General features: G+C 51.5%; 54 protein-coding genes and 1 riboswitch (1 of these 55 running past the window's edge). Of the genes, 33 read left to right on the top strand and 21 right to left on the bottom strand.

The features are described 5' to 3' along the window. The 6 genes from ACO0LI_RS12790 to coaD form a co-directional block, all read left to right on the top strand. Positions 1–56, top strand: partial view of a DUF305 domain-containing protein gene (locus ACO0LI_RS12790; RefSeq protein WP_423032864.1) — the 3' portion only. It extends 415 nt beyond the left edge of the window; only the last 56 of its 471 coding nucleotides appear in the window; its start codon lies off the left edge, out of view; the stop codon is at positions 54–56. Between the two features lie 89 nt (positions 57–145). After that, positions 146–1,543, top strand: coding sequence for a YncE family protein (locus ACO0LI_RS12785; RefSeq protein ID WP_423032863.1), 1,398 nt, complete (start codon positions 146–148; stop codon positions 1,541–1,543). A 334-nt stretch (positions 1,544–1,877) separates the two neighbouring features. Beyond that, positions 1,878–2,549, top strand: coding sequence for a heavy metal response regulator transcription factor (locus ACO0LI_RS12780; protein WP_423032862.1), 672 nt, complete (start codon positions 1,878–1,880; stop codon positions 2,547–2,549). Further along, entirely contained in the window at positions 2,546–3,964 is a 1,419-nt protein-coding gene (locus tag ACO0LI_RS12775; RefSeq protein ID WP_423032861.1) for a heavy metal sensor histidine kinase, read from the top strand. The genes ACO0LI_RS12780 and ACO0LI_RS12775 overlap by 4 nt, the downstream gene beginning before the upstream one ends. A 135-nt stretch (positions 3,965–4,099) precedes the next feature. After that, positions 4,100–4,741 carry a dephospho-CoA kinase gene (gene coaE / locus ACO0LI_RS12770; protein WP_423032860.1) on the top strand — a complete coding sequence of 214 codons (642 nt, stop codon included), beginning with the start codon at positions 4,100–4,102 and terminating at the stop codon, positions 4,739–4,741. Further along, complete coding sequence (coaD, locus tag ACO0LI_RS12765) at positions 4,738–5,877, top strand: pantetheine-phosphate adenylyltransferase (RefSeq protein WP_423032859.1); 1,140 nt, start codon at positions 4,738–4,740, stop codon at positions 5,875–5,877. The genes coaE and coaD overlap by 4 nt, the downstream gene beginning before the upstream one ends. 68 nt (positions 5,878–5,945) lie before the next feature. Here coaD and argP read toward each other — a convergent pair whose 3' ends face one another. Next, complete coding sequence (gene argP, locus ACO0LI_RS12760) at positions 5,946–6,851, bottom strand: HTH-type transcriptional regulator ArgP (protein ID WP_423032858.1); 906 nt, start codon at positions 6,849–6,851, stop codon at positions 5,946–5,948. 173 nt (positions 6,852–7,024) lie between these two features. Between argP and ACO0LI_RS12755 the strand changes: the two genes are divergently transcribed. From ACO0LI_RS12755 to ACO0LI_RS12740, 4 genes are all read left to right on the top strand, one after another. Beyond that, positions 7,025–7,630 carry a LysE/ArgO family amino acid transporter gene (locus ACO0LI_RS12755; protein ID WP_423032857.1) on the top strand — a complete coding sequence of 202 codons (606 nt, stop codon included), beginning with the start codon at positions 7,025–7,027 and terminating at the stop codon, positions 7,628–7,630. A gap of 55 nt (positions 7,631–7,685) precedes the next feature. Further along, complete coding sequence (locus tag ACO0LI_RS12750; RefSeq protein WP_423032856.1) at positions 7,686–8,060, top strand: hypothetical protein; 375 nt, start codon at positions 7,686–7,688, stop codon at positions 8,058–8,060. 201 nt (positions 8,061–8,261) lie between these two features. Next, the gene (locus tag ACO0LI_RS12745; protein ID WP_423032855.1) at positions 8,262–9,671 is read left to right on the top strand and encodes a TolC family protein; all 1,410 of its coding nucleotides are present in this window, start codon (positions 8,262–8,264) and stop codon (positions 9,669–9,671) included. Positions 9,672–9,696: 25 nt separating this feature from the next. Next, positions 9,697–11,109 (top strand): multicopper oxidase family protein, encoded by a 1,413-nt coding sequence (locus ACO0LI_RS12740; RefSeq protein WP_423032854.1) that lies wholly within the window; start codon positions 9,697–9,699, stop codon positions 11,107–11,109. Between the two features lie 58 nt (positions 11,110–11,167). On the opposite strand, the gene ACO0LI_RS12735 is transcribed toward ACO0LI_RS12740, so the two are convergent. Then, positions 11,168–13,798 (bottom strand): putative Ig domain-containing protein, encoded by a 2,631-nt coding sequence (locus tag ACO0LI_RS12735; RefSeq protein WP_423032853.1) that lies wholly within the window; start codon positions 13,796–13,798, stop codon positions 11,168–11,170. Between the two features lie 76 nt (positions 13,799–13,874). Next, a riboswitch (cyclic di-GMP riboswitch) is annotated at positions 13,875–13,961 on the bottom strand. A gap of 321 nt (positions 13,962–14,282) precedes the next feature. On the opposite strand from ACO0LI_RS12735, the gene ACO0LI_RS12730 reads away from it, so the two are divergent. Together ACO0LI_RS12730 and ACO0LI_RS12725 are read left to right on the top strand one after the other, a co-directional pair. Further along, the gene (locus ACO0LI_RS12730; protein ID WP_423032852.1) at positions 14,283–14,951 is read left to right on the top strand and encodes a hypothetical protein; all 669 of its coding nucleotides are present in this window, start codon (positions 14,283–14,285) and stop codon (positions 14,949–14,951) included. 188 nt (positions 14,952–15,139) lie between these two features. Continuing rightward, positions 15,140–15,649, top strand: coding sequence for a hypothetical protein (locus tag ACO0LI_RS12725; protein ID WP_423032851.1), 510 nt, complete (start codon positions 15,140–15,142; stop codon positions 15,647–15,649). Between the two features lie 85 nt (positions 15,650–15,734). On the opposite strand, the gene gluQRS is transcribed toward ACO0LI_RS12725, so the two are convergent. Both gluQRS and ACO0LI_RS12715 read right to left on the bottom strand, forming a co-directional pair. Beyond that, entirely contained in the window at positions 15,735–16,637 is a 903-nt protein-coding gene (gene gluQRS / locus ACO0LI_RS12720) for a tRNA glutamyl-Q(34) synthetase GluQRS (RefSeq protein ID WP_423032850.1), read from the bottom strand. Between the two features lie 9 nt (positions 16,638–16,646). Next, positions 16,647–17,564 carry a LysR family transcriptional regulator gene (locus ACO0LI_RS12715; RefSeq protein ID WP_422953049.1) on the bottom strand — a complete coding sequence of 306 codons (918 nt, stop codon included), beginning with the start codon at positions 17,562–17,564 and terminating at the stop codon, positions 16,647–16,649. Positions 17,565–17,683: 119 nt separating this feature from the next. Here ACO0LI_RS12715 and ACO0LI_RS12710 point away from each other — a divergent pair, with 119 nt between their 5' ends. Together ACO0LI_RS12710 and ACO0LI_RS12705 are read left to right on the top strand one after the other, a co-directional pair. Next, positions 17,684–18,385 (top strand): pirin family protein, encoded by a 702-nt coding sequence (locus ACO0LI_RS12710; protein ID WP_422953048.1) that lies wholly within the window; start codon positions 17,684–17,686, stop codon positions 18,383–18,385. Between the two features lie 89 nt (positions 18,386–18,474). Continuing rightward, entirely contained in the window at positions 18,475–19,044 is a 570-nt protein-coding gene (locus ACO0LI_RS12705) for an NAD(P)H-dependent oxidoreductase (RefSeq protein ID WP_423032849.1), read from the top strand. Here ACO0LI_RS12705 and ACO0LI_RS12700 read toward each other — a convergent pair. The 8 genes from ACO0LI_RS12700 to ACO0LI_RS12665 all read right to left on the bottom strand — a co-directional run bounded on the left by ACO0LI_RS12700 (position 19,037) and on the right by ACO0LI_RS12665 (position 25,035). After that, the gene (locus ACO0LI_RS12700; RefSeq protein WP_423032848.1) at positions 19,037–19,369 is read right to left on the bottom strand and encodes a hypothetical protein; all 333 of its coding nucleotides are present in this window, start codon (positions 19,367–19,369) and stop codon (positions 19,037–19,039) included. The genes ACO0LI_RS12705 and ACO0LI_RS12700 overlap by 8 nt on opposite strands. 288 nt (positions 19,370–19,657) lie before the next feature. Further along, on the bottom strand, positions 19,658–20,602 hold the full coding sequence (locus tag ACO0LI_RS12695) for an alpha/beta hydrolase fold domain-containing protein (RefSeq protein WP_423032847.1): 945 nt from the start codon (positions 20,600–20,602) through the stop codon (positions 19,658–19,660). Between the two features lie 187 nt (positions 20,603–20,789). Then, positions 20,790–21,194, bottom strand: a complete 405-nt coding sequence (locus ACO0LI_RS12690) for a VOC family protein (RefSeq protein ID WP_423032846.1) — start codon at positions 21,192–21,194, stop codon at positions 20,790–20,792. A 57-nt stretch (positions 21,195–21,251) separates the two neighbouring features. Continuing rightward, on the bottom strand, positions 21,252–21,656 hold the full coding sequence (locus tag ACO0LI_RS12685) for a VOC family protein (RefSeq protein WP_423032845.1): 405 nt from the start codon (positions 21,654–21,656) through the stop codon (positions 21,252–21,254). Positions 21,657–21,675: 19 nt separating this feature from the next. Continuing rightward, positions 21,676–22,026: a YciI family protein gene (locus tag ACO0LI_RS12680; protein WP_423032844.1), complete on the bottom strand. Its 351-nt coding sequence runs from the start codon at positions 22,024–22,026 to the stop codon at positions 21,676–21,678. 36 nt (positions 22,027–22,062) lie between these two features. Beyond that, positions 22,063–22,485 carry a VOC family protein gene (locus ACO0LI_RS12675; protein ID WP_423032843.1) on the bottom strand — a complete coding sequence of 141 codons (423 nt, stop codon included), beginning with the start codon at positions 22,483–22,485 and terminating at the stop codon, positions 22,063–22,065. Positions 22,486–22,634: 149 nt separating this feature from the next. Next, a complete protein-coding gene (locus ACO0LI_RS12670; protein WP_423032842.1) occupies positions 22,635–23,699 on the bottom strand; it encodes an alpha/beta fold hydrolase in 1,065 nt (354 codons plus the stop codon). 67 nt (positions 23,700–23,766) lie between these two features. Beyond that, positions 23,767–25,035 (bottom strand): RNA polymerase sigma factor, encoded by a 1,269-nt coding sequence (locus ACO0LI_RS12665; protein ID WP_423032841.1) that lies wholly within the window; start codon positions 25,033–25,035, stop codon positions 23,767–23,769. Between the two features lie 522 nt (positions 25,036–25,557). On the opposite strand from ACO0LI_RS12665, the gene ACO0LI_RS12660 reads away from it, so the two are divergent. The 5 genes from ACO0LI_RS12660 (at position 25,558) to ACO0LI_RS12640 (ending at position 31,102) form a co-directional block, all read left to right on the top strand. After that, a complete protein-coding gene (locus tag ACO0LI_RS12660) occupies positions 25,558–26,463 on the top strand; it encodes a diiron oxygenase (protein WP_422953039.1) in 906 nt (301 codons plus the stop codon). Further along, positions 26,441–26,686, top strand: a complete 246-nt coding sequence (locus tag ACO0LI_RS12655; protein WP_162059657.1) for an acyl carrier protein — start codon at positions 26,441–26,443, stop codon at positions 26,684–26,686. The genes ACO0LI_RS12660 and ACO0LI_RS12655 overlap by 23 nt, the downstream gene beginning before the upstream one ends. A 60-nt stretch (positions 26,687–26,746) precedes the next feature. Beyond that, positions 26,747–28,807: an alpha/beta fold hydrolase gene (locus ACO0LI_RS12650; RefSeq protein ID WP_423032840.1), complete on the top strand. Its 2,061-nt coding sequence runs from the start codon at positions 26,747–26,749 to the stop codon at positions 28,805–28,807. A 115-nt stretch (positions 28,808–28,922) separates the two neighbouring features. After that, a complete protein-coding gene (locus tag ACO0LI_RS12645) occupies positions 28,923–30,560 on the top strand; it encodes an amino acid adenylation domain-containing protein (protein ID WP_423032839.1) in 1,638 nt (545 codons plus the stop codon). 86 nt (positions 30,561–30,646) lie between these two features. Next, positions 30,647–31,102 (top strand): HIT family protein, encoded by a 456-nt coding sequence (locus ACO0LI_RS12640; RefSeq protein WP_423032838.1) that lies wholly within the window; start codon positions 30,647–30,649, stop codon positions 31,100–31,102. A gap of 284 nt (positions 31,103–31,386) precedes the next feature. On the opposite strand, the gene ACO0LI_RS12635 is transcribed toward ACO0LI_RS12640, so the two are convergent. The 9 genes from ACO0LI_RS12635 to ACO0LI_RS12595 all read right to left on the bottom strand — a co-directional run bounded on the left by ACO0LI_RS12635 (position 31,387) and on the right by ACO0LI_RS12595 (position 41,874). Then, the gene (locus tag ACO0LI_RS12635; RefSeq protein ID WP_423032837.1) at positions 31,387–33,105 is read right to left on the bottom strand and encodes a long-chain-fatty-acid--CoA ligase; all 1,719 of its coding nucleotides are present in this window, start codon (positions 33,103–33,105) and stop codon (positions 31,387–31,389) included. A gap of 255 nt (positions 33,106–33,360) precedes the next feature. Further along, positions 33,361–34,179, bottom strand: coding sequence for a DUF2145 domain-containing protein (locus ACO0LI_RS12630; RefSeq protein WP_423032836.1), 819 nt, complete (start codon positions 34,177–34,179; stop codon positions 33,361–33,363). Positions 34,180–34,190: 11 nt separating this feature from the next. Further along, a complete protein-coding gene (locus ACO0LI_RS12625; protein ID WP_422953033.1) occupies positions 34,191–34,622 on the bottom strand; it encodes a hypothetical protein in 432 nt (143 codons plus the stop codon). A gap of 204 nt (positions 34,623–34,826) precedes the next feature. Further along, the gene (locus ACO0LI_RS12620; protein ID WP_423032835.1) at positions 34,827–36,887 is read right to left on the bottom strand and encodes a M13 family metallopeptidase; all 2,061 of its coding nucleotides are present in this window, start codon (positions 36,885–36,887) and stop codon (positions 34,827–34,829) included. A gap of 192 nt (positions 36,888–37,079) precedes the next feature. Then, positions 37,080–37,982, bottom strand: coding sequence for a sulfurtransferase (locus ACO0LI_RS12615; protein ID WP_422953031.1), 903 nt, complete (start codon positions 37,980–37,982; stop codon positions 37,080–37,082). Between the two features lie 48 nt (positions 37,983–38,030). Next, positions 38,031–38,510, bottom strand: a complete 480-nt coding sequence (locus ACO0LI_RS12610) for a GNAT family N-acetyltransferase (RefSeq protein WP_423032834.1) — start codon at positions 38,508–38,510, stop codon at positions 38,031–38,033. A 36-nt stretch (positions 38,511–38,546) separates the two neighbouring features. Beyond that, positions 38,547–39,356, bottom strand: a complete 810-nt coding sequence (locus ACO0LI_RS12605; RefSeq protein ID WP_423032833.1) for a LytR/AlgR family response regulator transcription factor — start codon at positions 39,354–39,356, stop codon at positions 38,547–38,549. 2 nt (positions 39,357–39,358) lie between these two features. After that, positions 39,359–40,498 carry a sensor histidine kinase gene (locus ACO0LI_RS12600; protein ID WP_423032832.1) on the bottom strand — a complete coding sequence of 380 codons (1,140 nt, stop codon included), beginning with the start codon at positions 40,496–40,498 and terminating at the stop codon, positions 39,359–39,361. A 134-nt stretch (positions 40,499–40,632) separates the two neighbouring features. After that, on the bottom strand, positions 40,633–41,874 hold the full coding sequence (locus tag ACO0LI_RS12595) for a CaiB/BaiF CoA transferase family protein (protein ID WP_423032831.1): 1,242 nt from the start codon (positions 41,872–41,874) through the stop codon (positions 40,633–40,635). 48 nt (positions 41,875–41,922) lie between these two features. Here ACO0LI_RS12595 and ugpQ point away from each other — a divergent pair, with 48 nt between their 5' ends. The 14 genes from ugpQ (at position 41,923) to ACO0LI_RS12525 (ending at position 57,517) form a co-directional block, all read left to right on the top strand. After that, complete coding sequence (gene ugpQ, locus ACO0LI_RS12590) at positions 41,923–42,669, top strand: glycerophosphodiester phosphodiesterase (protein WP_423032830.1); 747 nt, start codon at positions 41,923–41,925, stop codon at positions 42,667–42,669. Positions 42,670–42,775: 106 nt separating this feature from the next. Beyond that, positions 42,776–43,837, top strand: a complete 1,062-nt coding sequence (locus ACO0LI_RS12585) for a MerR family transcriptional regulator (protein ID WP_423032829.1) — start codon at positions 42,776–42,778, stop codon at positions 43,835–43,837. Positions 43,838–43,885: 48 nt separating this feature from the next. After that, a complete protein-coding gene (locus ACO0LI_RS12580) occupies positions 43,886–44,605 on the top strand; it encodes an ABC transporter ATP-binding protein (RefSeq protein WP_423032828.1) in 720 nt (239 codons plus the stop codon). Beyond that, entirely contained in the window at positions 44,602–45,996 is a 1,395-nt protein-coding gene (locus ACO0LI_RS12575; protein WP_422953023.1) for an ABC transporter permease, read from the top strand. Before ACO0LI_RS12580 ends, ACO0LI_RS12575 begins: the two co-directional genes overlap by 4 nt. Positions 45,997–46,008: 12 nt before the next feature. After that, positions 46,009–46,800: an outer membrane lipoprotein-sorting protein gene (locus tag ACO0LI_RS12570; protein WP_422953081.1), complete on the top strand. Its 792-nt coding sequence runs from the start codon at positions 46,009–46,011 to the stop codon at positions 46,798–46,800. Between the two features lie 2 nt (positions 46,801–46,802). Further along, a complete protein-coding gene (locus ACO0LI_RS12565; protein ID WP_422953022.1) occupies positions 46,803–48,095 on the top strand; it encodes a hypothetical protein in 1,293 nt (430 codons plus the stop codon). Between the two features lie 168 nt (positions 48,096–48,263). Beyond that, on the top strand, positions 48,264–48,608 hold the full coding sequence (locus ACO0LI_RS12560) for a hypothetical protein (protein WP_422953021.1): 345 nt from the start codon (positions 48,264–48,266) through the stop codon (positions 48,606–48,608). Between the two features lie 349 nt (positions 48,609–48,957). Further along, positions 48,958–51,570: an alanine--tRNA ligase gene (gene alaS, locus ACO0LI_RS12555; protein WP_423032827.1), complete on the top strand. Its 2,613-nt coding sequence runs from the start codon at positions 48,958–48,960 to the stop codon at positions 51,568–51,570. Continuing rightward, a complete protein-coding gene (locus ACO0LI_RS12550; RefSeq protein WP_423032826.1) occupies positions 51,549–52,085 on the top strand; it encodes a GNAT family N-acetyltransferase in 537 nt (178 codons plus the stop codon). Before alaS ends, ACO0LI_RS12550 begins: the two co-directional genes overlap by 22 nt. Before the next feature lie 7 nt (positions 52,086–52,092). After that, entirely contained in the window at positions 52,093–52,611 is a 519-nt protein-coding gene (locus ACO0LI_RS12545) for an NUDIX domain-containing protein (protein WP_423032825.1), read from the top strand. Positions 52,612–52,947: 336 nt separating this feature from the next. Then, positions 52,948–53,175 (top strand): sulfurtransferase TusA family protein, encoded by a 228-nt coding sequence (locus tag ACO0LI_RS12540; RefSeq protein WP_162042138.1) that lies wholly within the window; start codon positions 52,948–52,950, stop codon positions 53,173–53,175. A gap of 528 nt (positions 53,176–53,703) precedes the next feature. After that, a complete protein-coding gene (locus ACO0LI_RS12535) occupies positions 53,704–54,456 on the top strand; it encodes an electron transfer flavoprotein subunit beta/FixA family protein (protein WP_423003499.1) in 753 nt (250 codons plus the stop codon). Between the two features lie 88 nt (positions 54,457–54,544). Continuing rightward, positions 54,545–55,474: an electron transfer flavoprotein subunit alpha/FixB family protein gene (locus ACO0LI_RS12530; protein WP_423032824.1), complete on the top strand. Its 930-nt coding sequence runs from the start codon at positions 54,545–54,547 to the stop codon at positions 55,472–55,474. A gap of 252 nt (positions 55,475–55,726) precedes the next feature. After that, complete coding sequence (locus tag ACO0LI_RS12525; protein WP_423032823.1) at positions 55,727–57,517, top strand: acyl-CoA dehydrogenase; 1,791 nt, start codon at positions 55,727–55,729, stop codon at positions 57,515–57,517. The last annotated feature ends 154 nt before the right edge of the window (positions 57,518–57,671 follow it).

Here is a 57,671-nt window from a genome sequence, read left to right as displayed (position 1 = left end):
AAATCAAACTCATGCAACTCTGGTTACAGCAGCATCCTCAGGCTGCCGGCAAATAGTGTCACTCAGTTCTTATTCAGTTGTGACTCAGTCGTCACCCCGCCAGAGTTTAAAACCTGGGTTATTCCTCTCATTTAAAAAAATCATCATGAAAAACAAATCAGCGTTCGCATTGATTGCGGCAAGCACTCTTATCGCACACACAGCCTGGGCCCTGCCTTCAGCGCGTGACAGGGTTTACACTGCAGACCAGAACAGCAATACCATCTCGGTATTCAACCCCGCCAGCAATACCCTGGTCGGGCAGATCAGGCTCGGTAATCCGCGTCCTGATGTTCTGTCGCCCTTGTACAAGGGGCAGATCAATGTGCATGGCATGGGGTTTTCGCCAGACCATAAAACCTTGCTGGCGATATCCAATGGTTCCAACTCAGTAGCATTTATTGATACGGCCACCAACAAGGTCAAGGGTACGACTTATGTAGGCCGTTCGCCGCATGAAGGTTTTTTTACGGCGGATGGCAAAGAAGTCTGGGTGGTTGTGCGTGGTGAAGACTATATCTCGGTCATAGACCCAGTCACTTTCAAGGAGACGCGGCGCATACAGACTGACCTGGGGCCGGGCATGGTGCAATTCCATCCTGCTGGCAAGCTGGCGTTTGTGGTATCGAGCTTCACGCCCATGGTCGATGTGATTGATGTGGCTACGCATGAAGTCATCAAGCGTATTAAGGTGGTCAGCCCGTTCTCACCATTTTTGCAATTTACGCCAGACTTTAGTGAAGTGTGGATGACACACAAAGACGTCGGCAAAGTCACCCGGATCGACACAAAAACGCTGGAAGTGAACGGCGTGTTTGACACTGGCTTTATTTCCAATCACCTGGCTTTTGCCAACATAGATGGCAAGACCCTGGCTTATGTAACCATAGGCGGTGAGAATGTCGTCAAGGTATTCACGACAGACAAAGAGCCCAGATTGCTGGTCAGTATTGCAACCGGAGCCTTGCCACATGGCATATGGGCCTCGGACGATCACAGCCGCATGTATGTCGGGCTGGAGAATGGTGATGGCGTTGAGGTCATCGATACTGCCAGCAATAAAGTCATTGCCCACATGGCTGGTGGGCAGGCCCCGCAGGCGCTGGTGTATGTGTCTAACGTGGTAGAGAGTGCCGATGGTACCAATGGTGCCATGAATCTGGTCCCGCGCAGCAATAATGAACCGGTGAACATAGGTTTGAAACCCGTGATTGGTGAGGGCAGGGGCTTTGTCGTGTTGCGTAATCTGGGTATAGTCGATGCGCTGGAAGTGGCCTTGTTCAAGCTCAAGCCAGAAACAGTGTATACGGTTTATCTGGAAGGGCAGGGTACAGTGCTCGGGCGCTTGAAAACCGATGTCAAAGGGGCGACCAATTCGACCATGATAGGCCCAGTCAGGGAGGCGGTGAAGACTGATGCAGGTATTCCGGCGCAGCGACTGATTATCATGGAGGGCAATGGGGCTGTGAATGCTGGGCAGGCGGCATTGGTGAGTGTGCCTTGATCCTGTTCAGGGTTCGGTATTTTCGTCTTTGTCGTGAGACCGTGAAAATCTCGTGATGTCTTGAAGCTCCTTCCCCTTCAAGGGGAAGGTTGGGATGGGGATGGATTTCTGACGTAAATTCATTTGCCGTTGATCGGCAAAAACCCATCCCCACCCTAACCCTCCCCTTGAAAGGGAGGGGATCTGTTCGTCATTTTTTGACAACACATTATTCTGGGCGGCAGTGCGCGCAGGCGGGTATCCATGTCTGATAAGCCGCGAACCCTCATCAACGTGGCATGTGCCGGGCAGATGCTAAAATCGCTAAACCAGGTCAAATCAATATGGAACACGAATGACCATACTAGTCATAGAAGATGATCAGAAAACCGGCGACTACCTTAAGAAGGGTTTGCGCGAATCCGGTTATGCCGTTTATCTCGCCAGGAATGGCATTGATGGCCTGCATCTGGCCATGGAGCAAAGCTATGAACTGATCATTCTCGATGTGATGATGCCCGGCCTGGATGGCTGGACAGTGATGCAATCGCTGCGTAGCAAGCAGGATATGCCTGTCATCTTCCTGACTGCGCGCGACCATGTCGATGACCGGATACGCGGCCTGCAACTGGGCGCAGATGATTACCTGGTCAAACCTTTTTCATTTACTGAGCTGGTGCTGCGCATCCGTACCCTGTTGCGCCGTGGCGTCAGGCGTGATGCGGATATCTACCAGGTCGCCGACCTGCAGCTTGATACCGTGCGTCATAAAGTTACCCGTCAAAATTTACCCATAGCCTTGACCAGTAAAGAGTTTATGTTGCTGCATCTGCTGATCAAGCACCAGGGTGAGGCGCTGTCGCGCACTATCATCGCATCCCAGGTGTGGGACATGAATTTTGACAGTGATACCAATGTCGTTGATGTTGCCGTCAAACGCCTGCGCGCCAAGCTGGATGCGCCGTTTGAGAAAAAACTCATCCACACCGTGCGTGGTGTGGGTTATATGTTTGCGGAAAATCCATGAACTTCTGGCATGCATGGAGCCTGACCCGGCGCGCGACCATACTGTTTTCTGTGCTGGTTTTTGTCATCATGAGCAGTCTGGGCATGTATTTATATACCTCGGCCAGACAGGCTCTGGAGCAACGTGCTGACTATACCCTGATAGGCAGGGTAGAGCACTTCCGCACCCTGTTCCGTGATCTCTACAATATCCAGCAGATGGAGGCACACCCCACTTTGTTTGAAAGCATGCTCGGCAATGAACAGGATGTGCGTATTTTTCGCAGGCTTGGTGATGCGCCTTTCATCAACGTCAATCCCGGGGCTATGTCACCGCCAGCGATGAAGCCGGTCGATCTCGGCGTGCCATTAACGCTGGGGGCCTTGCAAGACGGTAAGCGCGATGATGGTGTACGGGTACGCTGGGTCGCAGCCCTCGCAGAAGTTGGCAATCATAAAGACAAGGTAGAAATCATCGCCGCCTATGTGATGACGCAAGAATCTGCTGTGCTATCAACTTACCTCCTGCGTGTGATTGCCGCAGTTGCATTGACGGTGTTACTGACCAGCGTGTTGAGTTACCTGATCTTACGACGCGGCCTCTTGCCTGTCGCGACCATGAGCCGTCAGGCCGCGCAGATCAGTCCTAAAAACCTGTCCTTACGCCTGTCAGCAACAGACATGCCGCCAGACTTGCGCAAGCTGGCCCTCGCCTGCAATAACATGCTGGACAGGCTGGAAGCAGGCTTCCGGCAACTTTCACAATTCTCATCAGACCTGGCGCATGAATTGCGCACACCCGTCAATATTCTGATGGGACAGACCCAGGTGGCACTCGCGCAGGCCAGGGAGCTGGAGGAGTATGAAAGCCTGCTTGAATCCAATCTCGAAGAATATGCCCGGCTGGCGCGCATCATCGAAAACATCCTGTTTCTCGCTCATATCGATCATGCAGGTTTTGTGCTCGAAAAAGAGCCGCTATCAATGGCAGCAGAGATGGGTAAGCTGATTGATTATTTCGACATCCTGGCACAAGAGCGCGGCATGCATTTTGCTGTTGATGTTGGTGGCATTGATGGTATTGATGGCATGGTCCATGCCAATCCTTTGATGCTGCAGAGGGCACTCAGTAATCTGTTCATTAACGCCATACGCCATGGGCAAGCCGGGACGGTGATACAGGTGAAAGCCATCGCCAGCAGCGAAGGGGCAAGGATCAGCATCGTCAATCAATGTGCTGCCATTGCGCAGCCGCAACTGGACAAAATGTTTGACCGCTTCTACCGCGGCGACAGCGCCCGCAACAGCCATACGGAATCAAATGGCCTGGGCTTGTCCATCGTCAAGGCTATCGTCGATTTGCATGGCGGACATGTCATTGTCAGTTATAACAAGAATGAACAGGCTATTGCTTTGGATTTGTTTTTCCCGGGATAAAACAGGCGGTTCATCCAGCATTGAATTTTTTTAATATTTAATTTTGGTCGAACAACCAAAATTTCTTGTATTTTGGGCTTTGCTGGATTAAGCTTCAAATATTGGTTGATTAACCAAATATTGAAAGCAACTCACATGCAAGCTCCGACTGACATTTCTGCCAAACATTTACCCGTTCGCATGGTCTTGCTGACCGGGCCCATGGGCAGCGGCAAGTCATGTGCAGCCCGGAGTTTCCAGCAACTGGGCGTGCCTGTTATTGATACTGATCTGCTTGCCAGAGCAATACATCAAGACCCGCAACATCCTGTAATGAAGCAAATTGCACAGGAGTTGCCGCAACTGTTGACAGAAGATGGCTGTTTGCGGCGTGGCAGCTTGCGCACGATGCTGACGCATGATGCACATGCCAACCGTCGCTTGCTGTGTCTGCTGAAACCGCATGTGCTGGCAGCAATGCGGCAATGGACGGTGCAGCAAACTGCGCCGTATGTGATCTGGGAAACCGCGCTCTTGCCTGATGAACCTGGCGGCTTCATGTACGATAGCGCTTTGCTGGTGCATGCTGATGCCCAAATTCGTTTGCGACGCGTGCGTCAGCGTAACTCTGATTGGACTGAGACTGACATCACGCAGGTTTTCAATATGCAGGCCACATTGGATCAGTACCGGGAATACGCCGATGCCGAGATCATCAATCAGGGCAGCATCATGGAGCTGGAACAGGCAGTCTTGCAGCAACACCTTACTTTTATGTCGCACTGGAGCACACAATGAAAAAAATCGCATTCTCTGGCACTCTGGACCCGATCACCAATGGTCATTTATGGGTGATACAAGAGGCCCGCGCTTTGGCAGATGAAGTCGTGGTTTTTATTTCTGAAAACCCGGTCAAGAAACCACAGTTTGATGCGATCGAACGCAAGGACATTATTGAGCGCAGCGTGGCTGAATGCGGCTGGCACAATGTCAGTGTGGTTATCGTCAAGGGTGATTACACGGCCCGCGCCGCCAAGCGCCACGGTATCGAATATCTGGTGCGCGGCATACGCAATACTTCAGACTTTGATTATGAAAACCTGATACAGCAAACCAATGTCGATGTGCTTGATGGTGCCAAGACTATTTTTGTCATGCCACCGCGTGATCTTGGCTCAGTCAGTTCCAGTTTCGTGCGGGCCTTGCAGGGGCCAGTGGGCTGGCACTGGACGGTAAAAAAATTCATGCCCATGCCCGCTTATATCGCCTGGATCAAAAGCTGGCTGCGTACTGACTGGCAAAAACTCTGGGAGGGTGCTGGTGTTGAGGCCAGCAAACTCGACCACTGGTTTGATTATCTGACCGGTGATGATGCCTATGGCGCAGCACGCCGGACTTATCATAATCTGGATCACCTGGTGCATGGCCTGAGTGAAATCTCTGCCTGGGCGAGCAATACCGGTGCCAGCAAGGCCGACGTAGCAATATTGAAAAAAGCCTTCTGGTTCCATGATGCTGTCTATGGCGACAAACATACTGATCTGTCGAATGAGGAGCAAAGTGCCAGGTTGTGGCTGGATGCGGGTCTGCATACAAAAAATGCACAAGATGCGCAGGAGGTGGCTGACCTGATACGGGTGACAGATCACTTCCAGAGTGCCAACGTCAATCATCCTTTGAAAGACGCCATGCTGGGTGTCGACCTGGCGATACTGGGCCAGGCAGCAGATACCTATGATGTTTATGCCGCGGCCGTGCGGCTGGAATACAGTGAAGTTGATGATGCGACTTACCAGGCTGGCAGGGGGCGTGTATTGAGCCATTTTGAAGTACAGGCAGCGGCAGGTAAATTATTTGCCGATGCCTGGTTTGCCGAGTTGTATACCAGTCAGGCCTTGCTTAATCTGCAGCGGGAAAAAACGCAATTGCAGTAGTTGAAATGAGCAGCAGTAAAGCTGACAAGTCAGGCATGTGGTCAGAAATATAAGGCAGGCTTCCTCCACTAAGTCTTACTCAATTGAGTGAGGCTTGCCCTGGCTTGTTTCACCAGCGTATTGGTCAGGCGCGCCAGTCGCGGCGTCTGCACTTTCCAGTGGTGCCAGTACAGGGCCACATCAACAGGATTAGCTGGCATCAACCTGACCAGCTTGTCCTGATCCAGATTTTCCAGCATGACATCAGGGATCACGCCCCAGCCCAGTCCTAGTAAAATCGACTGGTTATACGGTGTCGTTGCTGGTACATAGTGGGTAGGGTAGGCATGTTCCTGTAGTCCAAAATGTTCGAGCAAAATCTGAGCTTGCAATTTGTCTTTGCGGTTGAAGGTCAGCACCGGTGCCAGCCTTGCAGCTTCGCGTGTCATGCCTTGCGGGAACCAGCGCTGGCAATATTCTTTGCTCGCAACCGGATGGTAACGCATGAAGCCCAGCGGCACCGCCTGGCAACCCCGCATGGCATTTTGTTCAGCAGAGAGGCAGCCGAGAACCATGCCGCTTTCCAGTAAATCATGGGTGTGATCCTGGTCATCGATCAACACTTCAAGCAAGATATTTTCAGCGATCAAAAATTCTGCCAGGGCAGGCAGTAACCAGCTATCGAGACTATCGGCATTGACGCCCAGCGCAATGCTGATGGCGGCACTTTGCTGGCCAGAAAACTCACTTTGCAAATCCTGTTCAAGTTCTGCCACCCGGCGCAAGTGCTGTACCAGCTTTTGTCCGGCTGTGGTGGCGCGGCAGGGGCGGCTGCGTACCAGCAGGGTATTGCCCAGTTCCATCTCCAATGCCTTGATGCGCTGGGAAATGGCCGAGCTGGTCAGGCTAAGGGCCTGCGCGGCCTGTTCCAGACTGCCATGGTCAATGACACTGAGGAAGGCTTCGCATTGGCGGCTGTCTAGTCTTGTTTGCATGTTTCTTTAGATAGATTCATAAGTCTGGGGAGAACCACCAAATACAGAGACATAAAGCCACATAGAATTAATTAAATTAAGAAAATTTAATGAAATAGGAAATATTTTAAATTTACTTCATATTAAACCCTTTTTTGCCCAAACTCCCTGTATCGACAAACGGGAGACAGATGATGTTGGCTTTTATACTCAAGGGCATGGGCATGAGTGCAGGTTTGATCATGGCTATCGGTTCGCAGAATGCCCATGTCTTGCGCATGGGTTTGCGCAAACAACATGTGGCTTTGACGGTGATGATCTGCATCGCGTGTGAAATGCTGCTGATACTGGCCGGAGTGGCGGGCATAGGTGGCATGATCAATAGCCAGCCAGTTTTGCTGACGATAGCCCGTTGGGGCGGGGCGGCGTTTTTGATCTGGTATGGCGTGCGCTCTCTGCGGGCGGCAGCTAGCCAACAAAGCCTGGTCGCTGAAGCCGGGGAGCTGAGCCTGACGGCTGGCAAGGCCGCACTGGCAGTGCTGGGTGCGACCTTGCTCAATCCCCACACCTATCTCGATACGGTGGTGTTGCTGGGTGCCATAGGTGGCCAGCAGCCAGGCAATGGCAAGTACTGGTTTGCCGTGGGTGCCGTCTTGAATGCGACGATCTGGTTTGCGGCTTTGGGCTTTGGTGCGCGCCTGCTCGCTCCCTGGTTTGCCAAACCCGTGGCATGGCGGGTGCTGGATAGCCTGGTCGGCATCGTGATGCTGATGCTGGCGATTAATTTAATGCTGGGTTGATCTGGCTTTGAGCTGGCCATTTGTTGAAAAGCCCGAATTGTGATAACTTCTGCGCATGAAAAAATCCTGGCGTTTATTGATTGCTTGCCTGTTACTGGTACTGCTGCCCCTGCAGGGCTTTGCTGTCGCCAGTAAGTTGGGTTGCGCCATGGATATGCCTGTCCAGGCTAATGTTTCTGTTGCCAGTAGCAATGAACACTGCCAGCCAGTCGCTGAGGCTAGCGATCATGGTTCAGATTCTGTGAAAGCCAAAGTGGCTGATCACTGCAAGTCTTCTTCCCCTTGTTGCATGGGTATTGCGCTCATGCCTGCTCCTTCCATTTCTGCATTTGTACCTGCGCATGATGATGCCCAGGTACAGCCTGTCCTGTTACCTGCATCCGTGCCTGCGCGCATGCTGGAGCGTCCTCCTAAGGCTGTTCTCGCCTGAATAATTAGTTTGTTCGTAGGTTGGGCTGCGCCTTATCAGCCCAACACTGGGCGTTTGAATAAGGTTAACGTTTGTTGAGGCCGAGTGTTGGGCTGGTAAACCGTAGCCCAATCTACAAGCTCAGCCCAACATGCGTGGGTAGCCCAAGTTACGAATACTTCCCCCATTTGACGGAAACACATTTTTTACCGCGAGGACTTCATGTCGCACATACATTACCGATATCTGTTACCGGCATTGCTGGTGATGACTGGCTGCGCCAGTTTTGATATCGATCAGAGCACGCAAAAACTTAATCAGCAATATCCGGCTTACACCCAGGGCAAACTGGCGCTGGCGAGCAAGCCTGAGCAACAAAAAAACATGCAGGAGCAGGCAGCAAGCTTGTTGGCACAACCTTTGTCGCAAGACGCTGCTGTACAACTGGCCTTGCTCAATAGTCCAGCCTTGCAAGCCATGCTGGCGCAGCATCAGGCTGCAGGCGCAAGCGCAGCGCAAAGCGCCCGCATCACCAATCCGCTTTTTACGTTTGAACGCAACCGCCAGTCAGGTGAATTGGAACTGGGCCGTCTGCTGAGTTTTGGCCTGCTGGACTTGCTGAGCCTGCCGCAAAGGCAGACCATGGCACAGCATAGCCTGGCACAGGTACAGACGCAGTTGAGCGTGGATGTCATCGACAGCGTCAGCCAGGTGCGTGTTGCCTGGGTCAAGGCAGTCGCTGCACAACAGAGCCTGGAATATGCCAGACAAGTCGGTGACGCGGCCGATGCCAGTGCCATACTGGCAGAGCGCATGTACAAGGCGGGCAATTTCAATAGCTTGCAGGCAGCGCGCCAACTGGCTTTCAAGGCTGACGCGGTGGCACAGCTCAGTTTTGCCCGGCATGCCAGTCTGGCCACCCGTGAAGAGCTGGTGCGCTTACTGGGTCTGAATGATGAACAGGAAAAAACACTGAAGTTACCTGAGCGTCTGCCGGATTTGCCAGCAGCGCCGTTGGCCGCAGAAAGCCTCGGTTCCCAAGCGACAAAAAACCGTCTCGACATACAACTGGCAAAACAGGAACTCGATGCCGCCGCAGCACGCCAGGGTTCGAGCCTGGTCAGCAGCTTCACCGATATGGAACTGGGTATCAGGCGCGACACCAATTTTGATGCAGCGGGACATGGTGAGATCAAACGTGGTGTTGAGGTCAGCCTGAGCTTGCCCCTATTTGACTGGGGTGATGCGCAGAGAACGGCCATGAATGCGAATACCCTGGCCGCCAGTTATCGCCTGCAGGCGACGGTGAACAATGCTGGTTCACACCTGCGCAGCAGCTATTCCGCCTATCGCAACATGTACGATATCGCCCGTCAATACCGCGACGAGATACTGCCTTTGCGCAAACGCATCTCGGCAGAAAACCAGTTGCGCTACAACGGCATGTTCATCAGCGTATTTGAATTGCTGGCCGACAGTCGCGAACAAATGAACAGCGTGCTGGCTGCCATCAATGCAGAGCAACAATTCTGGCTGGCAGATGCGGCCTTGCAGGCTGAGTTGCTGGGGCGCCCGTCAGCAAGTAATCTGAATTCCGTTAAATCGACTGCCACGGCAGAAGCAGCGCATTGATCTCAGGATCTGCGAAGGAAATAACATGAGTACAAGAAGAGATTTTTTTAAATTGGCGAGCATTGCTGGTGGTGCACTCGCAGCAAGCACCGTCAGCAAGGTGGTATTGGCAGCCTTGCCAGAGGCAGTCACACAAATTAGCCCGGATACCATGCCACCATTGCAGCCCAAGAACGGCCGCCCATACAATCCGGTAGTGACCCTGAATGGCTGGACGTTACCATGGCGCATGAATAATGGTGTCAAGGAATTCCATCTCGTGGCAGAGCCAGTCGTGCGCGAAATGGCACCCGGCATGAAAGCGCATCTATGGGGTTATAACGGCCAAAGTCCGGGGCCGACGATAGAGGTAGTGGAGGGCGATAAAATACGCATCTTTGTCACCAATCGTTTGCCCGAACATACGAGCATACACTGGCACGGCCAGCGCCTGCCAAATGGCATGGATGGTGTATCCGGACTGACCCAGCCGTCGATACAGCCAGGCAAGACCTTTGTCTATGAATTTGTCGCACGTCGCCCGGGTACCTTCATGTACCACCCGCATGCCGATGAAATGACGCAGATGGCGATGGGCATGATGGGTTCATGGATTACCCATCCCAAAAACAAGCATCCACAGATTGATGAAGTCGATAGGGATTTTATTTTCCTGCTCAGTGCTTATGACATAGAGCCAGGTGCATTCAAACCTAATATCATGACCATGACAGATTTTAATTTGTGGACATGGAATAGTCGCGTCTTCCCCGGCATTGATACCCTGAATGTGCGCAAGAATGACAGGGTCAGGATACGCGTAGGCAATCTGACGATGACCAACCACCCCATTCATATTCATGGTCATGAATTCACCGTGACAGGCACAGACGGCGGCCCGGTACCAAGAACTGCACGCTGGCCCGAGGTAACGACGGATATTGCCGTTGGTCAGATGCGCCAGGTGGAGTTTGTCGCCGACGAAGAGGGTGACTGGTCCTTCCACTGCCACAAGAGCCATCACACCATGAATGCCATGGGCCATAATGTACCGTCGATGATAGGTGTTGATCACAAGGACGTGGCAGACAAAATCAACAAGCTCATTCCCGCCTACATGACCATGGGGGACAAGGGCATGGCCGACATGGGCAATATGGAAATGCCCTTGCCTGACAATACTCTGCCCATGATGACGGGCGAGGGGCCGTTTGGTGGACTGGAAATGGGCGGCATGTTCAGCGTAGTCAAAGTGCGCAAAGACCAGAAGCCGGGGGATTATAAAGACCCTGGCTGGTTCAGGCACCCCAAGGGGACGGTAGCCTATGAATATGGCGGCCCCGTGGCAGAAGCGCCGCGCCAGCCTGCGGATGCGGCGATCGGGCATTCAGGACATGGCAGCGCGACACCTGAGTTGGAACTCAAGGTAAGGAAGCCGCAGGGCCATGGTGGGCATTAACGCTGGTCAGTAGTAAAAAACGGAGCAAATTGCTCCGTTTTTTATATAGGCATTAATTTCAGTTGATCGTGATAGGGACGTTGGCAGTTGCTTTTCTGCCCAGGCTGTCTGTCACGGTCACTACCATGGTATAGCTGCCCTTGACGGGGCTGGTCCAGTTCAGCGCAATATTCAATCCGCTCATCGCAAATCCCAGGCCCAGAGGTGCACCGGTGATGGAGATGGACAGAGATGTCGCACCCGGTGCGCTGATGCTGATGTTGCCCGTCAAGGCTTTGCCTGCGCTTCCTGTTATCGCAGGGGCCGTGATGCTCAAACCCGATGCCGCTACGCTGATTGTGATGACAGCTTGGCCACTCAGGCCTGTCTTGCTGTCCTTGGCGACCACGGTGACCGCATAATTACCTGCAACAGGGCTGACCCAGGTGATGACACCTGTGCTGCTGATAGCCATCCCTGCAGGTGCACCAGTCAGCGTATAGCTCAGGGCATTGCTGGCCTTGACCGCTACCGTGTAAGTCAGCGCAGTGCCTACAGTGCCACTGACACTTGCTGCTGTGACTACCGGTGCAGCCTGCTGCGCAATGACTACGGTATATACCGCTTTGCCTGTCAATCCGTTCTTGCTGTCGGTGGCGCTGACGGTGACAGAATACGTGCCTGTGACTGGCGCTGCCCAGCTTACGGTTCCAGTAGCGCTGATGCTCATGCCAGCAGGTGCGCCGCTGAGGCCGTAGGTCATCGCATTTGCCGATGTGGCTGTGACGTTAAAACTCAAGGCAGTTGCTGCGGTACCGTTGATCGTCGCGGCGGTCACAACTGGCGATGTGGGTGCTGTGATCACAACGGTGTAAGTGCCTTTGCCACTCAAGCCTGTTTTGCTATCGGTGGCAGTAGCGGTGACGGTATAGGTGCCTGCGACCGGTGCAGCCCAGGTCACTGCACCGGCGCTGCTGACACTCATGCCTGCAGGGTTGCCACTCAGGGTATAAGCAAGGGCGTTATCGCCTATTGCTGACACCGTAAAGCTCAGTGCCGTACCAACCTGACCATTGATGCTTGCTGAGGTGACTGCCGGTGGGTTTGCAATGACCGTGCCACTGAGCGCGCTCAACAGGCCGTTGACATTCGGGCTGCCCAGACCAGTCAGTTGATCGTAACCGGTTTTTGCCGTGCAGACTGTGCAACTGCCATTGCTGCCCTTGGCAACGTCAGCAAATACACTGGCATAACTGCCTGGTACGCTGGAGATTTTGTTATACAACACTGCGTGGGGTGCGCCTAATACTGTTTTGCCAGCTTGTACCAGAGTCGCATTGGCGACCGCGATGATGCCTGCCCACTGCGGTGTCGCCAGGCTGGTGCCGCCAGCGCTGACCCAGTTGACTGTGCTGCTACCTGGCGTCATGACTGCAACATACTGGCCAGTGTTTGGATCAGAATTCATGGATACATCAGCCACTGTCCTGCGGGCAGGTGCACCCATGCCTGGTACGGTCGTATTTTGATAGGCAGGTGTGGCCGTATAAGCACTGACACCACCACCGGTATTTGCCCAGGCCACTTCTGTCCTGCTACTACCGGAATATGTCAGGCTGGTGCCGCCAACCGCTACCACATTCGGTGACACTGCTGGCCATTCAACAGCGGGACCATTGTCGCCGGATGCGGCAAGATAAGTCATTTTTGCTGTAGTGAATGTGCTTTCTACACCTGCAGTCCAGCTGCCTTCGGATGAGCCAAAACTCATGGACACCACGCCCGGCCCCATGGCATTGGCCAGCCGGATACCACCGACCATATTACTCATCGAAGAATCAGTTGCTTCAATGAGGATGATGCGTGCCAGCGGTGCGGTCGCATGTGCCCATTGCACATCAAGTGCGATCTCGGTTGCCCAGCCAGAATCATAAGCTGGTGTGCTGCTGCTCATACTACCTGCACTGGTGCTGAACACGACAGAGAATTCACATCCTGCCGCGCTTGATGCAGCAGCTAAAGGCAAAGTCGCGTTGGCAGCTATACTTTTTACGGTACATGCAGGCAGCCCAAATTTCTGATTGAAGGCATTCAGCTCCGCCACGATATTGGGATCATGTTTGGCGTTGACGATATAGATAGTCTGGCCTGCACCGAGTTGTGCAGCTTGTGCTGTAGTCAAACTGCTCAGGCTGGCTGGCAGTGTTGGCATGCCATAGGCGGTGCGTATTTGTGCTGGTGTAAAAGTAGATACCACACCAGTGCCAGCAGACGGCAGCACATCCCCCTGGCCCGCCGCGATAGGAGCCGGTGTGAATTGTGGACGGGGCAGAGAGCGTATCGCCGACACCGTCAGACCACGGCCACGCACACCTTGCCATTCGCGTGGTATGGCTTGCATGGCTGCAGGCATGCGGGCTGATCTGCTACCATCAATCGCATCAGTATCGGCAGGTGCATCCAGCAATACCGGGGCCAGATGAAATGTTGGTTGAGTATTTAGCGCCGCCACATCTGGCGGCAGAACTGGTACTGACATTTCCAGTGTAGTCGTGCCTGTAGCAACTTCTGCGGGTGGCAACGCAATGACAGCATTGCTGACCTGGGGGCTGTCACCACCGCAAGCTGTAAGTATGCTTGCGCTTATTAAAATACTCAGGTAGCTGAGTGAGCTAAATGAGTTGGAAACTGTTCTTTTTGAATTAATCACGTGTGCACTCCGATATCAGCAGAGGGCGGTGATTCGGTAGTCATGCGCGGCAGTTAACAACTGCAACGACAACATCACCGGTAACCCCGCTGCCATGGCGCATATGCGCTGTAGGCCGGTGGCTTTGCGTCCCCATCTTTCAACGGGTTTGCCCTCAAGTTTTTTGGAAACTAATTTAAGACATCTATTTGAAACATCTATTTGTAACGTTTATATGAAACGTCTAAATGACGAATTCAGGATATGAATATTTGCGCCCAAATGAAAGCGAAAAAATGTCAAGGATTGTTGAAATCATGCAGCTAAAACAAACTTCGATTTCGCTTTGATAATGGAAACTGCAAATAGTTGTTTGGCTGGCTTTTGAATAAAACAAAAGTGTTAATTTGTAAAATCATTTCCACTATTAAATCCGTCATGGCAGCATCGCGGGTCAGGATTCGTATCCAGTTTTTTTATTTGAATTGAACACAACAAATTACACATGAAACATTCTTCAACAATTTCCCGCACTATTTTTTTGCTCGGTCTGGCACTCACTTGCGCAAGCTCGCAGGCTGCAAAAATCAGTCTGGACGATTGCGACTTGATTACCGCAAAACCTTTGCGTGCAGATTTCAAGGACTGGTTGGCAAAGAACCGCAAACTCGCTGCTGAGGGCAATGTAGAGGCGCAAACCTATGTTGCGGCTGAGGCAAATAATCGTCTGGCCTGTCTGGAAGAAAAAATTACTGAAAAGTCGGGTTGGTCAATGACCATGAGCAGTGCAGATGGCACTAGTGAAACAACATTCAATCCGGGGATACCGAACATCAAGAAAAATGCAGATGCCTATGCCGCATTGAAAGATGCTGTCAAATACACCCATCAGGCCGGAGCGAATGATCCTGCTTATCGCAGTATGTCGGCTCAACTGGTACTGCGCTATCAAACGGTATTGCCTGAAGCGCTGGAAACTGCCTACGAAGATGTGGCTGGTGCCCATCAACTGGAATGTGTGCTCAAGCGTAAATTTGGCAAGCGTGATGCGCAATATGCCTGTATGTCAAACAGATCCACCTTGGCGCAATTGACAACAAAAGTTCCAGCTGAACGCCGTACTGTTCTTGATCAAAAAGCACAACAATGGGCTGCAGATTTTCCTGTCAAGTAAGTTGCAAATAGATATTTTTGATGCGTTTTTATTTGCTATTACATGAGGGAATGTTGGTTAGCGTACAGAGGCTTTGCCAGTGCTCAGCCAGAATATTTACGACTGAAGTCAACAGATGTGCCGTTCAAGCGTTATAGGTGTAAGCACAGGATATGCTCCTGTGAGCAGTATCAAATAAGGAGTTAGAAATGAAAACCATGACATGCAGAAAGATAATGCTCGCAGGTGCAGCCTGTGCCGCACTATTCATGACAGGGCAGAGTCAGGCGCAGGATGTGGGTGTGTCTATGCAATTCGGGCAACCAGGTTTCTATGGCCGGGTAGATATTGGTAACTTTCCTCAGCCTCAGGTAATTTATACTGAGCCACGCATAGTGCAAAGGGTGAATGTGGTCCAGCAACCAATGTATCTGGTGGTGCCGCCAGGCCATAGAAATAAATGGGAAAAACATTGCTATCGCTATAATGCCTGCGATCGCCCCGTGTATTTTGTGCAGGAAAACTGGTACAACACCCAGGTAGTGCCACGTTACCGCGACGGTTATTATCGTGACCATGATTACAGACATGATGCTTACAGACGCGACGATTACAGACGCGATGATTATAGGCGTGACGACTATCGTCGCGACGACCGGCGCTATGATGAGCATGAACGCCACGGACATGGACGCGGCAGGGAACATCCAGAGCATTAATTGCGTATTAATTGCTTATGAGTTGCTTGCCAGCTACTCGTCAATGAGCGGCAGTATCAACAAGGGCTGCATTGCAGCCCTTGTTTTATGGCGATGTCACATGGGCTATTTTTTCTTTCCAGGCATGAATCGCCAGAGGCCAGAAAGCTGGTATATCAGTGACTGGTGAGGGTAAATCCAGCCCGAGGAATTGGGCTGCCGGTATCAGTGCTTCATGCAGTACATCATTATCCCCACGGTCAAAAGCCAGCGCCCCAGTTTGCTTGGACAGTTTCTCACCATCTGCATTAGTCACTACTGGCACATGCAGGTAATGCGGTGTGGGCAAGCCCAGCAATTCTTGCAGATAGATTTGCCTTGCAGTGGAATCTATCAGATCAGCACCACGCACCACATGCGTGACGCCTTGCGCGGCATCATCGACTACCACCGCTAGTTGATAAGCCCAGAAACCATCGGCACGTTTCAAGACAAAATCCCCCACCTCGGTCGCCAGGTTTTGCTGCTGCATGCCAGCCATGCGGTCTTCAAAGCGATAGAGTTGATCTGGCACGCGCAAGCGCCAGGCACGCGCTGTCTTGCCATCTGCCAGACCATGACGGCAAGTGCCTGGGTAAATCTGGCTGGCCGTATCACCCAGGCGCAGGCGCGAATCAGCGATTTCCTTGCGTGAGCAGGCGCAGGGGTAGAGCTCGTTGCCCAGCTTTTGCAAGGCAGCTTCATACAGATGCTGGCGCTTGCTTTGCCAGGTGATGTCGCCATCCCAAAGCATGCCGCAGCGCTGTAGCGAGTTAATAATGTGCTGGTCTGCACCTTTGACGTTGCGGTCAAAGTCCAGGTCCTCCATACGCAATAGCCATAGCCCGTCATGGGCTTTGGCATCAAGATAGCTGGCCATGGCAGCGACCAGCGAACCCATGTGCAAGGGGCCAGTCGGCGAAGGGGCGAAACGTCCTATGTATTTTTGCATCATCTGTTTTGTTGGCATGGATATTCTTCAATTACCTATCAACATGCGTTGCACGACAGGGTCTTGCAACTTTTGTAAAAACCACAGCAAGGCCTTGCCCTTGTTGGCATTGCGCCAGACCAGGCGGTTATCTTCTGGCGGGCGGTGGGCGCTGGTTTTCTTTTCTATCAGCGCACCACTGCGCAAATGGGGCAATGCAAGGCGGCGCGGCAAATGGCCGCAACCCAGGCCTGCCAGTTGTGCTGCCAGCTTGGCATGCATGGTGGGCACGGTCATGGTGTCCTGGCCGCTCAACAAGCCAGCCGTCATCGATGGCAGGGTCAGGCCAGTATCACCGATGGCGATCGCCCTGTGCGCCTGCAAAATCGCCGGTGTCAGCGGTTCTGCAGCCTGTGCCAGCGGGTGTTGCGGTGCTACTGCAAACACCCATTCCACACTGCCCAGCAAGCGGGTCTGGAATTCACCCTGCATGCGTATGGCGTCCGGCCCGTAATAGGCAGCACCTATGGCGAGGTCAGCACGGCCAGACACCATGGTTTCCCAGACGCCGGACAATATCTCCTGGCTGATACGAATGCGCGTGCCACAAGCCTGTTGTTCAAATTCCTTGATCAAGGGAATGATATCGTCGAATTGTATGATGCCATCAATGACAATGCGTAGCTCAGCCTCCCAGCCGCTGGCGGCACGTTTCACGCGATTTTCCAGCTCCTGAGCGGCATTCAGCAAATGCCTGCCTTGCAGCAATAATTCCTCTCCCGCGATGGTCAGCTTGGCCCTGTGGCCACGCCTGTCATAGAGCAGTACATCCAGGTCTTCTTCCAGCTTGCGTATGCTGTAGGTGATGGCTGAGGGCACTTTATCCAGGGCCGCCGCAGCTGCCGCAAAGCTGCCCTTGCGGTCTATGGCGTCGAGGATTTGCAGGGCTTCAAGGGTCAGGTTCATGCTTGTTCAAATAATTTGAATGAGTTGTATGAAATTCTACCCTTATGTCAAAGAATTTGCATGTATATAGTGTGTACATCGCCTGAACACATTCTTCAGGAAATTTGAAAGGGACTTATATGATTACGCTCAGACCATCACAAGATCGCGGCCACGCCGAGCACGGCTGGCTGAAATCACATCACAGTTTTTCATTTGCAGAATATTATGATCCAGAGCACATGGGTTTTGGACCATTGCGTGTGATTAATGACGACTGGATCGCTCCTGCCATGGGTTTTGGTACGCATCCTCACCAGAACATGGAAATTATTACTTATGTCCTCGAAGGTGCGATTGCGCACAAAGACAGCATGGGCAATGGCAGTACGATACGTCCAGGCAATGTGCAGTATATGAGTGCAGGTACTGGTGTGCGCCATTCGGAATTCAACCCGGCCAATAACGAGCACACACGTTTGCTGCAAATCTGGATACAGCCAGACCAGTTGGGTGGCGAACCTCTTTACGGCGAAAAAGAATTCAGCCGTGAAGAAAAACAGGGCCGCTTGCGTCTGGTAGTTTCTGGTGATGGTGCCGATGGTTCCATCAAAATTCGCCAGAACGCACGTCTGCAAATTGGCTTGTTCGATGCAGAACAAAAGCAGGAAGTAGCACTGGCAAAGGATCGCCTGACCTATGTCCACATAGCACGTGGCGAATTGCAGGTAAATGGCATGTCCCTTAAAGAGGGCGATGCCGTGATGATGTCAGCCGAAGAAAAACTCGTGCTGGAGCAGGGCAAACAGGCAGAAGTACTGGTATTTGATCTGCCGCATTAAGTAGTAAATACTGACAAATCACTGACACAAAAACGCGTCAGTGATTTGTCTTTTTACGTAAAAACTCAATATCCACACTGGAGTAAAACATGTCTAAAGTCGCGATTATTTATCACTCAGGTTATGGCCACACCACCAAGGCCGCAGAAGCAGTACACGCAGGCGCAGCCGCTGCAGGTGCTGATGCCGAACTCATCAAGATTGACGCCGAAGGCAATATCACCGACGCCCAATGGGAAACCCTGGCCGGCGCTGATGCCATCGTCTTTGGTTCCCCAACCTACATGGGCACAGTATCCTGGCAATTCAAGAAATTCGCCGATGCTTCTTCCAAACCATGGTATAGCCAAGTCTGGAAAGACAAGATCGCCGCAGGTTTCACCAATTCTGCTTCCATGAATGGCGACAAATTATCGACGCTGCATTACCTGTTCACCCTGTCCCAGCAACACTCCATGATCTGGGTAGGTACAGGCCTGATGCCATCCAACAGCAAGGCTGCACAACGCAATGACATCAACTACATCGCCAGCTTCAGCGGCCTGATGACACAATCCCCATCCGACTCTTCACCAGAAGAAGGCCCGCTGCCAGGTGATCTGGAAACGGCGAAATTGTTTGGTAAGCGTATTGCGGAAGTTGCTACGAAGTTTAAGTGAGATGAGTTGTTGAAGTAAGAGGACCCGCCGGATTGATTGGCGGGTTTTTTCTATGTGAAACTAAGGCTGCGAGTAGTCCCTGGCTCAAAAAATATAAAAACAGGTCGTGGTGACGTTGCTTTTGACGTTGGGGCTGTTTTTGATTTTTTGCTGTTCCCATGTGTAGCCGCCGTTTGTGCTGTACAGAAAATGGATTAAGAAGAGCCGCTGTCTGAGCGAAGCGAGTTTCGGATCTTCCCATTTTTTGTACTGCACAAACGGGAACCCCTTTAGGGGCGGCTACGCCTGGGTCGCCTTCTTTGGCATACCTTTCTTGGCGACGCAAGAAAGGTATGTAGCTGTCGGGCTACCCCCGACTGGCAATCGTAAATGACGTGTGCAGGTGCTTAAAGTCAGGAAATTTAAACACAACGATTCTGAAATTAATGAAGCATAACCGGATGCCCAGAACGCCGCTGGAGCGCCAGCCCGATGGATTCCTGCCAAAAGCACGCAGGAATGACGACTTTGAGGGGGCGGTCGTTCAATCTATATCATGTTGCTCAAGCAAAACGAATTACTGACTAACCATGACATACAAGCCTGAAATCATGAGCCGGCGCGCTTAAGGCCACTACAGCTTCTCCTTCAAAAATTCTAATAATCGCGGTGCCAGATATCCAGAATCCGTCCCCGGAATTCTGATAGGCTCAGACGCCCAATAATGCCCCGCATTCTTCAAAACGACTGAACGCACAGAAAACCCTGCCTGCTTCAAGGCATGCATGAAGGCAATCGACTGCCCAGCAGGATCAACAAACTTATCCTTCGCTCCCCAGCTCAACAAGAATTGGGTCTGGTTATTATCTCGCGTCACATAAGATAACGGTGAAGCCTCAACATAGATTTTACGGTTATCGATGAGACTGCTGCCAAGGAAGCCCTGGGCAATATTATTGTCCGGGTAGTAGCGATTCGAATGTTCCCATTTAGCCGTCAGATCGTAACTGCCATAAATACCTATGCAAACCTTGATCCTGGTCGTGGGCTGCATGCCATCTGAAAACGGCGGCTGATCACCAGCCAGTGCGACGATAGTGGCAAGCTGTGCTCCTGCTGAGTCGCCCATCAAGCCCATGCGTTCAGGATCAAGCTGGTAAGTTGCCGCCTGCTGGCGCAAGAATTGCACAGCAGCGCGTACATCGTGTATCGCTGCAGGGTAGAGATTGGTTTTATCTTTGACCAGACGGTAATTAATGGCAAATAACGCATAGCCATTTTTTGCCAGATACGGTCCCCAGTGTTTATACAGACTGGCATCGGCAAAGCGCCAATCGCCGCCATGTACTGCAATCAGCACCGGATATTTTCCATCACCCTTGGGACGGTATAGATCACCCGTCAATACTTCATCACCGATACGCTGGTAGATGATGCCCTGTTGCATGTCATAAGCCGTATCTGGCATGGCAGCGTGTGCAGAAGCTGCTGCCAGCAGGCCGAGGTTGATACAGTTTATTAAGCGGTATAAAAAGGATGTGAATCTACATAACTTGCCTTGCTGGCTAAAAAATTTCATTTCTCATTTCCTGCGACATGAAGAATTTTACATAGCATCAGTATGCCGGGTCAGCAGGAATAGGTAAGGGGCTGTGTGACCAAGCTTGAGTCTGCCGTGACGAATCGCATGAAAGCGATAGTCATGTCCATAAAAAAACCGCCTGAAGAACAGGCGGTTTGGCGAGGCAGATTCAGCTTGCGCAAATTTATTTGCATTCACCTTCAGCTACCATATAGACCAGTTCCCAGCCATGACCATCCACATCATGGAAACCATGTCCGTACATGAAACCATGATCTATAGGCTCTTTAGGCACCGTGGCACCCGCAGCCCTGGCTTTGGCGACGAGGCTATCGACATGTTCGCGACTTTCGCAGGACAGACAGTTCAAAACTTCAGTACGCTCATGCGCATCGCTGATCGGCTTGTTGGTGAAGCCCGCAAAGAATTCTTCCACCAGCAACATGACGAACAGGTTCTCGCCCAGCACCATGCAGGCACCCTGGTCATTGGTGAATTTGGCCTCAAAGCTATAACCGAGGCTGCTCCAGAATTCCTTGGAGCGGGGCAGGTCTTTGACAGACAGATTTACAAAGATTTGCTTATGCATTTTGTCTTCCTTTAATTTTTGGTGCTGACGTGAACAGGCTCATTGAGTCGTACTGTTTTATTTAGCTTCAGTTTCAGATACCCACGCACAGCAATTCCAGCCGTGGCCATCAAGATCGTAGAAACCCTGCGCATACATGAAACCATGATCTTCTGCTTCGTCAGGGATGGTCGCACCGGCTGCCCTGGCTTTGGCAATGAGAGTATCGACATGCTCGCGGTTGTCGCAAGAGAGTGCATGCAACACTTCTACGCGCTCATGCGCATCGCAGACGGGTTTGTGGGCAAAGCTGGCAAACAGTTCTTCTACCAGCAGCATGACCAAGATGCTTTCACCGAAGATGACGCAGGCGGATTTTTCGCCGCTGAATTTTGAGTCAAAGCTGTAGCCCAGGTTGCTCCAGAATTCCTTGGCGCGGGCCAGGTCTTTGACAGGCAAATTGACAAAAATTTGCTTGTGCATTTCGTTCTCCTTTAATTTTTTATGTAGCTGCTGCAGTTGGCAAGTCCAGGGTGCGTACCGGACGCACTTCTATGCTGCCATGCTGGGCTGGCGGGATTTTGGATGCGAGGTGTATGGCTTCATTCAAATCCCTGGCATCAATCAGATAAAAGCCAGCCAGCATTTCCTTGGTCTCTGCGAATGGGCCGTCTGTCACCGATAATTGCCCATTCCTGACCCTGACCGTGGTGGCGGTATGGACTGGGTGCAGGGGTTCTGCCGCCAGCATGTGGCCACTGTCGATGAGGCCCTGGGCATACATACCGCATTTTTCATCTGGGCAAGCATTCCAGTGTTCATTGTCGAGATATACCAGACACAGGTATTTCATGGGGCCTCCATCAAGGTCGCAATAGGATTGATCTGATTACAGTGGCAGTGGTTCGCCATTGACTATCCAGGGAGTACCGTATTTGTCGACCAGCATGCCCCATGACTTGGCCCAGAATGCAGGCTGCACCGGCATGGTGACCTGGCCGCCTTCTGCCAGCGCATTGAAAATCTTACCGGCTTCTTCCGTGGTATCGTAATTCAGTGTGAAAGAGACACCCTTGATACCGTCATATGGCATTTGCTGCGGGCAATCACCTGCAAACAGCAAACCACCATCTGGCAATTCCAGGCGTGCGTGCAGGATACGGTGAGCTGATTCAGCAGGTATCATGGCTGCCATGGGGGAGTCTGCACCACTCATCATGACGGTGATTTTGCCGCCCAGGACTTGTTCATAATAGTACATGGCTTCCTTGCAGTTGCCATTGAAGGACAGGTAAGCGATAGGATGTGGCATGGTCATTTCCTTTTATCAATTATCAATTGGTTGGATTATCGTGTGAAAGCGTCTCCACATCTGATAGTCGAATGGCCTGACAGTAAATCGACACTACTAAAAAAAAATATTTAATTTTTTTTAGATATCTGAAAAATTGCCAATGAGCATTAATTGCTCAAGGCCCGTACCCGCTCACTGAGCAGTTTTAATTGTGCCTCAATAAATGGCAAATTTGGATCATGCCCGGCACGTGGAACCACGATATATTCTTTTTGCGGTGCGGTAATGTTGTCCACATACTGTTTGGTGATCTCAGGCATGGTCAGTAAATCTTCTGCGCCCTGGACAAAAAACACCGGGATGGCGAATTTGCTTGCCGTAGCAGGAAAATCCACCGTGCTGAACATGCCATCACCCTTGTAGCCGACAAATTTCAGAAAAGAGTAATCTTCGCCAGCTTCGTAATCTGCCAGCGCTGTGGGGGTGGCATAGGCCGGATCAGATGCCCACCATGTTTTGGGAGCAGGGTCTGTGCGCAGTGCTTCATATTTGCGGATAGCCTTGCGTAAAATGCCGAAGTTACGCGGATTGGTCCACGGTGGCGGGCCCAGTGCGCTTACTTTTGTGACGGTCTCCTGATCACCGGCAGCCTGCGCCAGATGTAACACCTGCTTATAACTACTAGCCTGGTTTGCCCTGTAGCTGACAACCTGAGAAGTACCAACATAGGCATAAAATAATTCAGGTTTCGACAGACTCATCTGCACACCGAGTATCGAACCCCATGAACTGCCCGTCAGTATGATTTTCTTCTTGCCCAGGTGCTGGGTCAGATAAGCCGCCAGGGCGACACCATCATCAGCCATTTGTGCAATTGTCAAAGGCGTATCTTCGTCGGGCTTGTTCTTGCCAAAAGTCTTGCCCGCACCGCGCTGGTCCCATTGCACGACGGTGTAATCTTTTTCCCATGCGCCGTAAATCGCCGTGCCATATGGGCTCATGGTATTGCCAGGTCCGCCATGCACGATCAGGATGACGGGGTTGCTGCAATGCCTGCCCTTGATGGTGACCCATTGGGGTATGCCGCCTAGCTCGACAAAACCTTCCTCATTAATGGCCTGTGTTGCAGACTTGCATGCGAGGCCTAGTGAAATTGGTGTTGCTTCGGCCTTGCATAGTGCAGGTAGCAGGCTCATTAACAAAGCGGGAAGGACGTGATGCAGTTTTGCCATATATCTCCTGAGGTGGGGGCGGTCGTTTTTATTTTTTAGTAAAACTGATGGGTATCAGATGAAAACTCTAATTTATGAGTGCCTGCAAGCGGCGTTCAATAAAGCGTTTTTCAGGTTCCTGTTTGCAGAGCTTCAGTGCCTGTTGGTAGGACAGCTTTGCCTGTACCAAGTCACCATCGCGGCGGCACAGGTCAGCTCTGGCTGCATGTGCCAGATGGTAGTTTTGCATTTCCTGTTTTTCCAGCAAGGCGATGACCAGTTGCAAGCCTGTCTTTAATCCCTTCTCACACATGGAAATCGCGATGGCGCGGTTCAGTTCTATGACGGGGCTGGCTTCTTCCCGCAGCAGCGCATCATACAGGCCAACAATCTGTGGCCAGTCAGTCTCAGCATAAGTAACAGCTTCTGCATGGACCGCAGATATTGCCGCCTGCAGTGTATAGGCAGCAAAGCGGCCAGAGCGTAAAGCCTGCTCTACCAGGACGCAACCTTCGCATATCAAATGTGGATTCCATAATTGCCGGTCTTGCTGTTCCAGTGCGATCAATTCACCCTGGCTATCAGTACGGGCAGGTCGGCGCGATTCATGCAAAAGCATTAGCGCCAGCAAACCGCTGACTTCCGGCTCGGGCAATAATTCCTGTAACAGTCGTGTCAGCCGTATGGCTTCTGCCGCCAGATCGAGACGCAAAGCTGAGTCACCGGCAGAACTGGAATAGCCTTCATTAAAGACCAGATAAATGACCCTGAGCACGCTATGCAGGCGCGCTGGCAATTCTTCTTTTTCTGGTACCTGATAAGGGATTCTGGCATCACGTATTTTTGCTTTTGCACGCACGATGCGCTGCGCCAAAGTAGGGGCGGGGGTCAAAAAGGCATGGGCGATTTCTTCCGTCGTCAGGCCGCAGACTTCACGCAAGGTCAGCGCAACCTGAGCATCGGCTGCCAGTGCCGGGTGACAGCAGGTGAAGATCAGGCGCAGCCTGTCGTCTTCCATGATTGTCGCTTCAAGCGTAGCTTCACCAGGCTGGGATGTTTCGTCTACCAGCGCCTCTACGGTTTCTGTGTGCTGGTCCAGCGGGTCGAAGCGTTTTTGCCTGCGTATGCTGTCGATGGCCTTGTAGCGTCCTGCCGATACCAGCCAGGTGTGGGGATATTCAGGTACGCCTTTGTCCGGCCATTGCTCCAACGCTGCCTTGAAGGCCTCGTGCAGGGCTTCTTCGGCCAGATCAAAGTCACCCAGCAGATGTACCAGGGTCGCAAAGACCCGACGCGACTCTTGCTGGTATATGCCTTCCACCAATTGCCGGGTGTTATCGCTAACGGAAGTCGTCATGCGCTTAATTGCGGTTTGAAGCTTTGATGATTACCTGAATACTGGCCCGGCTTACATAAAAAGCCTGAAGAATCGATAAATTCTGCATTTTCCGTACCAGAAATAGAGTTGGCTGATTCTAGCGCACTCTTGGAGAGCAATGCTTTAAAAACATGAATTCCAGGCAAATTTCCATCACGTCAATGTTTTCATGATTTTAAAAAAAGATCGATTGTGCTTTTTTTACCACTAATTGATAAGTGGTCTGGTCGTGCCTGAGATCAATTCCAGAATACAAAAATACCCTCTGGCAAGCCCCGTTGGTACGCGTCTGCCCCGTCTCAAACAAGGTGTTTTCCCGCTATTTTTGTATGTCTGCAAAGTTTCTGTAAATCAAATTTTGTGCCAGAAACTTAGATGAAAAATTCTATCAAATTCCATGGACGCTGATGTTGGACTTTTATTAATGTAGTTAAAGCGACATCTAAAAATAGCTAGACTAAATTTTAACGTATTGATCTGCATCAATGGAGACAAAGAAAGATGAGCATGAACCAAAGTGCCGAAAGTATATACACCGACCGGCTCGCCAGACTGGTGCAATTGTCACGTGACAGGCACGTCTTCAGCTTCACCCGCTTTGACTGGGTGGATGATATCAGTGAGAAGGACTGGTGGGTAAGCCCTGAACTGCTGACCATCCATGGCACAGCTTACTACGAGCAGGCCAGCGAGGCACAACGCAAACTGCTCAGTAAATGGGAATGCATCAACCTCTTCAGCCTGAATGTGACAGGTGAGCAGGAGCTGATAGCAGGTGTGGCAGAGCTCTTGCACACTCCCATGCTGAAAGAAGCCAATGATTACCTGCATCACTTCATTGACGAAGAAAACCAGCACATGTGGTATTTCGCCAAATTCTGCGAAAACTACGGGGGCAAGATTTATGGCAACAAGAAAATACAACTGACTGAACTGAAGCTTGACCCCAGGCTGACTATCCTCGTCCGCTTTGCACAGATTTTTATTTTTGAAGAAGTCGGCCATTACTACAACCTGAAGATTGCACTTGATGAGCGCGTGCATCCCTTCATCCGCGAGATCAATGAGGCGCACCGCAACGATGAGTCGCGCCACATCACCTTTGGCCGTGCCTTGCTGGCCAGGCTGGCAGATGGCATCAGCAATGACTATGCGCCAGAAGTGCTGGACAAAGTTTCGCGACACTTGCGCAAATATGTGCAGGTGACCATCGAGTCCCTCTACAACCCGGCGATGTACCGCGATGCTGGTTTTGCCAGCGGCATGACAATCCGCAGTGCACTGCTGGCTGACCCGGCGCGGCAGGATTTTCACGCACGTGAATTGCTGAAAAAAGTATTGGCCCTGCTGGGCTACACCAATTTATTAAAACAGGAGACCAGTCTTGAACCAGCTTATCAGTCTTGACAAGATCAATGAAGTTAAACAGTGGTTGCTGTCAAAGAAAAAATATCTGTCCGATATTCCCTTCGACCTTGATCTCATAGAAAACGATGTCGTCGATTCCCTGAGTTTTGTGGAATACGTACTCCTCATAGAAGAAATCAGCGGCAGGGAAGTTGTCGTCGATGACACCGTGCTCGACAAGGTCAGAACCCTGGACAGGGTGCAACAGCATTATATGGAATAGGGCATTCCATTCCACCACCCATACAGAAAAAATACAGAAAACTTAGACTAGGAAAAAACCATGGAACACCAATTGACTGACTATCGCTATGGCGATTTGCTGGAACTGACCAACCGTCACCGCAATACGACAAAGAATATTATCCTCACCGGTGCTACCGGTTTCCTCGGCAGTAATTTCCTGTTCTGGCGTTTGCGCCAGAGTGGCAAGATTTATGTGCTGGTCAGGGGAGAATCGCAGGAACATGCCAGGCAGCGTGTTTATGATGCGCTGGCTGTCTGCGCCTCTGCCTACAACCAACCCATCCCCAAAGCCGACATCGACAGCAAGCTGGAATACATACTCGGCGATATGACCGAGACCATGTGTGCGATCAGCAAGAATGACCTGGAAAAACTCACAGCGGCGGGTATCAGCGAATTCTGGCATTGTGCGGCCAGCCTGAAGTTTGAAGACCGCCACAAGGAAGAAATTTACCATCACAATATCAACGGCACTCAGAATGTGATGGATCTGGCGCGGCGTGTGCATTGCCAGCACTACCTGCATATCTCTACTGCCTATACTTCTGGTCGTGTGGCTGGTGAAATACCGGAGAGCCTGCATCCCGTTGATATTGCCTACAACAATTTTTACGAGAGCAGTAAAAATGAAGGCGAGCATGAAGTCGCCAGATACTGCGATGCCAACGGCCTGGATTATCGTATCCTGCGTCCTGCCATCATCATGGGGCCGCTGGCATCACGCCGCAGCGGTGGCACGCGCTTTGGTATCTATGGCCTGACGCAGGAAATGTACCGCCTGCGCGAAACACTGAGCAAATTGCAGACACCTTTGCGCCTCATCGGTGACCTCGCTGCTGCGGGCAATCTGGTGCCGGTCGATCAATGCGTGTTCGACATGATCTATCTGAGCAATATCGGCTTTGGTGATCAGAAGGTGTATCACCTGACCAATTCCAGCGACCTCAATGTCAAGACCATGCTGGAAAAAATTGATACTGCACTCGGCATGAAAAGCATCAATTTCGTACCTGAGCGCGACACCCCAGCGACGGCGATAGAAGAATTATTCGATAAACGTACCGTGTTTTATGGCGGCTACTACCGCACCATCAAGAACTTTGCCCGCAGCCTGCCCAAACATGTGGGCTTGAGCTGGGCTGATTACGGTACTTACCTGACTGCCTTTATCAAGGAACTCGATGAGCAACAAAGTGGCACTACTTTCAACCGCACTCAGGTGACGGCAGAAGATGGTACTGAATTATGTGTGTTGACACTGGGTGATAAGAGCAAGCCTGCGCTGGTGCTGGCAAATGCCTATGGCATGCCATCTGACTTCATGTTCCCGCTGGCCCAGCGCTTGTCTGACCAGTTTCACGTCATCACCTGGGAAAGCCGCTGGGTACCAGCGATCACCCATGAATTTGATCTGGAAAAGTGTCATTCCTTGACCCATGCCAAAGACATGGTGGCGATACTCGACCACTTTGGCATCGCCAAGGCAGCAATCGCTGGCTGGAGCAGCGGTGCCCAGGTCAGCCTGCGCAGCATGGCGGCTTTCCCTGAGCGTATTTCATCGGCAGTATTGCTGAATGGCGGCGTCTCTTTACCTGCTTCGAATGAAATCAAGATCACCGATTTTGAAAAGAATATACGTACACTCTTCCCCAAGATTGCTGCCAATTATCGTTTCGCCCAAAAGTACTGCGATCTCATCTATGGTGCCCATGCAACCTCAGATGATGGTGAAGACCGCAAGATGATTTCTACCATACTGACCAGTACCGACCCCTTCTTGCTGTACATGACCAGCGTACCTTTCCGCACGCCGGAATCATTGTTCCGCTACGCCAATATGATGAACGGCCTGTTCAATGAAAGAGACGACGCCTGGACTGCCGATATCCCGCATCCTGTGCTCGTACATGTCGGTGGTAAGGATCTTGTCACGCATGCCGATGTGGGCCGTTTCCTGGTCGCAGGCTTGAAGCAGGGGGTATTGTCCTTTGATGAAAACGGTGATCATTTCTCGCATTTCTATGATGAAGACCTGGCGACCATGATCAGGCAATTTGTCGCGCAGCATCAGGAGCAAGTGATACCCAGCCTGAATTGATGTTGATGGCAATGTCCGCGTCATGAAAGTCTGCGGACATTGCCCGGCTGTTTTTGTCGTAGCGAAATGACGGCCATGGTCATGACCATCACCATGGCCGGGAGGAGACATTTTCATGAAAAAAGAACAAAAATTATTGATTGCCAGTTTTTTCAATACGGCTAAAGCCCAGCCTAACAGCAATGCATTGTGGGTTGATGAACAGGTGTATACCTATGCAGAATTGCTGTTGCGTGTAGCCAGGATTACCCGCACGCTGGCGCGCGAAAACAAGGATTGCAGCCGTCAGCGCTGTGCCTTGCTGGTCGATCGCAGCATTACTGCGTATGCTTCTGTGCTTGGCACTTTGATGGCAGGCATGGCCTATGTGCCACTGAATGCCAAGTTCCCCGTGCAGCGCAATTTGCGCATGGTGGAGCTGTCTGCATCGACCTCGATTGTGGTGGATGAACGCTCTATGGATGCAGCCAAAGAATTGCTGCAAGCTTATCCCGAGCCTTTGACCGTGCTGATGCCCGAGACTGAGACTTTGCCTACCTGGACTGCCAGCGCCAGCCAGCACACTTATATTTTGAAACGCCAGATGGCCGAGGCCGATACCGCCAGCCTGAGCTTGCCTGTCAAGGCCAACCCCGTTGCCTATATCCTGTTCACTTCTGGCAGCACGGGTTTGCCCAAGGGCGTGGCAGTAACGAATGAAAATGCTGCTACCTATGTCGCCAGTATCATCGCACGCTATCAACCGGGTCAGGGCGACCGCTTTACCCAGTTTTTCGACTTTACCTTTGACTTGTCGGTACATGATATTTTCGTCTGCCTGAGTGCGGGGGCATGCCTGTATAGCGTACCTGCGCGTGTCATGATGATGCCGCTTAAATTTGTGCAACAACATGAATTAACGCACTGGTTCTCGGTGCCATCTCTTGCCGCCTGCCTGAAACGCTACAACGCCTTGCGCCCTGGCGTTTTGCCCAGCCTGAAGTACAGTCTGTTTTGTGGTGAAGCTTTGCCCACCAGCCTGGCACAAGACTGGCAACCTGCCGCACCCAATTCCATCATCGAGAATTTATACGGGCCGACAGAAGCGACGATCGCTTTTACGGTGCATCCATACCAGTCTGCTGATCAGCGCATTGCTGCACTGCCTGTCGTACCCATAGGCCAGCCTTTGTCAGGGCAGGAGACCATAGTCCTGGATGAACACTTTAATCCTGTTGCTGACGGTGAAATTGGTGAGCTGTATCTGGGCGGTTCACAACTGGCACAGGGTTATTGGGAAAATGCCGAACTGACACGCCAGCGTTTTCTCAGCATGCATTTTGAGGGCAGGCAGGCGCAGCGCTGGTACCGTACCGGCGATCTGGCCTGCGCCGATGCGAAGGTCGGCTTGCTGTACTGTGGCCGCATCGATAACCAGGTCAAGATACGCGGCTACCGGGTTGAAGTGCAAGAGGTTGAGGCAGTGATACGCCGCCTGGGCGGTTCTGACCTGGTTGCGGTAGTGCCCTGGCCTGTGGCTGCTGATGGCAGCGTGCAGGGCTTGCTTGCCTATGGATGCGGCTTTACCGTATCATCAAGAGATATACTCAAAGCTTGTACCCTGCATTTGCCTGCCTACATGGTGCCGCAGGATGTGATTGAATTGCGCAAGATGCCTTTTAATTCGAATGGCAAGATCGATTATCCAGCCTTACAAAAACTGGCAAAAGAAAGTGATGGTCAGCAAGTGGAAAAGCTTATTCCTGGCGTATGATGCCTGGAAGGTGCAGCAGGAGATGAACCCGTCCTGTGTGGCGGGTTTTTTATGTATACGATGTAATCGGCAAGACAGGAGGCAATGTGGCCAGAAAGCATGAATGCGTATTTTGCGAAATCCTCAACGGGCGCAGCGCCGCATCGGTCGTTTATCGTGATGAACAGTGTATCGCCATACTCGATGCATTCCCCCTGACGCGCGGGCATTTGCTGGTGATACCGCAACAACACCAGCAGCATATAGAAGACTTGCCGGAAGAAACGGTGGCTTACCTGTTTGCCATGGCAAGCCGTTTTTCCTCTGCATTGCGCCTCGGTGGTGAAAGCAATGCCACTGCAGTGTTGCTCAATAATGGCAAGGCAGCCAATCAGCATGTGGCCCATGTGCATCTGCATGTGATACCACGCCGTGATGGCGATACTGCATTGATGGTATGGCGCTACCTGACACGTTTTATAAATCCTTGGTCTTATATAGGCCGCAGCAAACGTTTGACACGGCAGGCGGCACGGTGGCAAGCTTTGCTCAAATCAGAATAATAGGACTTACGCAAAACCGCCCCAGCTGCGTTGCAGCTCCTCTCCTAGGAGCCGCGTACTAAAGTACTGTCTTCGTCGCTGACGGTGTAATCGGGGTTTCAAGCAACACGTTGCTTGCCGACGAAACGAACATCCCTTGCCAGGGATGTTTCCCACAGCGATAGCCTTGCTGGGACAATTTTGCGTAAGTCCTATACAAGTTATTTACGTATAAAAAACAAGGCCTGACGATGCAGGCCCTGTTTTGTTAGCTTGGCTTGGTTAAGCTAGGCTTAATTTAGCCATCAAGCCGCTTTCTTTTCATCTGGCTTGATATCAATCTTTTCCACTTTCTTTTCGTCTCTTAATTCACGGCGCAAGATTTTGCCAACATTTGACTTTGGTAACTCGGTACGGAATTCTATGTACTTGGGTTTTTTGTAGGATGTCAGTTGTTCCTTGCAATAAGTCATCAACATTTCATCAGTCAATTGCGCATCTTTTTTGACGACATATAGTTTTACGGCCTCGCCAGAATTGGCATCTGGCACACCTATGCAGGCGCATTCCAGCACGCCGGGGTGAGCCGCCACTACGCCTTCAATTTCATTCGGGTAAACATTAAAGCCTGACACCAGTATCATGTCTTTCTTGCGATCGACTACGCGGATATAGCCATTGTCTTGCATGATGCCGACATCACCTGATTTGAAAAAACCATCGGCGGTCATGACACTGGCTGTATCTTCAGGGCGGTTCCAGTAACCCACCATGACTTGCGGCCCGCGTATCGCAATTTCACCTGCCTCACCCAATGGTACTCGCTTGCCGCTATCGTCAAGTATCGCTATTTCTGTTGATGGCAATGGCAAGCCTATGGTGCCGCTAAAGTTTTCTGCATTGGATGGGTTGCAGGTCGCGACAGGTGAGGTTTCGGACAAGCCATAGCCTTCAACGATAGCGCAGCCAGTGATTTTTTTCCAGCGCTCGGCAACTGCTTGCTGTACTGCCGTGCCACCACCATTGCAGGCCTTGAGTTCAGAGAAATCAAGTTTTGCAAAATCAGGATTATTCAGCAAGCCGTTGTAAAGCGTATTCACGGCCGGCAGCATGCTGATTTTATGTTTGGAAAGCGTCTTCACCAGCCCTGGTATATCACGCGGATTGGGGATCAGGATATTCAAACCACCCAGGCGCGTGCCCATCAGGCAGCAACTGGTCAGAGCAAATATATGGTACAGGGGCAGGGCACAGACGATGGTCATGGCCTCTACTTTTGGAGCCTTGTTCAGCGCCGGTTGTGCCCACGCATCATTTTGCAAGACATTGGCAGTGACGTTACGGTGTGACAGCGTTGCTCCCTTGGAGACGCCTGTAGTACCACCGGTGTATTGCAGGAAAGCGATGTCATCATGCGTGATCGTGACCGCTTTTAATGGCTGGCGAGAACCATCTGCCAGCGCCTGCTTGAAACTGACAGCAGTCGGCAAGGAGAATTCTGGCACCATTTTTTTGATATGGCGCACGGCAAAATTGACGACCATGCCTTTGACACCACCCATCAGGTCGCCCATGCTGGTCACAACTACATGCTTGATCCGCGTTTTGCTGAGTACCTGCTGCAGGGTAGTCGCAAAGTTCTCAAGGATAACAATGGCCTCTGCACCCGAGTCATTCAATTGATGCTCAAGCTCACGTGGTGTATATAAGGGGTTGACGTTGACGGCGGTATAGCCCGCACGCAAGACTGCGGCGATGACGACAGGGTATTGAAGGACGTTAGGCATCATGATGGCAACGCGTGCACCTTTTTCCAGGCCCCTGCTTTGCAGCCACGCACCAAATTTTTTAGACAAGTCATCCACTTCAGCATAGCTCAGGTACTTGTCCATACAGACATAAGCCTTGCGGTCAGCATATTTCTGGAAAGACTCTTCCAGCAAGTGCACGAGGGATGTGTATTGTGTGTAGTCGATTTCTGCGGGCACACCTTGGGGATAGGATTGCAGCCAAAACTTTTCCATGCTTTACCTTTTTTTGTCTCATTGTTATAAAAATCGGGTGACGCATGGCGGCAGTGGATACCGCCTGCGTACTGATATTGGCAAACTTATTATTGTTTTTGTCCATGCTAAATGCAGGTGACGGCAGGAGGCAAGGCTTATTCATGACATTTGAATAAGCCTTCTAAAAAATGCTTTTGTGGTTTTTTGAGAGCAGTTCTATGCTGCTCCGGTAGAGATTTTGGAGTTCGATTGCAGAAGGTTTTGCAAATCAGTTTATTGCTTCAGCACGAATTTTTCAGCCTTGCTATCGCGCGACATCATGAATCGAACTATGGATTCAACCGTGACGGTATCGATTTGCCCGGCCATGCGGCGGTCAAATGGATGGTCGTCGAATGCGACGTTGGCGCGGAACATGCGTGCACCCAGGCGTGTCAGGGAAGGGATGTAGATGGTGTCAGGCTTATACGATGCTGACTTCAACCATGCCTGGGCTTGAGTGCGGTTTTCTATGCGCACATCATTGGCTTGCGCTGCGGCGAGAACTTCCAGAGCCCACTGATTCGAGTTCTGGTACATGGTGGAGTAGGCATAGGACAGCATGTTATAGCGCGCCGCATGCAGGTTCTTCGCGCGGCCATCGGCCATCACCTGTTGTATTTTTTGTTGCAGCTCGGTGTTGGGAATGAGGACCAGGGTTTCAAAGGCGAACATGTCGTCCATGAAAAAATTACCCAGACCTTCCCTGAATAATTCTGAATTGGCCGTGCCGCACTGGTTCAGTTCATGCATGACAGACCAGGTGCCATCTGGCAGGCGTTCTATCAGGCCCAGATGGGAATAGCGCAAATTGTACTTGGACAAATCCTGGCCGACGCGGGCGATGATGGCAACATTGGCCTGACTTTCGTCGAGCTTGATCTGGGTCTTGTGCGCAAACTCCAGTGCCTGCATGACTTTCTTGGGATCGTAACTATTTTCCTCGCAAGGGCGACCGGCAAAAGCCGGTGCCGTGCAGGCGAGAGCGATGACGATAAATAGACGCTGAATTATTATCAGAACCTTGGAGGAAGCCAGTGAGCGTGTGCGCATATTAAATTTGATCAGACCTTGTTGTGGTGCATCAGGGCAGTGCCGATTTCATTAGGAATAAACGCCAGCACCTTGCCTGCACTGACCAGCAGATAACCAGTTGTCGTCGCGCTGACTTCCACCACGGCACCGCTGACCAGGCCGACTTTTTCTATGCCCTTGCCAGATAATCTGACGGTAGTGCTGACCGCTTGCGTAGAACCCTTGAGCACGACAGTCACACCATCAGCACCCGCCTTGACGGTATCAACGATCATCTCACCTGAACCAGCCACCATGGAAAAACCGCCAAGCATGATGATGCCCACACCCATGGACAGAGCTTCAGAACCACCAGAAGGGCCGCAAGAAATGCAACCACGGCCAGCGTGTGCAGAAAGTGGCAACAGGCTGCTGGCGCACAGAGCGGCAATCAGGGCGATTTTGCGAATTGGCGTTGTCATCATGTGTCCTTAAATGTAGAAAGTGACTCTACAATAATATAAGACCATAGAATCGCAAGCTATTTGTCATCAGTAGCAAATAGTTACAGAAGAGGTAGTGGAATTTGATACCGGTACGACGATTTTTGAGGAAATTGGATACTGTATATGCTACCTGCCATGACTCTGGATCAGACGATGGCAGGTAGTGGGGCGATAAATGATTTACCAGATACTGACACGCTTATCTGGCGTCAGATACATCTTGTCGCCAGGTTTGACGTCAAACGAAGTATAAAAATCAGGATGATTGACCAGGCTGCCATTGACACGGAATTCTCCAGGAGAATGCAGGTCGGTCTTGACAAGAGCGATGGCGCGCTGTTCGCGTGACTTGCCGCGTCTGGCTTGCGCCAAGCCCATGAACAGGCGTTGTTCGGCTGTCCAGCCATCAATCACAGGTGCAGGCTTGCCTTGCAATGAGAGCTTGTAGGCACGTAATGCCATGACGATGCCCGCATTGTCGGCAATGTTTTCACCCAGGGTCGTTTTCCCATTCAGGAAATAACCTGGAACTGGGCTATACGTCGCATATTGATCAACCAGGCTGGCAGTTTTTTTCTTGAATTTTTCCTTGTCTTCGGCTGTCCACCAGTTGCGCAAATTGCCGTCGCCATCATACTGCGCGCCCTGGTCATCAAATGCATGACTGATTTCATGGCCGATGGAAATGCCCAGTGCACCATAGTTGAAAGCATCTTCTGCAGTGACATCAAACAAAGGTGATTGCAGGCGTGCTGCGGGGAAGACGATTTCATTCATTGTCTCGCTGTAATAGGCATTCACCGTTTGTGGCGTCATATGCCACTCCTCACGGTCTATGGGTTTGCCCAGCTTGGCAACTTCTCTGTCGTGGCGTGCTTTGCGGGCGCGCATGAGGTTGCCGACCAGGTCATCACGCTTGATCGTCAGCCCAGTATCATCCTGCCATTGTCTTGGGTAACCTATCTTGACGCTGATCTTGGATAATTTGATTTGTGCCTGTTTCTTGGTTTCGGGGCTCATCCAGTCCAGAGTTTCTATACTTTGTTTGAAAGCTTCAAGGAAATAGCCCACCATTTTTTCTGTACGTTGTTTGACTTCAGGCGGGAAGTATTTTTCTACATAGATCTTGCCTACGGGTTCACCCAGCAACTGGTCAGTCAGTGCTACACCGCGTTTTTCACGTGTACGGTTTTCCTTCGTACCTGCAATTGTGGCTTCATAGAAGGCAAAGTTTTCATTCACAAAATCAGACGACAGGAAAGGGCTGTAGGAGCGGATCAGGTGCCAGGTGAAATACGACTTCCAGATGTTGAGGCTGAAATTGTTGATGGTGCCATCAAAGCCTTTGATGAAACTGGGTTGTTGTACGACAAGATCATTGATTTTGCCTTGCATGTGGGCTGATTTCAGATACACGGCCCAGTTGAAGGCGGGTGTCATCTTGCTCAATTCAGCAACGGACATTTTGTTATAGGTCTTGACCGGATCGCGGTTTTGTTCGGTTGTCCATTGCACCTTGGCCAACGCGGTTTCCAGTGCGATGATATTGTCGGCCTGTGCTGCTACATTGCTTTTACCAGTCAGTGTCAGTATTTTTTCTATATGTGTCTTGTATTTGGCACGGATGTCGGCCATTTTTGCGTCATCCTGCGACAGATAGTAATCGCGGTTTGGCAAACCCAGCCCACCTTGGGATACAGTCACGGCATATTGGCTGGAGTTGGTGTTGTCCTGGCCTATGCTTAAACGTATCGGGGTGTTGATACCTATCTCATGGAAATGGGCAATCAGGTCATGAATGCCACGCTTGTTTTGTATTTTGGTAATTCGCCCCAATTCATTGTTTAATGCAGTGATGCCCAGGGCATTGAGTTTTTTCTCATCCATGAAACTGGTATAAAGATCACCGATTTTTTGCTTATCCGAACCAGCCAGTTTGTTGCTCTCTTTCGCGGCGCTTTCGACGATGGTACGCAATTGTTGTTGCACATCTTCACGCGCTTTCATGAAAGTACCCCAGTCTGATTTGTCGGACGGGATTTCATTCGCCTTCAACCACGCACCTTGTGCATAGCGATAAAAATCATCCTGCGGGCGCACTGCCTTGTCCATGTCTTCAGGATGTATGCCTGACCCCAAGGCAGATGCTGTGGCAACTGTCGTTGTCTGTGCAGGCTCTGTGGCGTGAACAACATTGGCCAGCAGGCTGAGGGCGAGTGCGCTGAGTAATAAGCGTTTCATAGGGAGTCTCTGGAATAAGATGTTTTACCCGGGCAGCAATGCACTGCAGGATGGGTAGTTTATTTTAAAGTGCTTGAATTTCAATAGACTGCCTGGAGCAGTTGAAGTTCAGTTCGAAAAATAAAAAAAGCATTACTGTATAAACAGTAATGCTTTCGTTTGAAAATTTACTTCAGCAGTCTTCTGTAGCAATCAGGCAGCAGCAGCCTCAGCTTCACTTGCGCCAGTTGCCCCTGTCGATTCTTTCTTGCAATGCGGGCAAGACTTGCCAGAGATATACCAGGGTGACAATTGCTCACGTGGCGTGACAACGGCACGGCAGGCAAAGCATTGCTTGGTGTCTGTAGCTTCCAGTTGCGGGTTCAGCGCCGTGCGGTAGTCAAATACAAAGCAGTCGCCGTGGTAGTGATCGCCACCCACTTCTTCAAAGTATTTGAGGATGCCGCCTTCGAGCTGATAGACACTGTCAAAGCCAACATTCTGCATGTGAATGGCGGCTTTTTCGCAACGTATGCCCCCAGTACAGAAAGTCACTACGGTCTTGTCATTCAAGGCATCGCGGTTGGCTTCGATAACAGCCGGAAACTCTGTGAACTTGGCAATGCGGTAGTCGATGGTATTGTCAAAGCTGCCAACATCGACTTCAAAATCATTACGGGTATCAACCATGACCACGGCTTTGCCATTATCGTCATGGCCCTGGTCCAGCCAGCGTTTTAGCGTGTGGGCATCCACCGCAGGAGCGCGGCCTTCTTCAGGCTTGATCAATGGCATGCGCATGGTGATGATTTCTGCCTTCAGCTTGACCAGGATTTTGGTGAAGGGCTGGTGGTCAGAAAAACTCTCTTTGGCGACCACATCTGCAAAACGCGGGTCCTGGTGCAGCCAGTCCATGTAGGCATCAATCTCATGGCGCAAACCAGCCAGGAACATATTGATGCCTTCTGGCGTCAGCAGTACCGTGCCTTTCAGATTCAGTTCCTTGCATTTATCCAGAAATACCTGGCGTTTTTCAGCGGTGTCATCAAAAGTGATGAACTTGTAGGCAGAAATATTGACGTAGGGTTTATCGGGTGTTTGTATTACAGCAGGCATGATGAAATTCAGTAAGTCATTGATTTGGCAGCATTATAAGCGATTTAATCAGGCTTTTGCGACCAACAGCATCTCGATATGGGGAATATCGTCTTCCAGATAGATGTCAGAAACCGTCTCAAAACCAAAGCTGCCATAGAATTTTTCAAGGTAAGCCTGCGCACCTATACGGATATTGGCGCCAGGGTAGAGTGCATGCAAAGCCTTGATGCCATTTGCAATTAGAGCTTTGCCAACACCGCTGCCACGCCAGTCCTGGGTACTGATGACACGGCCCAGTGAAGCCTCATCAAAACTGATACCAGCAGGGACTATGCGCAGATAGGCCGCCACTTCGCCTTCCGGCGTCCAGGCCGTCAGGTGATGTGAAATTGGGTCTTTGCCATCGACGTCCTGATAGACGCAGTTTTGTTCAATGACAAATACGGCAGAACGTGCCTGCAAGATGGCATGCAGTTGCATATTACTTAATTCATTGAAGCTTGCGCATTGCCATTGTAAATTGTTTATATTTTTGTCTGTACTCATGCCTGCCTCTGCTTGTCCTGGATAAAACGGGATAGCTTACATCTGTCTGAACAAATGTGCATAGACCCGGCTCACCTGCAATTTATCTTCACTGCCTTTGAGCTTCAGTGTGATCTTGCCAGTCTCATCCTTGTTGGCGATTTGTATATGCAAGGTATTGACGACAGTACTGCGGTGGATTTGCCAGAAGATGCTGCTGTCGAGTTGAGGCAATAATTCTCGCAGGCTGCTGCGTATCAGGGATGAATGTTCTCTGGTGACGACATTGATGTATTTGTCAGTCGCTTCAAAATACAGTACATCATCGACATTGATCATGCGTATCTGGTTGCCGACGGCGGCGCGGATGATGCGCAGGCGCTCTGGTTGCGCAGTGCTCACTGGTTGGGCAGTCTGGCCAGGTACGAGATGGCGCAGTTGCTCAAGCACACGCTCAAGTTCATTCGGTCTTTGCGGGCCATCAGCCAGGCGGGCCTGTAATCTTTGTACGGTTTTGTGCAATCTGTCTTCACTGATGGGTTTCAGAACATAGTCCGAGGCTGAGTGTTCAAAAGCTTCGACAGCATATTCATCATAGGCAGTGACATACACGATCAGGGGGAAGGGTTTCTGGTCCGGCCATTCTTCTGCCAGTTCCTGCGAGACATCGAGCCCGGTCTTGCCTGGCATCTTGATATCAAGAAATAGTATGTCAGGTAATTGTGTCAGGGCTTCCTGCACGGCCTCAACGCCATTTTCAGCCATGCTGCAGATTTGCAGTTCCGGCCAGAGTTTGCCCAGCATTTTTTGCAGGGTCAGGGCAAGTATGGGTTCGTCTTCAGCGATCAGGGCGCGTTTGTTTGTCATGGTTATTGTGCTAAGTGTGCTAAGGGAATAATCAAATGGGCAATCGCCCCTTCAGGCGCGTTGGCCGTCAGTGTCAGGCTGGCTTGTGGGCCATACAGGGCAAGCAGACGGTCACGGATATTAGCGTTGCCTACATGTAGTCCGTCGGTGCTCACAACATGACTATCATCGTAATTGAAAGGCAGGCCCAGGCCAGTGTCTATGACTTTCAGGTGCAATTGCCCTGTCACGGCTTCAGCGACGACATGGATGCTGCCGCCTTCCATTTTTGGCTCCAGTCCGTGCTTGATTGCGTTTTCCACTAAAGGTTGCAAGAGCATGGGGGCAATGCTGGTCTGCTGCAAGGCATCGGGCAAGTCCAGCGTGTAACGCAGGCGTTTGCCCATGCGAATGGCGAGTAGTTCCAGGTAAGCTTGCATGAGAGTGAACTCCTGCTTCAGACTGGTTTGTTCAGCACGCGAAGAGCTGAGGGTGTTGCGCAGGTAAATGATCAGTTGCGCCAGCATGTGCTGGGCGCGCTCAGGGTCTATCGCGATCAGGCCCTGCAGATTGGCCAGGGTGTTGAACAGCATATGCGGCTCTATCTGCGCTTGCAGCATTTGTAATTGCGCTTGCAGGGCCTGTTTCTCTATGGCGGCATTCTTGGCTTTTTCTGCCTCGGCAGCGGCGACCAACTCTGCCATTTTCCCCCGGTTCCAGAAAGACCAGGCTGCCACCAGACTGACGATGCAGGTCATGATGACAAAATTGCTCACATGATTCCACTGGAAATGGGAAAAGGCATTGATAGAAAAATTGAGCAGATAGGACGCTATCAGCAGACCGACGAAAAAAGCCAGTGGCGCGACCAGCAGGCACATCAGGTAAAAGCCGATGACATGGGGTTCCTTGTCCCGCCAGATCAACTGCTTTGTACCGTTGATGAGGGTATAGGCAGAAAAGCCTATGAACATGGAAACGGTAACGTTCACGAGCAGGCTGCCACCGGTGCGCAGCACGTAGGTGACTGCAAAGCCGCAGGCCAGATTGATACCCAGCAGACGCGGCATATCCGACAAAATCTTGTAGATGCGCTCGCGCCATGCCGGTGTCAGGCTTGATAACAGGGCAGATACTGTGCGCTGATAATACTGTTTGATCATTGTTTTGCCAGGGAAATAGTGATGGGCATAAGCTTAGCGACTTTGGCGCAGGCTGCGGAGCGCTTTACGATGAAGCCCCGGTTTTTTGTCGCCAGGGTTTGCAAAAACGACGCCTGCTGCCTTGTTGCCATCCGTCAGATGATCTTCTTGCCCTTCAATTCCTCAATTTGCGCTGGCCCATAGCCCAGCAATTCACCCAATACGGCCTGGGTATGCTGGCCCAGCAGGGGCGGGGCACCGGGGGTAATGGTGGGTGTGACTGAAAGCTTCATCGGGCTGGTCAGCAGATCAACACTGCCGGCAGCAGGATGAGGAACCTTGATCTTCATGCCACGCGCCACAACCTGCGGGTCGGCAAATACTTCGTCGAGGCGATTGATCGGGCCGCAAGGTACGCCAGCTTTTTCCAGCAGGTCTATCCATTCCTGTTTGCTCTTGAGCCTGACCATGTTGGCCAGTATCGGCACCAGCACATCCCTGTGTTCTACGCGCTTGGGGTTGGTGCTGAAACGCTGGTCATCTGCAAGCTCTGGCAAGCCACCTATTTGTACAAATTTCTTATACTGACCGTCATTGCCTGCAGCGACGATGATATGGCCGTCAGAAGTCGCAAAGGTCTGATAAGGCACGATATTCGGATGGGCATTGCCCCAGCGCTTGGGGGCATTGCCACTGGCCAGGTAATTCATGTTCATATTGGCCAGCATGGCGACCTGCACATCCAGCAGGGCCATGTCTATGTACTGGCCTTCACCTGTCCTGTCCCTGTGCGTCAGGGCGGCCATGACGGCGATGGTCGAATACATGCCCGTCATCAGGTCAGCAATCGCCACACCGGCTTTTTGCGGGCCGCCGCCAGGTAAATCATCGCGCTCACCCGTCAGTGACATGAAACCGCCCATACCTTGTACGATAAAATCATAACCAGCCCGGTGGGCATAGGGGCCATCCTGGCCAAAGCCAGTGATGGAACAATAGACGAGATCGGGCTTGACCAGCTTCAGTGATTCATAGTCGAGCCCATATTTCTTCAACTGGCCAACCTTGTAGTTTTCCAGCACGACATCAGATTTTGCTGCCAGTTCACGAATGATTTGCTGGCCTTCTGCGGTCGCAATATCGACCGTGATGGCCTGTTTGCCACGGTTGGCGGCAAGGTAATAAGCTGCCTCTGTCGTGTTATTGCCTTCCGCATCGCGCAAGTAAGGTGGCCCCCAGCTACGGGTATCGTCGCCGCTGCCTGGTCGTTCTACCTTGATGACATCAGCTCCCAGATCAGCCAGGTTTTGTGCGCACCAGGGGCCAGCGAGTACCCGCGTCAGATCCAGCACGCGGATATGGCCCAGAGAGGTTTTTTGTAGCGACGGTGTCGGCATCTTCGATTATCCTATTAACATTACTTATCAGCTTATACGGAGCACAAAATGTGGCCCTATCCCAAAGTCATCGCCCATCGTGGTGGAGGAACCCTGGCGCCAGAAAATACGCTGGCTGCGATGCGTTGCGGACAAGAACACGGTTTTGCTGCCGTGGAATTTGATGTCATGTTATCAAAGGATGGCGTTCCTGTGCTCATGCATGATCCTGAATTTGGCAGAACAGTCGCTGGCAGTGGCCGTGTGGCCGATACTTTGGCTGCAGATTTGCAGGCCATGGATGCCGGTAAGTGGTTTGCGGATAACTTCAAGGGAGAGTCAGTGCCCCTGTATGCAGATGTAGTGCGCTTTTGCCGCCAGCATGGGATCTGGATGAATGTCGAAATCAAACCATCACCAGGAGCGGAGGAAGAAACCGGACGGGTAGTGGCAGAACAGACGCAAACCTTGTTCGCTGATGTTGCCGTAGTCGATGCCCTGCATCTGCCTCTGTTTTCTTCATTTTCATTTGCTGCCCTGATGGCCGCCAAGCATGCAGCACCCACCATCCCGCGCGGTTTTTTGATGGACAAGGTTACGCCAGACTGGAAAGCCAGCTTGCAAGAGCTGGCCGCAAAAGCCCTGCATACGAATCACAAACATTTGACGGCAGACACGGCGCGCGAGGTCAAGGATGCCGGATATGGCCTGTTCTGCTATACCGTCAACACACCTGAAAGGGCGACGGAAATACTTCATTGGGGTGTCGATGCCTTTTGTACAGACAGGCTGGATTTGATACCGGCAGATTTTTAGCTTGTAAAATAAGTAATTTTACAGAAAACCCGACAAATCTATTTGAAATTGCTTGACTCTAACGTTACGTCAGACTTTAAGATAGGCCTTTCTACAAGGGCAAGCAATGTTACTCAAGATAGGCGAATTGGCAAAGCGCATAGGCCTGACTATCCGTGCGCTGCATCATTATGAAGAAATAGGGCTGGTGCAACCGTCTTCGCGCACGGCATCAGGTTGTCGTTTATATAACAGGGATGATGTCGCCCGTCTGCACCGCGTGCAGGCGCTGCGAGGTCTCGGGCTGTCACTGGCAGAGACACGCGATATGCTCAATGGTGGCGGCGCAGACTTGCGTCAATTGATACGCCAGCAGATGTGCGCAATAGACAGGCAAATTGCGGATGCGAATGATTTACGCGAGCGCCTGGCTACACTGGAAGAAAAACTGTCTTCAGAAAAAGAGCCGGAGCTTGACGAGTGGCTCAAGACCTTGCGCCTGATGGCGACCCAGCGGCAGTATTTCAGTGCAGAAGAAATTGCCATTTTCCAAAAACGGGCAGCGCAAAACAACTTCAGACAGGAATGGCCCAAGCTGGTGACCGCCGTGCGCAGCCTCATGGAAAATAGCATACCAGCCACTGATATACGAGCCAAAAATCTGGCGCGCGAGTGGATGGACTTATGCAAGACCAGCATGGGGGATGATCCGCGTTTCTTCGTCAAACTCAGCAACATGCACAGGACAGATTTTTCTGCCCAGGCCATCACCGGCATTGATGGTGAATTGCTCGATTATATTTTGCAGGCACTGCATGAGATACGCTGCGATATCTTTGCAAACTACCTGGATCAGGATGAATTGCAGCATTACCGCAAACATGGCCAAAAGAATATGCAGGAATGGCTGAACACATTTGCACAGACCCGGCAACTGATGGAAAGCAAGCCCGCACCTGGCCATCCCGACATCATGAAACTCATGCGCCACTGGCAATGGCTGATTGCTGACACCTGGGGTACGAACCCCGCTACGCATGCAAAAGTCCAGACTGCTCACGAGCAGCATCCAGAGATGCTGGCTGGCAGTGGCTATACAGCAGACATGAAGCAATTTGTCGAACAAGGCATGCTGGCGTTGATGGTCAGCGATATGTCTGCCAATCTGCCGGACCATGCAGCCCGTTGACAACGACCTGGAAGAATTCCATCATTTAATTTTCATACTGGAGTAACTATGTATCCCGTAGTACTGAAGCAAGTCATGAAAACCTATCACCTCGATGCGGTCGATGTGCCCGCACTGGTCGATATCAACCTACAATTGCGGGCTAATTGTTTTACTGTGATTTCTGGCCCTTCTGGCAGCGGCAAAACCACATTGCTGAATCTCATCGGATGCATAGACAGGGCAGACAGTGGCGAAGTGATCGTCGCTGACCAGGCGGTGCATCAAATGTCTGATGATGCCTTGTCAGATTTCCGGGCGCGTCACCTGGGTTTTATTTTCCAGAATTTCAATCTGCTGCCTGTTCTGAATACCTATGAAAACGTCGAATATCCACTGATCCTGGCCAAGGTCGCCGCAGGGGAACGCAAGAAGCGCGTGCTTGACCTGCTGGACGCAGTAGGGCTGGCAGACCGGGCGCAAAACCTGCCAGGTCAATTATCCGGTGGCCAGCGCCAGCGTGTGGCGATTGCGCGTGCACTGGCAACTGAACCCAGGCTGGTACTGGCTGATGAGCCAACTGCCAATCTCGACAGCCAGACCGGTGCTGCCATCATCAGCCTGATGCGCAAAATGCAGCGTGAGCGCCATGTCTCCTTCGTATTTTCTTCTCATGATCCGCAGGTACAGGCCGAGGCAGATGACACGATATTCATCCGTGATGGTCGCATCGTGAATATAGAACGGCAGGCAGAACAAAAAAATGTTGCGATGGAGTTGAATGCATGAAGACTTTTTCCTTAGCTCTGCGCAACCTGCTCAGAAACCGTCGCCGTTCATTGACAACCCTGCTGGCCATGGTGGTGGGCCTGACTGCTATCCTGTTGTTTGGCGGTTACCGCTCGAATATCACCTATGGCATGGAAACCGGTTTTATCCAGGGCAGCGGCCACTTGCAAATCCAGCGTCAGGGTTATTTCCTCGAAGGTGGCGATAATCCTACCGCCTATGGTATCGCTGATTATCAGCACATCATTGATCTCGTCAAACAGGATAAGGAACTGGCCTCCATGCTGGTGGTGGTGACGCCAACCTTGCAGCTTGGTGGTCTGGCCGGTAATTTTTCTGCAGGTGTTTCACGTTCGGTACTGGCTTTAGGCGTCGTTGTACCTGAGCGCAACCAGATGCTGAACTGGAATGACTACGGCATGCAAAGCTATGCCAAGCCCCTGCCTTTGAATGGCAGCAACCCCGATGCAGTGGTCATAGGAGAGGGCGTCGCGCGCAAGATCAAATTGTGCAAGGCCTTGCAGGTACCAGACTGCAAGCAGGATGACACAGTTGTCGCTCCCGCCGACAATAGCGCCCAGGCCCCCGGTGATATCGCAGCGCTGTCCGCACTGGAGCAGGGCAATACCGTCAAGGAAGAGGGCACCCGAATAGAAATGCTGGCAGCAACTTCACATGGTGCGCCGAATGTTGCCAGCCTCAGTGTCATCACCGCCAGGAACATGGGCATCAAGGCACTCGATGATGTGTACATGGCCATGCATTTGAGTCAGGCACAAAAGCTGATTTATGGTAATAGCACGGCACAGGTAACCGCGATACAGATACAGTTGAAACATACATCGCAGATGCCAGCAGCGCGCGCCCGTCTGCAACAATTGCTGGACCAGAATGTCAAGGGGCAGGCGCTGGAGCTGCTGGATTTCAAGGTACTCAACCCCATGTATGGCCAGACGGTGCAATTCATGAATTCCATGTTCGGCTTTATCTCCATACTGATAGGCGTGATTGTCCTCTTCACTATCGGCAATACCATGAGCACTGCCGTGGTAGAACGCACGGTTGAAATAGGCACCTTGCGCGCCATGGGTTTGCGTCGTTCTGGCTTGCGCAGGCTGTTCCTGTGTGAAGGTGTGTTGCTGGGCGCGATAGGTGCGGTATGCGGTCTGCTTGGCTCACTGGTGATCGCTTATCTGATCAACAACAGCGGTGCAGCGTGGACACCGCCAGGTTACTCCTATGCCTACCTGATACAGGTGCGGGTATGGCAAGATATCCCTTTACTGATAGGCAGTATTATTGGTCTTTTGCTGGTGACGGTGATCTCGGCCTGGTTGCCAGCTAACCGGGCATCGAGACTCATGATTGTTGATGCACTGAGGCATGTATAAGGATAAGGAATGATGATGAAAACTTTGAAGACTTACGCAGTTTTTCTTGCCTTGGCTGGCCTGATGATGGGTGCCGCGCAGGCAGTACAGGCAGCTCAGAGCCCGCAAGAGATACTGGCTGCCAGTGATGTGGTGCGCAATCCTGATCATCCGTTTGGCCTGACCAATACCCTCATCGAATACCGTGCCGGTAAACAGACGGATACCAGCACCTTGTCCATCTATTCCAAGGCTGATCCTAACAGCGGCCAGTTCCGCAGCCTGATACGCTATGTTGCGCCAACCAGGGACGCCAACAAGCTGATACTCTTCAGCGGCAAGGACCTGTGGTTTTACGACCCCAGCAGCAAGGCCAGCATACGCATGTCACCGCAACAGCGCCTGTTGGGCCAGGCATCGAATGGTGATGTGGTGACAGTCAACCTGGCCAAGGATTACCAGGCCGTGAGTGCGGTAGAAGAAGACACTCAGGACGGCGACCGCCAGACCAAACATTGCAACAAGTTGAGCATGAATGCCAGCACGCCGGACGCCACTTATCATCACATCGACATGTGGATAGAGGTGGGTAATAATCACCCGGTCAAGGCCAAGTTTTATACCGAAAGCGGCAAGCTGCTCAAGACGGCCTACTACCGCCGTTATGAAAAACAGTTAGGGATAGACAGACCGACAGAGACCGTCATCATTGATGGCCTGGACCCAAGCTGGGTGACGGTGATGCGTTACTCCAGCCTGGTCAAGCGTGAAGTGCCTGACCAGTGGTTGCAGCGCGATTATCTGCCACGCTTCAAACCGGAATGACGATGCGCCGCAAACCATCTTCATTCAAACCCGGTATTTGTGCCTTGATGGGTTTGCTGGCAATGAACGCTTATGCCCAGCAAGATCCCGACCTAGATGCATTGAAAGTTGCGGATCAGATGCCCAATACGGTTGAGCAGCCCCGCAACTGGCGTCTGTTTGTTGAGGCAGGGGCTGGCGCTAATCGTGCGCGTCTTGACGGCAGCAGCCAACAATTCCAGCGCCTGTCGCTGGATCTGCAATATGACAATTCCTTTGCGCCAGGCTGGCGCGCGGTACTGTCTGATCGTCTTGATGTGAGCTGGCCGCCACAGGCCATCGGGTTGCCGCATGACATTAATACAATCAAAGAAGCCTACCTGAGCTGGCAAGTGCAGACCGATCAGATACTGGACCTCGGACGCATCAACGCACGCAATGGCGTGGCGCTCGGTTATAACCCTACCGACTATTTCCGCACATCTGCATTGCGGTCTGTGGTGTCGGTAGATCCTGCGAGTCTCAAGGAAAACCGTCAGGGCAGTATCATGCTGCGGGGGCAAAAACTGTGGAGTGGCGGTTCTTTGACTGCGCTGTATTCACCCAAACTGGCTGACGAGCGCAATTACTCCAGCTTTAGCCCTGATGTTGCCGCCACCAATGGGCAAGACCGCTGGTTGCTGACTTTGAGCCAGCAAGTGATGGACGGCATTACGCCACAGCTTTTGCTGTACAAGGCAGAAAAACAGCCGGTGCAAATCGGCTTGAACCTCACGGCCTTGCTCAATGATTCCACCGTCGTGTTTGCCGAATGGTCGGGCGGGCGCAGCCAGTCCAGCTTTGCACAAGCCATGCGACAAATCGGAATAACTTATCCTGATGACAGTGTGTTTCGCAATCATAGCGCGACTGGCCTGACCTATACCACCAGCAACAAGATATCGCTGACAGCCGAACTCGAATACAACGGCGGTGGCCTGGACCAGGAAAAATGGAATAGTCTGGGGCAGGCTTCCCTACAAAGTTATGGCATTTACCGCCGTTACCTGCAGGGTGTGCAAGAGACACCTGCCAAGCGCACAGTCTTTGTCTATGCAAGCTGGCAAGATGCGCTGATCAATCACCTGGACCTGACAGCGATGAGCCGCTATGACCTAGCAGATTCCAGCCGCATGTCATGGATGGAGGCGCGCTACCACCTGAAGCACACAGAGTTCGCGCTGCAATGGCAGCGCAACAGCGGCAAGAGCCTGAGCAATTACGGCGCTGCACCGCAAATGCAAAGCTGGCAATTGCTTGCGCGTTATTATTTTTAGCCTGTTACAAGGATTTTTAGTCTGTTACAAGACTGCGGTGGTGGTTACCAGCACTTACATCGATTACATTTTTTGCCGTCATCGGAAAAAGCAGCGACTTCGTTATAGGTGCATGGGCAGCGTGCTCATATCGACCCAGGAAGCCTACTTTTAATCAAAGGAATACTCATGAAATCCATCAAGCTCGCCGCCGCCCTTGCTACTACCCTTGCCCTGACGTTGGTTGCCGGTTCTGTTTTTGCCCAGGACCCGGCAACGCCAAATGTAGAAAAACGTCAGGACAGACAACAAAAACGCATCGCCAAGGGCGTTGAAAGCGGTGCTTTGACAGCAAAAGAAGCCAGCAATCTGGAAAAACGTGAAGCCAAGATAGAGGGTGATAAACAGGCTGCCAAGGCAGATGGCGTAGTGACACCGGCTGAGCGCGCCAAACTCGAACACGAAGAAAACCGCGCCAGCAAGAAAATCCGTAATAAAAAGCACAATGCCAGTGCGGCAACGACGACTAACTAAGTTAAGAGCCAAAGCTGAACAGGCAAGCAAAACCGCTGGTAGATACCAGCGGTTTTTTCTTTGCTGCGGTGCGGATTGTGGTGTTATCTAACAGTTGTTAGACGTAGTTGGATGGTGTTTTTGCAACACTGCTACCATGGCTTTTTTTCCTGCTTCTTCTCTACGTCCCCTCCTGGTTTTCTCTGTGACTCTGTGTCTCAGTGTTGAGAGGTCTTGAAGTTTTGAAGTCATTTTCAGGCAAGCTTGCCTACTTACCATCATCTCACTAGCATATCCGGCTTAATTTATACCGTATAATCGGTGGTTACAACCCTTATTACACCCATTTTTCAGCTTAGAACCATCATTTATGAACTCGTCAGAAATCCGCGATAAATTCCTTAGCTTTTTCGAATCCAAGGGCCATACCCGTGTGCGCTCTTCCAGCCTGATACCCGGCAATGATCCTACCCTGCTGTTCACCAACTCCGGTATGGTGCAGTTCAAGGATGTGTTCCTCGGCCAGGACAAACGTGCCTACACCCGTGCCACGACAGCGCAACGCAGCGTACGTGCTGGCGGTAAACATAATGATCTGGAAAATGTGGGTTACACCGCGCGTCACCACACTTTCTTTGAAATGCTGGGCAATTTCTCTTTCGGCGATTATTTCAAGAAAGACGCGATTCACTATGCATGGGAATTGCTGACGACGGTCTATGGCTTGCCAAAAGACAAGTTGACCGTCACCGTCTATCAGGAAGATGACGAAGCCTACGATATCTGGAAAAACGAAATCGGCGTACCGGTAGAGCGCATCATCCGCATCGGCGACAACAAGGGTGCGCGCTATGCATCCGACAATTTTTGGCAAATGGCTGACACCGGCCCTTGCGGCCCTTGTACCGAGATTTTCTATGACCACGGTCCGGAAATCTGGGGCGGCCCTCCAGGCTCGCCAGATGAAGACGGCGACCGCTTCATTGAAATCTGGAACCTCGTGTTCATGCAGTTCAACAAGGATGAGGCAGGTGTCCTGAATCCTTTGCCTAAACCATGCGTGGATACCGGCATGGGCCTGGAGCGCCTGTCTGCAGTCTTGCAGCATGTGCATTCCAACTATGAAATCGATACTTTTCAGAACCTGATCAAGGCTGCAGCGCGCGAAACCGGCTGCACTGATCTGGAAAATAATTCCCTGCGCGTGATTGCGGATCATATTCGCTGTGCTTGTTTCTTGATCGTTGATGGCATCATCCCTGGCAACGAAGGCCGTGGCTATGTGCTGCGCCGTATTACCCGTCGCGCTTTGCGTCATGGTCACAAGCTGGGTCAGAGCCAGCCTTTCTTCTACAAACTGGTACCTGATCTGGTCAAGGAAATGGGCGTTGCCTACCCTGAATTGACAGAAATGGCGGATCGGGTTGCTCAGGTGCTTAAGCAGGAAGAATTGCGCTTCGGTGAAACACTGGGCAACGGCATGAAGATTCTGGAGGCCGCCCTTGTCAAAGACAGTAAAAATCTTGATGGCAAAACAGCCTTCACTTTGCATGACACTTATGGCTTCCCGCTGGATCTGACCGCAGATATTTGCCGTGAGCGTAATGTCGTGCTGGATGAGGCTGGTTTCCATGAGTGTATGGCGATACAGAAGAAGGGTGGACAAGATAACGACGACTTCAAAATGGCTGCTGCAATTGAGTACAGTGGCGAAAAGACAAAATTCGTCGGTTACGATCAATTGCAACATGAAGCCAAAGTGATCGCCCTGTACGTTGATGGCACAGCTGTCAATGAAATCAAGGCGGGCCAAAAAGCGATTGTCGTCCTTGATACCACACCTTTCTATGCAGAATCAGGTGGCCAGGCTGGCGACTCTGGCGTGTTGGTTGGTGTAGATGGTGCAGTGTTTGAAGTGAATGACACCAGAAAAATCCAGGCAGACGTATTCGGCCATCACGGCGTATTGAAATCCGGCAGTCTGGCTATTGCACAGAATCTCAAGGCAGAAGTGAACCAGGAAATCCGCGCACAAACCATGCGCAATCACTCTGCCACGCATTTGATGCACAAGGCCTTGCGCGAAGTATTGGGCAGCCATGTCTCACAAAAAGGCTCTTTGGTGGATGTGGAAAAAACCCGCTTCGACTTTAGCCACAATGGTCCTATGACTGCGGATGAAATCCGTCAGGTAGAGACCATTGTCAACCGTGAAATTTTGGCGAACGCCGCTACACAGGCGCAAGTCATGGGCTATGACGACGCGGTCAAGCATGGCGCCATGGCGCTGTTCGGTGAAAAATATGGCGATGAAGTGCGCGTGCTCGACATCGGTACTTCCCGCGAATTGTGCGGTGGTACTCACGTGTCCCGTACTGGCGATATCGGTTTGTTCAAGATCGTTGCTGAAGGCGGTGTTGCTGCCGGTATCCGCCGTGTAGAAGCCGTGACTGGTGAAGTTGCGCTGGCGCTGGTACAAAACCTGAACAGCCGCATCAATGAAGCTGCAGCAGCCCTGAAAACCCAGCCAGAAGAACTGACGCTGCGTATCGGGCAAGTGCAGGATCATGTCAAGGCGCTGGAAAAAGAACTGGCAACACTGAAATCAAAAATGGCTTCCAGTCAGGGCGATGATCTGGTGAACCAGGCGGTCGATGTCAAAGGCATCAAGGTGCTGGCAGCCACGCTGCAAGGCGCTGACGTGACAGCCCTGCGTGAAACCATGGACAAGCTCAAAGACAAGCTGAAAACAGCAGCTATTGTGCTGGCAGCTGTCAATGACGGCAAAGTCAGCCTGATTGCCGGTGTAACGGCGGACAGCACATCCAGAATCAAAGCGGGTGACCTGGTCAACTTTGTAGCCCAGCAAGTCGGCGGCAAAGGCGGTGGCCGTCCTGATATGGCGCAAGCGGGTGGCACGGATGCTAGCGGTCTGACAAAAGCCTTGGAGGGTGTGACTGAATGGGTAACTTCACGTCTATGATACATATACGCCGTGCTGAAGTTTCAGATGCGGCCCAACTGCAAAGGGTGTTCGCCAGTGGCGGCACCTATGCAGGTACTTTGCAACTGCCGCATCCCACAACAGAGATATGGCAAGAGCGGCTGGAAAAGGCTGACCCCAATGATACCCGCCTGGTCGCCATCTATGATGGTGTGGTGGTGGGTATGGCCAGCCTGCATATGGAAAAAAAGCAAAGACGTAGTCACGTTGCCTCGCTTGGCATGGGTGTGGCTGACTCTTTTTCTGGACGCGGCATAGGCACTGCGCTGCTGACCGAGTTACTGAATTTATCGGATAACTGGCTTAATCTCCTGCGCATAGAATTGACCGTGTTTTGCGACAACACTGCGGCCATTCATTTGTATAAAAAATTTGGCTTTGAAAAAGAGGGCACCATGCGTGCCTATGCTTTTCGCAATGGCCAGTATGTCGATAGTTATGCCATGGCGCGTCTGCATCCCAAGCAGGCGATGATACCGTTGAGGGAAACCTGAGGTCAGCATGGAATTGAAGTTTTGCCCGGTTTGTGCCATATCCCTGATAGAACGTCCCGATGAACAGGAAGCAGGCAAGCTCAGGCTGGCCTGTCCTGAGGGGCACTGGACCCATTGGGACAATCCCCTGCCTGTATTGGCTGCTCTGGTCGAATTTGAAGACAAAATACTGCTGGCACGCAATGCTGCCTGGCCAGAAAACACTTTTGCCCTGATCACTGGCTTCATGGAGCGTGGCGAAACCCCGGAGCAGGGCGTGGCCCGCGAACTCAAGGAAGAAACCGATCTTGATGCGGACGAAATCACCCTGATTGGCGTCTATGAGTTCATCAGAAAGAATGAACTCATCATTGCCTATCACGTCAAGGCATCTGGCACAGTCAGCCTCTCGCCAGAATTGCTGGAGTACCGTCTTATAGAACCCGAAAAACTCAGGCCCTGGAATGCCGGTACTGGTCACGCCATGGCTGACTGGATGCGTAAGCGTGGCCTGGAACCTGTGTACAGAGAGTGGGAAAGTAAATAGCTTGGGTCTTTTGCAATGCAAAACAATGTGCGGGCTATTAGACTAAATGCATGCAGATTTATGTGTAATTACTAATAAAAAAAACAGTTTAACAATTGTTTTGGTGAAATACCTTCAATAAGTAAGCCAGGAGTAAGTTTACTGTCTAAGATGAGAGTGTAGGCTGTAGACGAAAATTCTTTGGTTTTGCACCATTTCAGTGCGGAAACTTTTTAAAATATTTGGTCTTTTGTTGTTAGTCTGCTGCGATGCACCATACGAATGAAAATTCCGGTAGAATTGGTGCATCAATTGTCGGGCGAATTAGCTTACTCAATTTGTATTACTGGGGAAATCATGCAATTCAATAAAGAACTGGATGCGCGCGGACTGAACTGTCCTCTTCCAATTTTAAAAACCAAGAAGGCGCTGGCCGAGATGCTCACTGGTGAAGTGTTGCATGTGCTGGCGACTGATCCTGGTTCGGTAAGGGACTTCAAGGCCTTTTCCAAGCAAACCGGCAATGAACTGTTGTCGCATCAGGAAGGCAGCAAAGAGTTTGAGTACTTCATCAAACGCAAATAAGTCGTATAGTTTGCTCAGTCTGCTTACCCGTCGGCAAAGCAGCGCATAAAAAACCCGCGATCCTGTTGCGGGTTTTTTCATTTCTGTAAATCAATTTATCACTTATTTCCCACTCGATTCAGCTTGAATCCGTCTTATACAGGTGCGTAATTCATTATTGGATTAGGCATTCTGCTCTAGTGGCAAAGTGGATTAAAAAGAACGCTCGTGCTAAATTGTGCAAAATCTTGATGTTTTCGTTTTATAATCAATAGAATTTACGTATACGTCAATTTGCAGGTGTGAAAGCGCAGTAATATTAGAGACTTAATGCGAGACTTAACACGAGTCTTAGTTGAGTTTTAATTCAGTACCCAGGCCTGTGAGGTCGTACTTAATGCAGAAGCTCGACGGACTTTCTTACTCGCAAGCAAAGTGATGGAACGTCAGGCAGCAAATTTTCAGTATCAAGCTTTAAAATTCGTATCAAGTTTCGTATAAATCGGTATTAAATTCGGTATTCCCCAATTAGCTCATAAAGGCAGAACTATGAAAGTCTTGGTACCAGTCAAACGCGTCGTCGATTACAACGTCAAAGTACGTGTTAAATCTGATGGCTCTGGCGTTGATATCGCCAACGTTAAAATGTCCATGAACCCATTTGATGAAATCGCTGTTGAAGAAGCGACTCGTTTGAAAGAAGCGGGCGTAGTGACCGAGGTTATCGCTGTTTCTTGTGGCGTGGCGCAATGCCAGGAGACCCTGCGGACAGCAATGGCAATTGGTGCTGACCGCGGCATCCTGGTCGAAAGCGATGCAGAACTGCAACCGCTGGCCGTTGCTAAATTGCTCAAGGCACTGGCTGACAAAGAACAACCACAACTGATCATCCTCGGCAAACAGGCAATCGATGATGACAGCAACCAGACTGGCCAGATGCTGGCAGCCCTGCTGGGCTGGCCGCAAGCGACTTTCGCTTCCAAAGTCACGGTTGCTGATGGTAAGGCCACAGTCACCCGTGAAGTAGACGGCGGTCTGGAAACACTGTCACTGACACTGCCAGCCATCATCACTACAGACTTGCGCTTGAATGAGCCACGTTATGTGACTTTGCCTAACATCATGAAGGCCAAGAAAAAACAACTGGACAATGTCAAACCGGCAGACCTGGGTGTGGACGTTGCTTCCCGCGTCAAGACTTTGAAAGTGGTAGAGCCACCAAAACGCAGCGCCGGTATCAAAGTGCCTGACGTAGCGACCCTGGTTGCCAAGCTGCGCAATGAAGCCAAGGTTATTGGCTGATAGCTTTCAGCTTTCATAAAGGCAGAATTTAAGAATAATTTTTGTTGTCGGGATATTGATCCTGGCAACACATCAAGTGGAAGACATCATGACTACACTCGTCATCGCTGAACACGACAACGCTGGCCTCAAGGGCAGCACATTGAATACCATCACTGCTGCTGCACAATGCGGCGCAGATGTACACGTACTGGTTGCTGGCCACAATGCTGGTGCAGTAGCACAAGCCGCAGCACAAATCGCAGGAGTCAGCAAAGTATTGCATGCAGATGCAGCGCATTTTGCTGATGGTTTGGCAGAAAACATTGCCGAGCAAGTATTGGCAATCGCTTCTGGCTACAGCCACATCCTGGCACCGGCAACTGCCTACGGCAAAAACATTTTGCCACGCGTAGCTGCCAAGCTCGACGTTTCGCAAATCTCTGAAATCACCAAGGTAGATAGCCCCGACACTTTCGAGCGTCCTATCTACGCTGGTAACGCCATTGCGACTGTGCAATCGACAGATGCGATCAAGGTCATCACTGTACGTACAACTGGTTTTGATGCTGCGGCTACAGGTGGTTCTGCTGCCGTAGAAACTGTTGTTGCAGTTGCTGACTCTGGCAAATCTGCTTTCGTTTCGCGCGAAGTGGCCAAGTCTGACCGTCCTGAGCTGACAGCCGCCAAAGTCATCGTTTCCGGTGGCCGTGGCATGGGTTCTGGCGAAAACTTCAAAATTCTGGAACCGCTGGCTGACAAGCTGGGTGCAGCCATGGGTGCATCCCGCGCTGCGGTGGATGCAGGCTTTGTACCGAATGACTGGCAAGTTGGCCAAACCGGCAAGATCGTTGCTCCGCAACTGTACATCGCCGTTGGTATCTCTGGCGCGATCCAGCATCTGGCCGGTATGAAAGATTCCAAAGTCATCGTGGCGATTAACAAAGATCCAGAAGCGCCGATTTTCTCGGTAGCTGATTATGGCATCGTTGGCGATCTGTTTGATATCGTTCCACAGTTGGTAGCTGAACTGGGCTAAAAAGGAACCCCTGATTAAGCTACTGCGCGACGCTATTTTGGGCCTGCGATGCTCGCCGTACAGTCGTACGACTGCGCTTCCGGGTTTTCAATGAGCCAAACTAACGTCGCTCGCTACGCTTACTCAGGGTTTCCTTGATTTACGTAATTTGTTGGTCACCTTGGTGACCTGATTGGGGCAGGTAAGCGGTTTATCGCATTCTTTTTGGCGATCTTCCTGACCTGCCCCTTTTTCTTTTTTTGGGATACAAAAATGAGCTATGTTGCCCCCGTCAAAGACATGCTGTTCATCATCAATGAACTGGCTGGTCTAGCTGAAGTCAGTGCCTTGCCTGGTTGTGAAGATGCGACGGCAGAAACCGTAGAAGCGGTGCTGGAAGAAAACGCCAAATTTGCCGGTGAAGTGGTGGCCCCATTGAACTGGCCAGGCGACCAGGCACCGAGCTACTGGAAAGACGGCGAAGTCTTCACCACCAAGGGTTTCAAGGAAGCCTTCAAGATGTTTGGCGAGGCAGGCTGGCAGGGCGTGCAGCACCCGCAAGAATTTGGCGGCCAGGGCTTGCCCAAGCTGGTGGCGACACCCTGCATAGAAATGTTGAATGCGGCCAGCATCTCGTTTGCGCTTTGCCCGCTGCTGACAGACGGTGCGATTGAAGCCCTGCTGACTGCTGGCACAGACGAACAAAAAGCCATTTACCTGGAAAATCTGATTTCCGGTAAGTGGACTGGCACGATGAACCTGACCGAGCCACAAGCCGGTTCTGACCTGGCGATGGTACGCAGCCGTGCCGTGCCTCAAGGCGATGGTACTTTTAAAGTCTACGGTACCAAGATTTTCATCACCTATGGTGAACACGATATGGCAGAAAATATCGTCCACCTGGTGCTGGCACGTACACCTGATGCGCCAGAAGGTGTCAAAGGTATTTCCCTGTTCATCGTGCCCAAGTTTTTGGTCAATGCCGATGGCAGCCTGGGTGCGCGCAATGATGCACACTGTGTATCGATAGAACACAAGCTGGGCATCAAGGCCAGCCCGACTGCGGTATTGCAGTTCGGCGACAACGGCGGCGCGATAGGCACGCTGGTCGGTGAAGAAAACCGCGGCCTTGAATATATGTTCATCATGATGAATGCCGCCCGTTTTGGCGTTGGCTTGCAAGGCATAGGCGTGGCAGAACGCGCTTATCAAAAGGCAGTGCAATACGCCAAAGACCGCGTGCAGTCACGTGACCTGGCAGGCTCTGCTGGCCCGGTTGCCATCATCAATCACCCTGATGTACGCCGCATGCTGATGTCCATGCGTGCCCAGACCGAGGGTGCGCGCGCACTGGCCTACGTCGCTGCCGGTATCAGTGACTTTGCCCATCACCATGCAGATGCTGCAGTACGCAAGGCCAACCAGGCCAAGTATGAATACCTGGTACCTATCGTCAAAGGCTGGTCGACAGAAATGTCGCTGGATGTCACATCTACTGGCGTACAGGTTCACGGCGGCATGGGTTTCATCGAAGAAACCGGTGCGGCACAACATTACCGTGATGCCAAGATTTTGACTATCTATGAAGGTACTACAGCCATCCAGGCAAATGACCTGGTAGGCCGCAAAACTTCACGCGATGGCGGTGCCACAGCTAAAGCCTTTATTGCTGACATGCGTGCGACAGAAGCACAATTAACGGCGATCGGTTCTGTTGATGCACTGGCGATACAGCGCCAACTGGCAGCGGGTACTGCAGCGCTGGAAGACGTGGTTGATTATGTCGTCACCAACTTCAAGCAAGACATCAAGGGCGTGTTTGCAGGCAGTGTCCTGTACCTCAAACTGGCAGGCATCGTTTTCGGTGGCTGGCAAATGGCACGTGCTGCCATCATCGCCCAGCAAAAACTGGATGCAGGCGAGGGCGATGCCGCTTTCCTGAAAGCCAAGATCTCAACTGCCCGCTATTTTGCTGACCATATCCTGTCGGCAGCACAAGGTTTGCGTTCTGCGATTGTCGATGGTAGTGCGGGTGTCATGGCTTTGTCTGAAGACCAGTTCTGATGGTAATTGTAGTAAAACGCTAGCAAGTTAAATAAATAAGGTAATCCCCCGGCTCTGCCGGGGGACTCCTCAAGGTTTGACCTATACGGCGGTCGGTTTGAAACTTCTATCTCTACCAAAAGAAGGAGTTTCAAGATGAAAGAGTATCAAAGTT

Source organism: Undibacterium sp. Tian12W, from assembly GCF_049339405.1.
GTDB lineage: Bacteria > Pseudomonadota > Gammaproteobacteria > Burkholderiales > Burkholderiaceae_D > Undibacterium.
Note: the sequence above shows the minus strand (reverse complement) of the source record. Positions and strands in the feature narration are given on the sequence as shown.

Excerpts from the sequence above, each read along its gene's own strand:
- ACO0LI_RS12785 (WP_423032863.1), top strand. The coding sequence starts at position 146 with ATGAAAAACAAATCAGCGTTCGCATTGATTGCGGCAAGCACTCTTATC.
- ACO0LI_RS12780 (WP_423032862.1), top strand. The coding sequence starts at position 1,878 with ATGACCATACTAGTCATAGAAGATGATCAGAAAACCGGCGACTACCTT.
- ACO0LI_RS12775 (WP_423032861.1), top strand. The coding sequence starts at position 2,546 with ATGAACTTCTGGCATGCATGGAGCCTGACCCGGCGCGCGACCATACTG.
- coaE (WP_423032860.1), top strand. The coding sequence starts at position 4,100 with ATGCAAGCTCCGACTGACATTTCTGCCAAACATTTACCCGTTCGCATG.
- coaD (WP_423032859.1), top strand. The coding sequence starts at position 4,738 with ATGAAAAAAATCGCATTCTCTGGCACTCTGGACCCGATCACCAATGGT.
- argP (WP_423032858.1), bottom strand. The coding sequence starts at position 6,851 with ATGCAAACAAGACTAGACAGCCGCCAATGCGAAGCCTTCCTCAGTGTC.
- ACO0LI_RS12755 (WP_423032857.1), top strand. The coding sequence starts at position 7,025 with ATGTTGGCTTTTATACTCAAGGGCATGGGCATGAGTGCAGGTTTGATC.
- ACO0LI_RS12750 (WP_423032856.1), top strand. The coding sequence starts at position 7,686 with ATGAAAAAATCCTGGCGTTTATTGATTGCTTGCCTGTTACTGGTACTG.
- ACO0LI_RS12745 (WP_423032855.1), top strand. The coding sequence starts at position 8,262 with ATGTCGCACATACATTACCGATATCTGTTACCGGCATTGCTGGTGATG.
- ACO0LI_RS12740 (WP_423032854.1), top strand. The coding sequence starts at position 9,697 with ATGAGTACAAGAAGAGATTTTTTTAAATTGGCGAGCATTGCTGGTGGT.
- ACO0LI_RS12730 (WP_423032852.1), top strand. The coding sequence starts at position 14,283 with ATGAAACATTCTTCAACAATTTCCCGCACTATTTTTTTGCTCGGTCTG.
- ACO0LI_RS12725 (WP_423032851.1), top strand. The coding sequence starts at position 15,140 with ATGAAAACCATGACATGCAGAAAGATAATGCTCGCAGGTGCAGCCTGT.
- gluQRS (WP_423032850.1), bottom strand. The coding sequence starts at position 16,637 with ATGCCAACAAAACAGATGATGCAAAAATACATAGGACGTTTCGCCCCT.
- ACO0LI_RS12715 (WP_422953049.1), bottom strand. The coding sequence starts at position 17,564 with ATGAACCTGACCCTTGAAGCCCTGCAAATCCTCGACGCCATAGACCGC.
- ACO0LI_RS12710 (WP_422953048.1), top strand. The coding sequence starts at position 17,684 with ATGATTACGCTCAGACCATCACAAGATCGCGGCCACGCCGAGCACGGC.
- ACO0LI_RS12705 (WP_423032849.1), top strand. The coding sequence starts at position 18,475 with ATGTCTAAAGTCGCGATTATTTATCACTCAGGTTATGGCCACACCACC.
- ACO0LI_RS12695 (WP_423032847.1), bottom strand. The coding sequence starts at position 20,602 with ATGAAATTTTTTAGCCAGCAAGGCAAGTTATGTAGATTCACATCCTTT.
- ACO0LI_RS12690 (WP_423032846.1), bottom strand. The coding sequence starts at position 21,194 with ATGCATAAGCAAATCTTTGTAAATCTGTCTGTCAAAGACCTGCCCCGC.
- ACO0LI_RS12685 (WP_423032845.1), bottom strand. The coding sequence starts at position 21,656 with ATGCACAAGCAAATTTTTGTCAATTTGCCTGTCAAAGACCTGGCCCGC.
- ACO0LI_RS12680 (WP_423032844.1), bottom strand. The coding sequence starts at position 22,026 with ATGAAATACCTGTGTCTGGTATATCTCGACAATGAACACTGGAATGCT.
- ACO0LI_RS12675 (WP_423032843.1), bottom strand. The coding sequence starts at position 22,485 with ATGCCACATCCTATCGCTTACCTGTCCTTCAATGGCAACTGCAAGGAA.
- ACO0LI_RS12670 (WP_423032842.1), bottom strand. The coding sequence starts at position 23,699 with ATGGCAAAACTGCATCACGTCCTTCCCGCTTTGTTAATGAGCCTGCTA.
- ACO0LI_RS12665 (WP_423032841.1), bottom strand. The coding sequence starts at position 25,035 with ATGACGACTTCCGTTAGCGATAACACCCGGCAATTGGTGGAAGGCATA.
- ACO0LI_RS12660 (WP_422953039.1), top strand. The coding sequence starts at position 25,558 with ATGAGCATGAACCAAAGTGCCGAAAGTATATACACCGACCGGCTCGCC.
- ACO0LI_RS12650 (WP_423032840.1), top strand. The coding sequence starts at position 26,747 with ATGGAACACCAATTGACTGACTATCGCTATGGCGATTTGCTGGAACTG.
- ACO0LI_RS12645 (WP_423032839.1), top strand. The coding sequence starts at position 28,923 with ATGAAAAAAGAACAAAAATTATTGATTGCCAGTTTTTTCAATACGGCT.
- ACO0LI_RS12635 (WP_423032837.1), bottom strand. The coding sequence starts at position 33,105 with ATGGAAAAGTTTTGGCTGCAATCCTATCCCCAAGGTGTGCCCGCAGAA.
- ACO0LI_RS12630 (WP_423032836.1), bottom strand. The coding sequence starts at position 34,179 with ATGCGCACACGCTCACTGGCTTCCTCCAAGGTTCTGATAATAATTCAG.
- ACO0LI_RS12625 (WP_422953033.1), bottom strand. The coding sequence starts at position 34,622 with ATGACAACGCCAATTCGCAAAATCGCCCTGATTGCCGCTCTGTGCGCC.
- ACO0LI_RS12620 (WP_423032835.1), bottom strand. The coding sequence starts at position 36,887 with ATGAAACGCTTATTACTCAGCGCACTCGCCCTCAGCCTGCTGGCCAAT.
- ACO0LI_RS12615 (WP_422953031.1), bottom strand. The coding sequence starts at position 37,982 with ATGCCTGCTGTAATACAAACACCCGATAAACCCTACGTCAATATTTCT.
- ACO0LI_RS12610 (WP_423032834.1), bottom strand. The coding sequence starts at position 38,510 with ATGAGTACAGACAAAAATATAAACAATTTACAATGGCAATGCGCAAGC.
- ACO0LI_RS12605 (WP_423032833.1), bottom strand. The coding sequence starts at position 39,356 with ATGACAAACAAACGCGCCCTGATCGCTGAAGACGAACCCATACTTGCC.
- ACO0LI_RS12600 (WP_423032832.1), bottom strand. The coding sequence starts at position 40,498 with ATGATCAAACAGTATTATCAGCGCACAGTATCTGCCCTGTTATCAAGC.
- ACO0LI_RS12595 (WP_423032831.1), bottom strand. The coding sequence starts at position 41,874 with ATGCCGACACCGTCGCTACAAAAAACCTCTCTGGGCCATATCCGCGTG.
- ugpQ (WP_423032830.1), top strand. The coding sequence starts at position 41,923 with ATGTGGCCCTATCCCAAAGTCATCGCCCATCGTGGTGGAGGAACCCTG.
- ACO0LI_RS12585 (WP_423032829.1), top strand. The coding sequence starts at position 42,776 with ATGTTACTCAAGATAGGCGAATTGGCAAAGCGCATAGGCCTGACTATC.
- ACO0LI_RS12580 (WP_423032828.1), top strand. The coding sequence starts at position 43,886 with ATGTATCCCGTAGTACTGAAGCAAGTCATGAAAACCTATCACCTCGAT.
- ACO0LI_RS12575 (WP_422953023.1), top strand. The coding sequence starts at position 44,602 with ATGAAGACTTTTTCCTTAGCTCTGCGCAACCTGCTCAGAAACCGTCGC.
- ACO0LI_RS12570 (WP_422953081.1), top strand. The coding sequence starts at position 46,009 with ATGATGAAAACTTTGAAGACTTACGCAGTTTTTCTTGCCTTGGCTGGC.
- ACO0LI_RS12565 (WP_422953022.1), top strand. The coding sequence starts at position 46,803 with ATGCGCCGCAAACCATCTTCATTCAAACCCGGTATTTGTGCCTTGATG.
- ACO0LI_RS12560 (WP_422953021.1), top strand. The coding sequence starts at position 48,264 with ATGAAATCCATCAAGCTCGCCGCCGCCCTTGCTACTACCCTTGCCCTG.
- alaS (WP_423032827.1), top strand. The coding sequence starts at position 48,958 with ATGAACTCGTCAGAAATCCGCGATAAATTCCTTAGCTTTTTCGAATCC.
- ACO0LI_RS12550 (WP_423032826.1), top strand. The coding sequence starts at position 51,549 with ATGGGTAACTTCACGTCTATGATACATATACGCCGTGCTGAAGTTTCA.
- ACO0LI_RS12545 (WP_423032825.1), top strand. The coding sequence starts at position 52,093 with ATGGAATTGAAGTTTTGCCCGGTTTGTGCCATATCCCTGATAGAACGT.
- ACO0LI_RS12540 (WP_162042138.1), top strand. The coding sequence starts at position 52,948 with ATGCAATTCAATAAAGAACTGGATGCGCGCGGACTGAACTGTCCTCTT.
- ACO0LI_RS12535 (WP_423003499.1), top strand. The coding sequence starts at position 53,704 with ATGAAAGTCTTGGTACCAGTCAAACGCGTCGTCGATTACAACGTCAAA.
- ACO0LI_RS12530 (WP_423032824.1), top strand. The coding sequence starts at position 54,545 with ATGACTACACTCGTCATCGCTGAACACGACAACGCTGGCCTCAAGGGC.
- ACO0LI_RS12525 (WP_423032823.1), top strand. The coding sequence starts at position 55,727 with ATGAGCTATGTTGCCCCCGTCAAAGACATGCTGTTCATCATCAATGAA.